Raw genomic sequence first — 57,671 nt, forward strand, 5'->3', positions numbered from 1 at the left:
TTTCCCTACAACAAAATCATGAATAAGATTTTCGCTTACCCAAAACGATATAGGACTACCAGGGATTTTGGTGAAATTATTTTGGTTTGTTTGAAATAAATAATTTACATTTGGATTTCTGATACCTTCAAGAACTTTTTCTTTTTGTACATTCATACCACCTCGAAAATCAGATAGCTTGAAGTAGTTTCCTATAGGTTCTGATTTTGCATTTTTGATAGTAAAACAACAAACTGGAACGGTTGCCTCTTCGAATGCAGAGTATTCCATTTGCACTAAACTAGAAATATTTTTATTAGCAATTAAGAAGTTACGCAGTTCTTCATAAGACTTTATAAACATCCAGACGAACGGGGTCATAAATCCAGCATAGCCACCATCCGTAATCATTTGACTATTCATCTTTATGAAGACTGAGAACAAGTCTGTTTTTACTTCAGGATAATTATCTTTAACATATTTACTAAGAACGGCGCTCATTTTATTCAAATATGGAGGGTTAGTTACAACCGCTGTATATCTAAAAGAAAGAACTTCTACAATATTTAAAATATGATTTACTTTTTCATGTGCTTCTGGAAGCTGATAAAGAATATCCATATTTGAAAAGTCTTCAAATGCACCAGTAAGTTGTCTAAGTTCATCGATTTCAGATTGGCTTATATTCTGAATGTTTAAGACAGAACCTAATTCAGTTGCATGTAAAAACATATCTAAAACTAATTTTAAGAGATTACTTTTTTCAATAAACTCATCACTAGGAAGGCTTGAAATTTCTTCTAATCGCTCAAAGTATTCGTTAGGAATATCATCTGAATCAATAAATTGATGTAAATGTAATTTTACATTCTTAGTTAAAATACGACGACTATATTCGCGCCCTTTCATCATAATGGCAAAGTAAGCTAACTGATATGAACGCTTATCGATTTCAAGTCCGAATAAGTTATTAATTAAAATACTCTCTGCTGCATCACGTTCACGGAATCCTTCTGCAACATATAACTGCATAAACACATCAAAAGCATAAACTAATACGTGGCCCGAACCCATAGCGTTGTCTAAAAGTTTTATCTCTTGTAGAGCGATAACATTTTTATCTTTACGTTCATCTTGAATTTGTAATTGTACATTCTCGGGTTGTTCTGCTGTTGGTAAATAGTATTTCCAACCAAATTCATCTGCAATTTCTTTTTCTGTACGTGTTTCAGTAGGCATTGCTAGTTTTTGATCAATATAATAACGTCCAAGTGAATTTTCAACCATATACCTCACAATCCAATCGGGCGTAAACAATTGAGTTAGCGCAGGAATTTCATCTGCACGGCTTTTCCGTTTCTTCTGCGCTTTCATTGCCTCAGCTTTCGGCTCAGTATTGTAGTATTGATACATCCAACCAATAATTTCGACTTGTCCTTCTTTACTGACGTCAAAGTCTTCTTCTGGGATTGATAGTAAGCTTGCAATAACACCATTTTCATCAATATAAGAAATCGTAAACAAAAGCTCAGTATAGTCGTCAATTTTTTCAAAAAGGTCTGGCAGTAACTGATTCAAACTATTGCATTGTTTAATAAATACTAATTGGTAAAGTTCGTCTACAGCTGCTGCTGAGTTATCTGACATTAAATCCACTACTCGACTTTTTGTAGCAGGATCCATTTCTGCATATAAGTTTGAACTTAAAAGATTCGTAATAATATCTGGTTCACGAATGCCAGATTCGCTTGATAAGATACGTTGTCGTTCTGGCAAATAATTGTTTACTTCCATGAAACGAATCGCAATTAAACGGTTAAACCATGTATACGCTACCTCTTCAACCAAATTATCAAACGCAATCGCTTTACTTTTCTTTTCGCCTAAATCAAGTTGTTTCTCTCTTGCTTTTAACGCTTCTACTAATTTTGTACGATTTATTACATCTTTTCCTGTGTAACGTTGTTTACTTGAAGAGATTGTAATTGTGTCATTCCCTAATTCTGTGACAGGTTCGATATTACTTTCAGTTATGCCTAGCTTAGTCAGCTTATTGATAACTCCCTCACGAAGTTTTACACGAGATTCCATGGCGAATTTTTTAATTGCTTTTTTGTCCATTTATAAGGCTCCTATCGCTTACAATAAAATGTCTAGTTCATTATCATCATTTAATTTTGCTAATAATTCTTGTTTTAGTTTATTCACGAAGAGATCAATGTCTTCTTCCGATTTAATCCGTTGACGAGAACTGATTAATTCTTTTACATAAACATTTTCAACTTTCTTAACCGGTGTTACAGCTATTACGTCAGGTATTTTATCTGCCATAGAATTGGTATCCTCATCATAGTTATTGCTGATGGCTATACTGATTTTTTTTGCCTCTTCTTCACGACGATAATTTTCCTCAGTTGTAAATTTAGCTGTGAATTTTCGCTGTAAAGGTTCAGCTTGCGCTTGAATTAATATGATCTCATCAAACGTTTTTGCAGTTGACAATTCATCATTTAATTTATCAAATTCTTTGATTACGTCATTTCTAAAGTCATCTCCAAAATTACGACGGAGCAAATCTTCTAATACTGATTCTTTAATGACATTTATCTGGCTAGTTGCCTTATCTGACTTAGCTTCCATAAATTTCATGTACTCTATTTCAAATTTACCATTCAGTTCACTTAATCTCGGAATATCTTTATAGGGTACCGACTGTTTTCTAATAGATTTCATCTCAGAAATAATTGTATTCATTTCTTCTGTAGATTCTTTGATTTTACTATCTTCTATGCGACCGATGTAATCTCTCGTTTTATCCCAAATGCTTTTCTGAGAACTTGTATGAAAACTATGGATGTCTTCGTAATCCTCAGCCCAGTCCAATAACTCCTCTTCTCTATTTTGTAATACTTCAAAAAATGATTTTGTATCTCTTGCATTGATTACCTGATCCAATACTTTAATGGCTTCCACAATTTCGTCAGATTGAGGATAATGATGCCCTGAAGTATCTTTAAAACGTTGTAACTCACGAACCATGTGTTGTGCTTTTTCATTAAAGCGTATACGTGTTGTATCATCATTTGTTTCATCAACAATATTCCGACTATTAAACAGTTCTTCTCCCAAATTGCGCACCATTTTTTTCTGGAGATCATTTGATTTTTGACGTAGTTCAACACGAATTTTTTCTGGAGATTTACGATCAAATATTGCTTTTGAAATCTCATTTATATCAGAGTTAGTATCTAATGGAATGCCATTTTTAAATAAACTAATACTTCCTTCTTTAAACAATCTGGCAATAGCCCATTCTAAATCTTCATTTATGAAACCATATGGTTCACGATTAACATAATTATCTCGCAACGTTTTCATTGTAACTGTGAGATTTTGGTTGTGTTGTAATTGAATGAATCGTTTTACATCATCGACAACATTTTGATTTTCTGTATATGCTACAAGAGTCGTACCATTATCTTTCAACAAACTATTAATGTCTGATTCGGAAACAGCAGCATCCACCAAATCATTTTTATGATAGACTAGCTTTGCCATTTGCTGCAACGCATCATTCAGTCTCACTTTGAAATCGGATCCAGAAACCTCTAACTTACTGTTATTAAAATAGAAGGTCGCTTGTTTCAAAAAATCGTTTAATTGAGAATTAATTGATTCCACTAGTTCTTGATTTTCAGCTGTTTTTTCGGCTTTTACCGCCGCGAAATTCTTAATTGCACTTGAAACATTCGCCGTTGTAATATATTTTTCTACCTTAAGATAAGTTTGAACATGATTCATAAATTCTGTATCTACTGGAAGATTTATCAGCATTTGATTCTTCGTACTTGTTAAAATTAATTGTGGCTCATTATTCCACAATTCATTATAATATGGTGTGATAATTTTTACTTCTAAATTCGGATTATTATTTTTGCGATAAGCATAATCATCAACGTAAAAGTTATACATAAAATTATAGCGATTTTCAAATGCACGTCCTGAAGCATTTGCATTTTTATAAGAAAATGAATTACGACCAACTTTATCATCTAAAATATCTCGAGCTAACCTATCCTCAACGTCTGTAGCACTTAAATCAATATGATTGATTAACCGTGTTACCTCTTGCTCTTCATCTGTTTGAAATACATAATTTTGTAAATTTTGACGAATTAAATTTTCTTTTATCAATATTTTCAAGGCTAATTCTACTCTCTTGCGAAGAGCTAATTTATCTTCGTTTACACGTCGAACCATTAAGTTTGTAATGTTATTCAATGTTGGTTTAATATTTTGATCTACGTATTTAATCATAAATAACACTTTTAGTACTTCTACATTAAATAAGTCTTTTCCGTCTGAGACAATGTTTGTATTTTCTTCTGCTTGTTTAATAACTTTAGCATTTTCTGTTTCATTTAGCCATTTTTCTAAAGAAGGATAAAATTGATCTAAAGATACTAACACACCGCTGTCATTATCCGCATTTCGCTCCGCTGTTTCTTTAAAGAACGCAAGTAGTGATCTTTCCCCACGAGATAGATTAGCTCCTTGAATTGAATGTTTTGAAACCTGTGTCAGGATATTCGCTAACAAATTGAATTGATATGGAACAAATGGATAAACATCTGCATAATTTTTAGCAGAGTTGTATAATTTTAGTTCAGGACTATCTTCAAATATTAGCATCGATTTGATGTTACTTTCGTGATTAGGATAATCTGCTTCTAAGTATTGTTGTCCTGAAATATTTTTTGCGAGAATACGTTTTTGGATCACTTCATCGGCATTAGCAGAAGATAATGATAAGGTTGTTTCGAAACGACCTTTAATTTTTGAAAAATCTAAAGCTGCTGAGCCAGCAATGTCTGTAATTGCATCAATAGCTTGTTGACTTGTTACAATCACCCATGCCTTACCACGTGATTTATTGCCCAACTCTTCAACTATTGTTTGCAATTGCAATGTTAAATCACTGTTTCCACCTATATACTGCCCAATTTCATCAACTAAAAAAACAATATGCTCATTGTTCCCTTTTGATTGTAAGTACTCCTCAATCATCACTGCAAATTCTTCGATACTAATAATATATTCAGATTCTAGCTTATTAAACCATGTTTTTGCTGCATCTTCAGTCATATAACCGATACTTGACAGAGCATTCACCATAGAATCTTGGATAAAGTCCACTTCATGACGTTCATTAATCCAATCAAGTCCATGTTCAGCTTTAAAAGCTTCTTTAAATTCATTATATTTTCCATCTTTATCTAAACGACGTTCCAAATCAGCAACTTTTGGATTAGTGGAATAACCTAGACTATTATTAAAAACTTTCAAGAATACATTTACTAGACTATTTTTTCCCTCTATCCCTGTTTGATGCTTAGATTCAACGTTGAAAAGTATAACGTTTGTTGGCGTTTTAACCGCTAGTTCCATATCGGCAATTGTCATTGGATCTTTAATCTTGCGAGTTAATTCGTCCCCCTCTGTAAAAAAATCAAATGCTGTTTTCCCATTTATTTCTTTATTTTCAAGAATATAAGAAAGAATTTTTAAGAAGTGTGATTTACCTGAACCAAAAAAACCTTGTATCCAAACACCCATTTTACTAGTGTGACCATTGATGCCTTGTTTATAGGCATCAAAAAACGTTCTAAACTGACCTTGTAACTCTTTAGTAACTACATATTCATCCAACTCTTGATAAACTTGCTCTTCACTAGCTTGTGAAGCTGTGATAACTCCTTCAATATTTCGATGGATATCTTTTTGAAACATATCATTAATTTTCATCTTCAACTCTCCTAATCAATTCTGAAAGCTCTATAATAATTAGCATCACGATTTGTATCTAGTATTGTTAAGCGTAATCGATCATACTCGCCAGGGTACATCATGATAACTGGACGTTTTGTATAAACAAGGTGCATTTTGTTTAAAACAGAATGGGCCCTTACTAGTGGATAAATTTCACCAATTCCAGTTAAAATAACTACTGAATTATCTTTCACTCGTTGTCTAATATAATCAGTAAAATACATTTCAGCATCATCAAATTCTTCCATTTTCAATAGACGGTTAATACGTGTTGCTACAAACATAATTCCATGTTTTTTCTCCCATTGCGCGATAATATCGATATATCTTTTCGATTCCAGTAATTCCATCATAATTTCATAGAGATTGAATACTTGGAGTGTGTAGCCATCATTCGCTGGATAATTTTTTGCTTCTAAATGATTAATATATTCTCGGACTAGTAACTCATTTTTAGGGCTATAATCGAAAATGTAGTAACCAATCTCGTTACCTAATCCACGATTTGTTAGGAAATCATCCGACTTTAGCAACCGCTCCAGGACATCAAAGCGCTCTTCTATTGTTTTCTTTTTCATTTGTCAAATTCCTCCCGTTATCGCTTTAGCAATATCTAATCGATTGATAGCTTTTAACCACGATAACACTCTTGAATCCACCATTTTTGGCGTAATAATTTCTATCCCTTTATCTTCACGAATTAATCCTGACTCAAGAAGATAGTTCCTATAAGCACTACCTAAACGACTATACGTATAAGGTTGCCAACTAGCAACTATTTCATTCGTTCTTTGCTTCTCCGAGAAAAACTGTTTATAATCCGTTGTTGTTAATTTTAAGATGCCCTTTTGTATTTGAGCTTGATAAACTTCTAACATAAATTCCAGAATCAAATCATTCAATAATAAAACTGAAATTAGCACAACAATCTTTTGGTTATCTATATTTAAATTAGGAAATAATTCTTGCATTTCTTTCCCTAATACATTTATACGTCGCTTAGCAGCATTGTATGTTTCGTTTGATCGACTGCTACTAGCAGCGCCAAAAATATTGATTTCTTCACTTAATTTTTTTATTTCTTGATGTGTTTTACCTTCATTGAGCATTTCTATATATTCTTTAATTTCATAAAACCAGAATCGCTGTGAGACTAATCCTGCACTATATATTTTTTTCGACATCTTGTTCTACTCCTTTAGTAACGTTTACAGATATCTCTATTGTCTGAGATTATCTGTAGAGCTAAATATCTTTACTTCACTTCTGATTTCAAGATGTTGTCCTCTTTCAAAACTAACTATTACTTTTATGAAGTCTAACTCCCAAAGATAGAAATTTTGAACTTACACAGTACCTCAGTGTAAGTGTAATGAATTACCCCAACTTTTTCAATAAAAAATGGAATCTTTATTGAAAAGATTCCATTTTTTATTGATTAAATTATCCTTCTTGTATAATCGTTTCTTTTAGCTTTATATATTCGGCTTCTGTCAAAATCTTTTTCTCAAATAAGGCATGTGCTCGCTCTAATTTACTAAAAATATCGTCCGCATGTTTGGTTGTTTCTGTTTCAGGTTGTTCTGAAATAACTTCAAAATCGGCTTCTAAAATTTCTAAATCTTTTTCTGCATCTTCTTGAGTATAGCCTATGTTTTTACTTAATTCATCCTTTAACCTCATAGCCATTGGTTTCATAGAGGCATAATTAATGCCGCCGGAAACAACGCCGCCTAAAACGGGAATTGCTTTAGAAACACCTTTCGCAAAAGTTGCTTTTGTTAATTTCGTCCCAAAAATAGCTAATATTTTTTTCAATATTGGATAATAGAAAGTTTTCATTAGCGCCTTCTGTGGGATTTTCTTTACAGCTTGGATAGATAAACGTTTAGACAAAATCCGAACGACCGAACCAGCTGACGTTACCCCTAACATGATTCCCAAGTATAAAATCAGTGTATTTTTGGCTTCTTCTGTCAATTCATCTTGATTGTTCCATAAATCATGGTAGCCATAAATATAAGAAATTTCTTGCGCTAATTTCAAAGAATAGCCATAGAATTGCGCAATATCTGCGGGAATGGTAGCTGCCATAGCCAGACCACCTGGAATTCCTGTCGCAAATGAAATTGCGCTCGACTGCATAACTGCTTGGTTAATACATTTTTGAGCAGCTCGGTCTAGTTCTTTTTTTGATAAGACTTTTTCTGGTCCATCATCAAATAATTCTTGTACATTGTCCACTTTATCTTGAAACATTTTTTTCAAAAAAGCATTTCGATTCACTTTGACACCAGGTAATTTTAACGACTCATTCACTACTTTCAACGCTAATACTTCTTCTTCCAACTGTAGGCCTCCTATTTTTACGCATAAATTCTCTTACAGTGTACTCCTTTTATCTTTCAAAAACAACGCCACTTCCAGCGCCAACAAGTCCACTTCCTTATCAAAATCCAACAGCACTAGCTGTTCAATTTTCTCCAATCGTTGTAACAAAGTATTACGATGAATAAAGAGCTTTTTGGCTGTTTGAGACAAGTTTCGTTTTGATTGAAAATAGACATTCAGTGTATGGACAAAGTCGGTATGTTGCTGTTGATCACTTTTCTGCAATGGTTGAAGATATTTTTTTCTGAGGGTTGCTTGTCCTTCTTCTAAAAAATAACGTTGTAGTGTCTGTCTAAAATGAAAATTCGCGTAGGAAGCAATCCTCATTTCAGGTTCTTCTGCAACGAATTGACGTTGAAAGGCTAAAATGTCAATCGCTTGTTGATAAGATTCATGAATCTGGGTCAGACCTTGAATCTTAGGTCCTATTGTTAGGAAAAGTTCCACATCTTCTTGTACTTTCATTAACTGATTTATGCTACTTTGCGCTAGGCGTTGCATCATTTTCAGATAATCGCCTTCTTTTTCAGGTGGATCTTCAACTAATAAGACAAAGGAACTGTCAATTTCAATACAAACAATTTTTTGTTTGTCCCCTAAGATAACTTGGTTTAACTGGTTACCTAAAATAGACATTCTTTCTTGCCTTTGGCGTTCATTTAAGGTTAATGAAATTAGCAAAATCGCATAGGGCTTATCTATTGTCAAGCGATAATACTGTTGAAATTGTTGGAAAACAGCTTGATCCCTCTTTTCATGCGCAATCAGCTTAAAAAATAATTCGTTTCGTTGTTGGTATTCTTCAAATTTCCGTGAGTATTCCAATTGCAATTGTAAAAGTAAGTAATGAGCTGTGATTTTAAAATGAGCCACGTCGACTGGTCGTAATGGGGCCAAGGTGTTCCAGACGAGTAAATAATATAAAATAACATTTTTCTTTTTAATTGGATAAATTTCAATTGGCACCACTTGGTTCTGGAGTTTCAACTGTAAATGAATCGGTTCTTGATAAAAGCGTAGTAATGGATGACTTTGTTCCAGCAATTGTTTTTGGAACTCTGAGGTTTCTTGTCTATCTTCTAAAATGCTAGAAATACGAATTGGGTTTTTAGGCAAGTCAAAAAAATTAACTCCTTCAAAGTGGTCATTCAATAACAAGACAGGATTTTGAATGGTTTCTGCTAGATCCTGCAGCAAATGAAAACTGCTACTTCCCGTTTCTAAGATTTGATAAATTTTATTATGCAATGCGGTTTCTTGCGCATTCATGTCAAATTGTTCTAACGTGACACGACTTTTCAACACGTCAGCAATTTGCGAAAAGGTGTAGTTGTAAGGAATTGCTAATAGGTACATTCATTTCATTTGCTAGTTTGATTAGGTCTGGTGGAACTTCTTCAAAATAACGTTGGGTTTTAAATCCTAAGGCAGCACAATGGTGTTTGGCTAGTTCTTTCAAAAAATTTTTCTGTAATTTCCGATCATCTTTAAATATGTACCCTGTCGTTAACAGTAGCTCACCTACTGTTAGCCAATCTAAAATATCAGGATTTTCTAAAATATTGATTTTTAAAATCGGTTGGTCCTGATTTTTATGTCCTGCTACTAAGGTAATGCCAGGCAATTCTTCTAACGTTAATAAATCACTCACTTTTAACATCATTTATCCTCCCAATGTACAAATTGTCCATTCAAACTTGTAAATCAATGTCATTTTTAGCAATTGTTTAGCGTGCTGGATTCTTTTATTATGAAGTCTTGAAAGCGCTATTAAAAAGGAGGTCGTTGGAATGACAAAAATTTTAGCTTATGACCAAACGATTTTATCGAAACTCCCTCATCAAACATTGACTAGTTTGCAATGTTTTACGCACGCTATTAATTATGGTCATGTAGACACCCAAGAAATTCTCTTGACCATTTCAACGCATCCCGAACATATAGCACCTAACACGATTATACTCGATGAAAAAAAACTTAGCCATTTCGCTGATTTACCTGTCCAAATTGAGCCCCTGTTTATCCGGTTAGGCCGACGACAATTAACCCTAGCCGATGCCCAAATTTGGCAACCAACGCCACTTTATTTAACACCCAGTAAAACAAAGATAGCTATTTTTTTAACGTATATTCAGCAAACTCGTTTCAATCCTTGGCAAGCGCTTTTTCCTGCTTCGCCGTCAAGCTTTCTTTTTGATTCTTATAGTCGGACCCAGATTCAAAAAGAAATGATTCATTTTCAACAGGCTTGGGAGCAAAAATCTTTTAAAATAGCTCTTGATTGTTTAACGAAGATTTTGGGATTGGGGATTGGTTTAACTCCCACTGGCGATGATTTTATCACAGGATTACTTGCTAGTTTTTCTGCATTACAGCAACTTCCCTCGAATTTCCAACAGCTGGCTGTGCTAGCCAAGGAACGAACGAATGCGGTCAGTTATGCGGAAATCCATGAAGCAGTGAACGAACGATTTTCTCAGCTAGTTCAGCGTGTTTTTTTATCAATTGAAAGTGGAAATACAAACGAAATGGCTCAAGCGGTTTCAGCTTTAGAGGAGGTGGGCTCAACTTCAGGAAGCGACATACTTTGCGGCATTATTTTTGGTTTAAAACTATTTTGTGAGGAGAATAATCATGACAATTCAAACAGTAATTAAAGAGAACGCCTATTTTGATTCAGTTACTTTAATGACCATTTCAACACGAGCCAATGAACTGGCTGGAGTTAAAACCGCAATGATTGGGATGGGAACCGACATGAATCTTGAAGTGATTCGGAATGTTGGTTTATATACACCCGCCTTGGATCATGTTACAACGGGCGATTTATTAATTGTTTTAGATCTTGATGACCAAGCGAACTCAGAAGAAATTTTACAGCAAGTCGACGAGTTATTTACGAAGAAAAAGAAAACCGCTTCTTCTGAAGTAACCTATAAGACGTTAGATTCAGCCCTTCATGAAGAGCCTGATGCCAACTTAGTTGTAATTTCTGTCAATGGAAAATTTGCCGCACGAGAAGCGCATAAAGCTTTAGATCAGCAAAAACACGTCATGCTCTTTAGTGATAACGTGACGGTTGACGAGGAATTAGCGTTAAAACAAAAAGCACACGAAAAAGAACTGTTTGTGATGGGCCCTGATTGTGGAACAGCGATTATTAATGGCGTCGGGTTATGTTTTGCTAACGAGGTACGTTCAGGAGATATTGGAATTGTCGGCGCTTCTGGTACAGGTAGCCAAGAAGTTAGTGTCCAAATCCATAAATATGGTTATGGGATTTCACAATTAATTGGTACTGGCGGCCGTGATTTGTCTGCTGAAATTGGTGGGCTGATGATGCTTGACGGGCTGGATGCTTTAATGGCTGACGAACAAACTAAGGCAATTTTGCTTATTTCTAAACCGCCTGCTCCAGAAGTAACAGAGAAAATTTTAAAAAAATTAGCTGTTTCAACTAAACCAGTTGTTATTTATTTTATCGGCAGTGAACAAACGGAACGAAAAATAGACAACGTCACTTTTGCTACTTCTTCTCTGGATGCAGTTCAAAAAGTGATTCAATTTAGTCAAACACAGGAAGCGGAAACCAGCCTCTATCAAAATCCGACAGGCGCAACGTTAACAGCCATCCAACAGCAACAAGCCCCTTCTCAAAAATTTGTTCGTGGGTTGTTCTGTGGTGGCACTCTTTGTGATGAACTTTTATATGCTTTAACAGAAGTCTCTGATGATGTTTATAGTAATATTCATAAAATTCCTGAACGACAATTAGCAAATCCTGACCACAGCCAAGCACATACATTGATTGATTTCGGTGATGATCGTTTCACAGAAGGCCGCCCACATCCAATGATCGATCCGACTTCTCGGATTACTCGCATTCTTCAAGAAGCCAAAGATCCTGAAGTGGCAGTTTTAGCGTTAGATTTTGAATTAGGTTATGGTTCTCACGAAAATCCCGTTGGCGTGTTAGCGGAGGCGTTAAAGGAAGCCAAAGCAATAGCGAAAGCAGATGGTCGTGAGTTAGCCATTATTGGCTATGTTTTAGGGACCGAAGAAGATCCACAAGATATTCATGAACAGCGGAAAATTTTAGAAGATTTAGAGGTTCTCGTTGTCGACAGCAGTCATCAACTTTGCGAAGCCACCAAAACTTTTGTAAAAGGAGCGAACGAACATGAGCAGAAATGATCTTTTTAAACAGCCTTTAGATACGATCAATGTAGGCATTGACTTTATTCATGAAGATATGAAAAAACAAGGGATTCCTTCACATCAAGTAAATTGGGCACCGCCAGCCAATGGTGACCCAGAGCTATTAAAATTATTGGATCAATTAAAAAATCCAACACTTTATGAAAAAATCCAACAAGCCAACGAAGAAGCGGTTACCCGCATTATTCAATCAAAACCTATTTTAGTAGGATTTGATAAAGCAATTAATGTCATGCCCGATATGACTGAAACGACCATTTTACATGCTGGGCCACCCATTACTTATGAAAATATGTGCGGACCGATGAAAGGTGCCGTTCAAGGAGCGCTTGTTTTTGAAGGATTAGCAAAAGATCTAGCTGATGCCGATCGGGTTGCTCGTTCTGGCGCGATTACGTTTTCTCCTTGTCATGAACATGATGCCGTTGGTTCTATGGCTGGCGTGACTTCTCCGAATATGTACGTTCATATTATCAAAAATGAAACGTACGGCAACACGGCTTTTACTAATTTAAGTGAACAATTGGCGAAAGTTTTACGATTTGGTGCAAATGATCAATCCGTCGTGGATCGTCTGATTTGGATGCGCGATGTTTTAGGTCCATTACTTCATGATGCCATGACTTTTTGTCCAGAAGGCATTGATTTACGCTTAATGCTTTCGCAAGCCTTGCATATGGGCGATGAGTGTCATAATCGCAATGTAGCTGGAAGTACGTTGTTAGTCCAAGCATTAACGCCTTACATGGTTCAAACTGATTTTTCTCGTGAACAATTAAAAGAAGTATTTGAATTTCTTGGCAGTTCTGACTATTTTTCTGGTCCGACTTGGATGGGTGCCGCTAAATGTGCGTTAGATGCTGGGCATAATGTGGAGAATAGTACAATTGTCACCACCATGTGTCGCAACGGGGTCGAATTTGGAATTCGTGTCAGTGGGATTGGTGGAAATCACTGGTTTACGGGGCCTGCCCAACGGGTGATTGGTCCGATGTTTGCTGGTTACACACAAGAAGATGCTGGTTTGGATATGGGCGATAGTGCTATTACAGAAACGTATGGTGTTGGCGGATTTGCCATGGCAGCTGCACCAGCAATTGTCCCATTAGTTGGCGGAACAGTGGCAGAAGCATTGAATTATTCAAAAGAAATGCTGGAAATTACTACGAAAGAAAATCCCAATGTCACGATTCCTGTTTTAGATTTTATGGGGATTCCTTCAGGCATCGATGTCTTAAAAGTCTTAGAAACAGGGATGCTGCCTGTCATTAATACTGCTATTGCTCATAAAGAACCGGGGATTGGTATGATTGGCGCTGGATTGACTAATCCGCCAGCAAATGTCTTTAACGAGGCACTAAAAGCTTTAGTAGCTAAAATAAACTAATTTCAAAAACTTAGTAAAATGTCATTTTTTTTGGAGCGATCATATGAAAAATAAATCGATCAATTACGAAGCCGTTTTAGCTCTTGTTGTAAAAATTTTTTTGGGAATGTTCCTGTATTGGATCATGAATGGCTTTCGACATGTGTCTAACTTTTTTCCTTACAATGACGTAGTTACCAAAGTGAATCAGCAGGGATTTTACAAATTTATCTATTTTGTTATGAACTTCACGGAAGGGGAATTTTACGGTGGACTTTTTACAACGCTTTTCTTACTAATCGGCGGTCTGATTGCTTGGCAACTTTATCGGAAAAATTCAAAATGGCAGGGATTTGCAATTGCTGGTGGCTCTGGTGCTTGGCCTTGGGTACTTGCTTCTCAGCTACTTTCCCTCTTTTTAACTATTTATGTTTTTGATTTTACACGCTTTTTTACAAAAGAAGTGTTGTGGTTACCAACATTTATTGTGGTGGTCGGCACGCCGCCAGCTTTAACGCTCGTTTATGGTCCTGGCTGGAAAAAATTAGGAACGATTTCTCTGTTGAGTGCGCTTTTCACCTTTCCGTTTGCCAATTGGCTGAATGCGCAATTGATGCCCCTTTTAAATGTACCTGGGACAGTTTCCAACGTTACCACAATGGCTTTTGTTGGCTGGATTGTTTCAGCCATCTGTCATCAACTTCCTTGGATGGTTCCTTCTGTTGCACCAATCGCTCAGAAGCGGCAAAAACAACCTAAAATTGAAAATACGCAAACCTTTCAATGGTCAATACGACGCACTTTTGCTGACTTCTCCGAAGCTTGGTTTTATGGAAATGAGTTAGTTGGAGGTTTGGTAATTCTAGGCGTTTTAGCAGATTGGTTTGTCAATATTAATCATATTACAAATGGTTCTGGCTTGGTTCCTGACATTTTAATGGGACAAATGATTGCTTCGGCTGTGGGTGTTTTTCTTTATCGAAAACATTTCGCTGAAGAAGGTTGGTATCCAACATTTATGCCACTGGTCAGTATTGTTCCTGGTGTGATTTTAATGATGGGTGGTGGCTTTTGGCTTTCCCTGACCATCGCCGTTTTAGCAGGAATCAGTGCGGCCCCTGTCGGTAGCTATATTGCTAAACGATTACCTCCGTTTGTTCCTGGTGCTGTCGGCTTTGTATCAGGAATGGCTGTTGTAACCATTTTATTGTCAGCCGTTTTGCATACATTTGATATTTTTGTATAGTGAATAAAAAGAAGCGAATGACGATTCGCTTCTTTTTTAATTGACCAATCCCCTTTTTATCCGTATTCTTAAGCAAAAGGAGGTTTTGCCATGTACTCCATGTTAAAACGTGTGATAACGGAAAAAGATTTGCTTCGGCAAATTCGTTTGTTGGAACAGTTGTTAAATGTTCCTCAGCTGACAGCCAAGCGTTTAGCCACGCAAATCCAGACGACAGAGCGAACCGTTTTTTCGGATTTACAGTATATTCGCAGTCAATTACCCGCCGACTGGTCCATTGAAACCGATAGCAGTGGTATTCGGTTACGTAATCAGGGGAATGCGCAAACCAATGAGCTTTGGTCATTATTTTTACCTCAATCCATTAGTATTCAACTATTAAAAGAGCTACTATTTACGAAAGAGTTAGTAACAACTTCTTTTTTGAGCACTAGTGGTGTTTCTTATGAAACTTTGAAGCGACATATCAAAAAAATGAATCAGGCCTTACGTGATTTTCATTTAACGATTCAACTAACAACGACGACCATTCAGCTAATCGGGGCAGAAAGCAATATTCGGATTTTTTATCATCGTTTGTTGGTGCCTTTTACTCATAATAATTATTTTTTTGACGATTATTCTATTCATGAGGAGCATTATTTTCAATTTTTGAAACAAGTTTACAGTAGTGAGTTGACGGTGGAAACGGAAGAAATTTTTGGTGCTTGTTGGTTTTTCATTAACACGATTCGCAACAAAGCCAATTGCCGAGTGAGTCAATTTTCTTTTGACTCAAAAGATGTCTTGTTTCAACTTTATCAACCGTCCTTAGCAAAACTTTATGCTTCTGAAGGCATCTATTTGCAAGGAGAAGAAAGTTTTTTTGCCTTCTTTTGTTTCTTAGAAAGCTGGAATTACGATAATGTCTATGGCGAAACGTTGGCTTCTGCGCTCCACACTCATTACAGTCAGCTGCGAAAGTCGTTACAGCAGTTTGTCACTAATTTGTCCACTGAAGAAGCCCGGCCTGATTTAATCCAAACAAATTTATTGGATAATCTGTTATTGTTATTCATTAAATATACCGAGTCCCCAACACTTTCTGAGCAATTTCAATTGGAATATCAAGAATTAATGACCGAACAAGCCGCAGAGGACCTTGCGTTATCAAAGAGCAACCAAGAACTTTTGGAGATTTTATCTCGCTACACCACGATTGAAGAACCAACTTATTTTCTTAGTTTGGCTTCTTTGTTAGAAAAACAAGCCATTTATTCCATTCAGGCGCAAACGATGACTGCCTATTTCCTCTTTCAAGGGGAACCTGCTTGGAAAGCTTTTTTACAACAAGAATTAGCTGCTTATTTAGGTACTCGTGTGAAATTACAAGCTATTGAATATGTGGAACTAAGCCAGTTGACGTTAAATGAAGCCGACATAATTATTTCCAATTTCCCCTTGGATCATCTTGATCTTCCTGTCTTTTATCTCTCTTTAATTCCAACAAAAAATGAACTCCGCCGACTAGCAGAGCTCACTCTTCATTCTTATTTTTAAAGGAACTAGCGAGGACATTCGCTAGTTTTTTGGCTTTCTTTCGTCATGAATCGTTTGGTTATATATTTTTCCCCTTCAACAAGGAAAAACAGACTCACAACATGGACGAAAATCATTGCTAATTGAAGGCCATTTAAAGAAGTTGTGCCAATTAATTGCTGCGCTACTGGCCAGTAAACTACTAGCGCTTGTAGTAAAAAGAGGATTCCTAATGAAGCAAACAACACTTTATTTTGGAAAAATCCTGTGCTTAACGACGGATCAACCAACTTACGACAGTTGATCATATACGCTGCTTGCGCTAAGACGATACTTTGTAAGAGGAACGTTTGCTGTAAGGCTTGGCCCTCAAATTGTAACGCCATGAGGTAACCTGGTACCATAATGAGTACCGACACATAGATGATTCTAAAAATACTGTACTTTGTTAAAATGCCTTCGTTGACATCTCTTGGTGGTCGTTTCATGGTATCAGCACTCGCTTTTTCAAAACCTAATGCATAAGACAAAGTAATCGTAGTTACCATGTTTACCCATAATATCTGGACAGGTGTCAACGGGAGAGGATGATTCATTAAAAGCGCCCAGACAACAATTAAGCCTTGTGCTAAAGAGGTTGGCAAGAAGAAGGTAATCGTCTTTTTCAAGTTATCAAAAATGCGGCGTCCTTCTTTCACAGCTTTAGCAATCGTATGGAAATTATCATCTGCCAAAACCATATCTGCGGCTTGTTTGGTTACTTCACTTCCTTTAATTCCCATGGCAATTCCGACATCAGCTTTCTTTAGTGCTGGCGCATCGTTCACGCCATCACCGGTCATCCCGACAATTTCACCATTGTTTTGTAACGCCGTGACAATTCGTAATTTATGTTCTGGCGTTGTTCGTGCAAATACATCGACTTTTTGAACGTGCTGGGCTAATTCTTCATCTGACATAGCATCAATTTCTAATCCTTCAAGAACTTTTTTCGTATGCTTTAAACCAACTTGCTCGCCAATGGCTTGCGCTGTATCTTTATGGTCTCCGGTAATCATTTTGACGGAAATACCTGCTTCTTGAGATTCTTTGACGGCTTGAATGGCACTTTCTTTTGGCGGATCGATGATGCCTGCCAGTCCAGCAAACGTCAATCCTGACAATGTTTCATGTGTCAGTTCCTGTTGTGACGTAACTGTCTTATAAGCGAAACCTAATACCCGTTGTCCTTTTTGCGCTAATTGCGCAGCTTGTGCTTGCCAAGCACCTTTTTGATTATCAGATAACATAGAAAGTTGTAACAATACTTCTGGCGCACCTTTGACATAAATAATTGAACCTTCTGCTTGCGGATGGCGAGTGGCCATGTATTTATAACTTGAACTAAACGGAATTTTCTTTTCTACAGGGCGTAAAGACAGTTGATCCTGATCAACATATTGTAGTAAAGCTAACTCGGTAGGATTCCCTTGTAAGTCGGCGATTTTTTGTTGGTCTTGTAATTTCAATTCTTGACAGTTGGCCATAATCTCTTTGACAATGGTCATTTCTTCAGTCACTACATCCATTACCGTCATTTCATTTTTAGTTAGCGTTCCTGTTTTGTCTGAACAGATAACTGTCATTGAACCTAATGTTTCAACGGAAGGCATGCCTTTAATAATCGCATTTTCTCTAGCCATCTCATGAACACCCATCGATAAAATCATCGTTAACACAGCAGGTAAGCCTTCTGGAATCATTGCTACAATTAATGCAATCATCGCAGAAAATAAGAGGCTCCATTCCATGCCATGACGAAAAGTGGTAAAGAAAATCAGAAACACGATCAAGACCATAATCCCTTGGAAAATTTGCTTGTTTAATTGGTGCATTTTCCGCACGAGCGGCGTTGTTTTTTGATCTACTGACTGCAACGCGTGATTAATTTTTCCAACTTCAGTGGAATCTCCTGTTTCTACTACAACGCCTAAGGCTGAGCCCGCTTGGACAAGAGTTCCTGAAAAAGCCAAATTCTTTTGATCGCCTGTTGGCAATTCTTCATTCAAGGAACCGGTAATTTTCTCCACGGCTTCTGATTCGCCTGTCAAAATTGATTCTTCAATCATCAGATTATGAACATCAAATAAGCGCAAATCTGCTGGGACTACATCGCCAGCTTGTAACGTGACTACATCTCCCAGAACCAATGTTTCAGAAGAAACGGTTGTTTTTTGTCCATCAATTAGAACGACTGCCTCTTGGCCCATCATCTGTTTCAGGCCGTCTAATGATTCTTCTGCTTTACGCTCTTGCCAATAACCGACAAAGCCATTGACAAGTACCACTAGAAAAATGATACTTCCTTCGACCACTTCGCCTGTGGCAAATTTTAGAATTGCGGCAGCGAGTAAGACCACCATTAGTAAATCTGTAAAATGTTTGGCTAGCTTTTGCCACGTTTTCAGTTGTTGTTTTTCTTCAATTTTATTTGGACCATTCGTTTGTAAACGTTGCTGACGTTCTTCGCTAGAAAGACCCGTTTGCTTCGTCTTAGTCTGCTCGATTACTTTTGTTGAGGAAAGTTGATACCATTTCATTTCGTGTACCTCCTGTTTACTTGATACCTTTATTATAGAGAGGATTTTCTTCACAAAATGGTCGATAATTTCAGTGGCCCCTGAAAAAAATGGGGCCGAGATTATTAAAGAAAGGAACAACCCGCATTTTAGCGGGTTGTTCCTTTCTTTTAAATATTTTCTTGTTCGACCACCAATTGACTTTTGCCAATTAACGCTTTAACATCAATACTTTCACCATTTTTACGTCGGTCTGCTAACTCAACTGAGGTGGTAAACAACAAGTCACTAGAAGAGTTCAACGCTGTTTCAATGGAATCTTGGACTACGCCGACGATAAAGCCAACGCCGACGACTTGCATGGCAATATCATTGGAAATGCCAAACAAACTACATGCAAGCGGAATTAACAACAAGGAGCCACCAGCAATTCCTGAAGCCCCACAAGCAGAAACAGCGGCGATGATGCTCAACAATAATGCTAAATAGATTGGTACGGACATGCCTAATGTGTGGACTGCCGCCAATGTCATAATAGTAATCGTAATGGCTGCGCCGCCCATATTAATCGTTGCGCCTAGTGGAATAGAGACCGCATAAGATTCTTCATTTAAATCCATTGCTTTCGCCAATTCCATATTAATGGGAATATTGGCCGCAGAACTGCGTGTAAAGAATGCGGGAATCGCACTTTCCTTTAATACAAAAAAGACTAACGGATACGGATTTTGCCGAATATTCCAAAAAACAATCGCTGGATAAACGACTAAAGCAACCACGGCCATCGTACCAATTAACAATAATAGTAACTGACCATACTTGGCTAACCCTACAATGCCTGTTGTTGCCACCGAATGAAACACCAAACCTAGAATTCCAATTGGCGCAATGCCGATAATCATTTGAACGACCGTGGTAATCCCTGTTGAAAGATTGGCAATCACATCCTTGGTAGCGACCGAACTTTGACGTAACCCAATACCGATTAATGAGGACCAAAATAAAACAGATAAATAATTGCCTTCAATCATCGCTTGAATCGGATTTTGGACAACGCTTGTTAACACATTGCTTAAAACATCACTAAGTTGCGTTGGGGCTGCTTGCGCTTCCTGCGCCGCCTCCAAGACAATCTTAACGGGAAACAGATAGCTTGCCGTCACGGCAACAACAGCTGCCAAAAATGTCGCTAACAGATACACAACTAAAATTGATCCAACATATGTTTTCGCCCCAGCCTTTTGTTGGGCTAGCGACGCAATAATTAAGACAAAAACTAAAATCGGCGCAATTGCTTTTAAGGCGCCCACAAACAATTCACCAAGAACGCTGATGAAGGTCCATTCTGGCACCAAGAAACCCAAGGTGGTTCCAATCACAATCCCTATCATGATTTTTTGAATTAACGATAATTTCCGAATCGCTTTGACCATTCACTTCACGCTCCTTTAAAATAAAATACAGTTTGGGACATACTACCATAATTATTAAGATAAAAAAAGAGTGTTTCTCAAAAAACTTTCATTTTTCGAGAAACACTTGGTCAACTCATCAATTTCGTCTATTTTTCTGAAGACTTTTCCGCTGAATGTTCTTTGTTTTTATGGTGATGGTGGTGATGACTTTGTTTAGAATACAAGTAGGATTTTGCTACGACCGAAATAAACATAGCCATAATCCCCAAGCCTACTGTAGCATAAACCATGGTGAAAATTTTTCCCAAGTCAGTAACTGGATGCACATCTCCATAACCAATCGTGGTTAACGTCATGAAACTTAAATATAACGAATCTAATGGCGACAATTTTTCCACTGTTGAATAAAAAATAGTCCCACTCAACAACGTGGTTGCCAGTAAAAAGAACAAGGCACGAGTGTCTTCTTTTTTTAAGATACCTAAAAAAGATGAAAATAATTTTTTGACAGAAATAAGTAAAGATAGCAAAAAAATGACCTCTTTCTATTGTTAATCTCTTCTTAACGTTAGCACTTTTTAGATAAAGTTCAACTTTTTAATTGGTGTGGTTAAAGAAAATTTATTTTTTTGTTATTTATAATACACTTCATCTAAAAACAACCCTTGTGCAGGAGCCGTTTCACCTGCGCCTTCTCGGACTTTTGTTGCGAATAATTCGTCAATTATCGCTAATTCTTTGGTGCCTGCACCAATTTCTAAAAGTGTCCCAACGAGGATGCGGACCATTTTATGCAAGAAACCATTACCCACAAAAGTGAACTGTAACATTTCGCCGTTTCTTTCAATCGTAATCTTTTCAATCGTTCGAGTAGTCGATTTTTTGGTTTTTTTCAATGCTGAAAAACCAATAAAATCATGGGTCCCTATTAATTTTTGGCAAGCTTGTTCCATTTTTTCTTGATCCAACGCTTTGGGAAAGTGAAAACTATGATACCGTTCAAAGGCATTAGGAATTGGGCTATTCCAAACATAGTAGCTGTATTGTTTGCCTGTGGCGTTATAACGTGCATGAAAACGTTCAGGCATTTCTGTAACTTCTTTAACAACAATATCGCCAGGTAAATATCGATTTAAAAAGGATAACATTTCGGTTGTTGTTAGTGAACTAGTCGTTTTAAAATTCGCTACTTGACCACGTGCATGTGTGCCGGCATCCGTTCTGCCTGAGCCAATAATTTCAATCGGTTCACCCGTCATTTGTTTTAAAATACTTTCAATTTTCCCTTGAATCGTTTTCTCTGAATTGCCTAGTCGTTGCCAACCTGAGTATCTTTTACCATCATATTCAATGGTTAATTTTATGTTGCGCATGGGCGAAGCTCCTTCGTATTCTTTTTCTCTCTTATCATAGCAGAAATAAGTGGATTTTTCTTTTTTTCCAAGAGAGCCTGGGACAAAAATCACTTTGGATTTTTGTTCCAGGCTTAAAAATTGATAAACGGCGGGAACAAAAGCAACTCCTTCGGAAATAAGCCGAAATTCTCCAAAAATTAAAGAACAATTTTCGAAAATTCCTTCTTATTTCTCGGAGTTAAACACTTCTGTCCCGACCTCTTAGTTTAATCCTGCAATTTTCAATTCTTCAACATTTGCTGCTTTAGCATTTTCAGTCACTACGGCTTTAAATGTCACTTGGTCGCCCTCTTTTAAGAATAGCGCCAGCGGACTGTTATTAGTCGTTACGCTAAAAATGGTTTTTTCATCTTCTAGTAAAAATGAAACTACCGTTTGCGCTTCCCCAGCTACTACTGAGACACGAGCTACTTTACCTTGCATCGTTTTCAAGTTGGCTTTGTCTGTATTTTCATTGTTACTTCCTTTGGTTACTAACTCAATTCGATAAGCGTCTAGTGCGCCTTGTGCCGTGTCTGCATCAATCACAATATCATTATCTACGGCGTTTATATAGACATATTTTTTGAAAATCCCTTTACTGTCCATTAACGAAACAATCCACGTTGGCACGCCATCAATGTTATAAAGGACTGGCATACTAGCTTTCCATTTCTTTTCTGGATAAATTTTTGAAGCGATAGAAATGGCGCCATCACTATCCATAATGCCGACTTTAGTATCACGATAATACGTAACTTGACCTGTTCGGGCATTGATTAAGGAGTAACCTAAAGCGGAATCTTGGTCTTTTTCACTACTTGTAAAGTCCGTAAAATAAAGCAACTGGTTCCCTTCCTTGTTCATCATCGGCGTAATTTGTCCTGATGCATAAATACCATTTTCAGTTGGAATTTTGACATCTTTTTTGGCACCAAACATTGTCTGGTTCCACCAGCCTTGACTGTAACGACCAAAGAATTCATTTAAGCTATTCGCCGCTGAGCTAGTAATCGGCGCATCAACGAAACTTGGGGCTTTTTGACTGTCATAAACGTTAACTTCTCCTGTTGTAGCATTTAATACTGCTGTTTTAAATTCATTATAGTGCATGCGACCAGAAACCCCATACTCTTTGTAAAGCGTTTGAATATAGTAAGGATTCCCTTGGTCGTCCAGCTCTAAATTGATTGTGCCAGTTGCTGCATAACCTGGATAAGCGGAATAAATTTTTCGTGCGGCATCTTTGCCAAAGTAAGCTGAAGGAGTATAAACAATTGGTTTTTCTACAAATTCTGGCTGTGCGTTGATATCTGTTGCACTAATGATGAAATAGCCAGGTACTTCCCCCAGTTTTAGCCATTTAAAGAAGCCATTAAATTCGACTGTTGCTACATAAACATACTCGCCATTGACGACTTGTGCCGTTATACCATCCAAAGTAAACATATTGGAATTGGGAATGACAGAAAATTTCTGTAACATTTTTCGTTTCGCCGTTTGTGGTGCAATCGCAATGGGTGTTTCTTTCGCCGAAGTTAAAACTTCAGCTTTTTCTTCCGTTTTTAAAGGAATTGTTTGATAAATTTCATCAATGGAAGAAATTCTGGTAATACTACTGACAATGGTCAACAAAATCATTGCCAAAACGGCAACACCCAAAATTTTGCCAGACCAGTCTTTGTTAGCCGTTTTGTTGGTATTCTTGCCTACTTCTTTGCGGCCCTTTTGGATACCAGGAACTTCGACTTTACTAGCTAAGCGTGTACTTAATAACACCCCACTAGCAATCACTGCGCCAATCAAATTAATCCACAACACAGTTGAAAGATTTTTACTTGGCAAAGTCACAAATAAAAAGATACCTAACAAGAGCAGTTCCATCACCATTAATAGAATAGTCCCTTTACTCTTTTTCCCTTTATTCGCTACAATGTTGGCGCCATTCGCAACTAAGATCCCGATACCAAAAAATAACGTTAACCCAATAAAATTAAAAAACATTCACTTGCCCTCCTCATAGATAAGTAAAAAAAGTGCTCCCACGCATTGTAGAAGCACTTCCTGTGATCCATTCTATTATAACGTTTTCTATTTTTACTGACAATATCGTTGAAGCAAAATCAGTCGGAAGGCTTAGAGTTCTGAAGAACATTTATTTCTCTGGCTGAATATAAGGAACGATAGGTGCGGTCACGCCAATTGAAGCACCACGAACAAAAGGTTCATTTTGTAAGGCTTTGAAATTTTTGGTTTGTCCGGTGAGCATGACTCCCCAAATAGGTAATTTTTCGACTTTTTTATTTTTATTTTGTTGGATAAACTTTTGGCCTTCTTGGTTGTCAGCAAACAACGGGGATTTTTCTAAGGTTTCAAAAAAGTGTTGCTTGTTATTTTCAGGATCAAATATTTCGTTGTGATCGTCCATGCTTAATTGAAAACCATAAGGCAGCGTACCAGAAGGACCTTCTGCTTCATTAACCGTTTCGGAGTAAACATAGAGCCAAACTAAGTTGACATTGCTCGGTAACATTTTGCGGACTTCTTCATATGGATAAGGTTTATCAAAAGAAATCGCCACTTCCGCTACTTGGTTTTCCATTTTATCTAATTCACTTAATTCGTTTTTGATACCACCATAGTAATTGGTAATCGCTGGGTTATAAAAAGATGCTACTTTCTGCTTGGTTTGTCGGTTGTATTCATAAAAATTCTTAGAAGAATAATAGCTACCAGGATAGACTTCATTCCAGTCAATCGAATTTCTGAAAAAGCTATATCTGCTACGTAAATTACTCCACTCCACCGTGTAACCATCAATATTTTTTGAACGATTAGTTACAACTTCGCCCCCAAAAGGCGAACTATTAGCAATTACTTGGGAATCTAATTGAGTGTTTGGTGAAGCAATCATTTCTTGATCATTAATTACTTCTAGTAGGGTATGATAGTTTTTCGTCGAAAGTTTATCCATTCCCACAAAAAAACCGACAAACAATACAGCAAAACTAACAACGGTTATGGCACCAATCACGATAAATTGTTTTCTTTTCGCTTTACGAATACTTTTTTTTAAATCCACTTCTATTCCTCCAGTTCTTTTTTTAATTTTTGACGTGTGCGATACAATTTTTTGCGAACATTTTCAACAGATAATTCTAAAATCAACGCAATCTCGGCATACGATAATTGATAATAATATTTCAAAAGTACTAGTTCTTGTTCCTCATCTTTTAAGGAATCGATCAATAATAATAACTCTTGCCCTTCCATTTTTTCTATTGATTGTACAGGATGGCTGTTTGCCACAAAAGTGCGTTCTCGTTTCTTTTTTCGATACATCGTAATGTAGTAATTAAATGTTACTCGGAAAAACCACGGGCGTAGATTTTCTGATGTAATTTCAGGTAATATTGAAAAAATCGTTGTATACGTTTGCGACACTGCATCTTGTGCATCTTCAAGACTTGCTCCTCGGCGAATCAAGACTTGGATGACTTCTTGCCCCAAAGAAAATAGTACTTCGTCAAAATTTGCCTCCTTTTTCATCTGATTTCTCCTTTCACTTATACAACGTTTCAACTAGGGAAAAAGTGGACAGTTCTTCGTTCATTATTTTTATGTATTTTTCTCTCAATAAAAAATGCTCCTGCTTAAGCAGAAGCATTTTTGTTTTTACTTATTTATCATTTTCCAATGACTAATCTTCGTGTATAAACGGCTTGCCCAGAATGCATCACTGCATCATCAATCACTGAAACTAAACGCACTTGTCTAGTCACCGGCGGGGTCCAATTTTTATCAATTACGTCTGACAATTGTTCTTCTTTGATTTGGTCTAAATAGCTTTTGGTAAGTGCCACACTAGCAGCCAAATAGTCACTAAGCAATTGCTTTTCTGCCACCACGACTTTCGCCGCTTCTTCTGGTGTGTGATGCCAGTCTTCTGTCTCATCTGGCAAATCCAAGGCAAATTTTTCTGTCCAGTGTTGGCTAAGCCATAACGGCTCACTATGATTAAGTGCGGAAATTTGTAGGTCTAATTCTCTGGCTGTGTGCCACATCAGCCAAGTAACAGACTTGATTAATGGTGCGGGCATCGTGTTTGCTTCGGCAACGGTCATTTGCGCAAGTGTTTCTTCAAAACGTTCATGTGCTCGGTCAAGGGTTTCACTAGAAAGTTGAGTGACTTTCATAAAAATACCTCCTTTGTGTTGGTGCCTGTTCTTTCGTTTCTATTTTCTATTATACTGCAAAAGAATCCGTTGTAGTTCTTTTTTGGCTGCGGTATCTGCGGAAAGGGTAAAGATCACTTTCTTTCTTCAAAAATAACACCCCCCTAAGTAAAAAAGAATTGACAATTCTCGTAGTTTCCCTTAGTATGTGGAAAAGTACCTTTAAGATAGTCCGAGAGGCTAACAAGGCAAAGTTCTGTAAAATTCTGTATTTTTGTATAGTGAATGATACGAGATGTCTTGCCCTTTTTTTGTGTGCAAGGCTTTTTTTGCGCGGTGCTTAATCAATTTATTTGGGAGGCAACAAAGTGGAAAAGAAAAAACGTGAAGTGAAAGGTATCTCATTTACCAAAAAAATGGTGATTTCATTGGTGGGAGGATTAATCGTTGGGCTCGGCTTTTTATTTTTAAGAGAGCACCTTATTCGCAGCAATCAAGGCGCTGTGTGGCAGACAATCAATCAGATTCTTTTCCAAGATATTTCAGATCCTGAAAAAGGACAATCTGCGATTGGGCTTTTCTATATTATTGGTCAACTATTTATCAACGGCCTACAATTAGTGATTGTGCCGATGGTCTTTACTTCAATTACTTTGGCCATTTGTCATATTACCGATACGCAAAAATTAGGACGAATTTCCTATAAAACGATTTTTGGCTTTTTATCGATGTCACTGATTGCTCTATTAACGGCTGGAATTGTGGGCTATAGCGTATATTTAACTGGCGCTTTTAATGTGTCGTTATCTGAAACGCTAGCTCCTGTCGAAGTAAGTACGAGTGGCAATCCATTAATGGTGATTGTCAATGCTGTCACGAAAAATATCGGTTCTGCATTTAGCGACAATGGTGCGATTTTAGCCGTTGTTGTGTTGGCAGTGATTACTGGTTTATGTATTAATGCATTAGGGGATAAAATTCGTGTTTTCAAAAAATTAATTGAAGAAGTCAATGCGATGGTCACGTTATTTTTAACCTTTGTAATTACTAAATTTGCTCCTATCGCCGTCTTTATGTTGTTAGTTCGGACGTTTGCTTCCTACGGGATTGATTATTTAAAACCAGCGTTAGTCTACGTCGTAACAACGACAGCGACGCTCTTAGCCTTTTTGATGATCGGTTACCCATTATTTATCTTATTTGCGACAAAATTAAATCCTGTTCCTTTTATTAAAAAGATTATGAAAGTTGTGGTCTTTGGATTTTCTACTTCTTCTTCGGCAGCCACTTTACCGTTAAATACAAAAACAACGGTTGAAGAGTTAGGTGTCGACAGCGATGTTGCCGCCTTTGTCTTGCCGTTAGGAATGACTATTAATATGAACGGCACAGCGATTATGCAAGTAATTGCGGCTATTTTTGTGGCGGGCGTAGCTGGTTATGAAGTGACACCAGCTAATATTGCCTTGATTGCCATTTTAGCTTTAATGTCATCCATTGGTACACCGGCGGCACCTGGCGCTGGCGGGATTATCCTTTTCACTATTTTAACTGGTTTAAACTATAACAATGAGATTGCGATTGCGACGTATTCATTGATTTTAGCCATTAATCGTCCAATCGAAATGCTCGTTACTAGCCTAAACGTGGTTGGTGATAGCGCCACTGCGATTTATGTCGCACATTCGGAAGATTTGTTGGATGAAGCCACTTATCTGACTGATGTCGCTGACTTGCAAAATGCGGAAGCGGAGTAATTAATGAAAAAGCAGACTTCTTGTATGGAAGTCTGCTTTTTTGTCGAACGCTTTGCTTTATTTATGATACGGTTCCCCTTTCATAATCCGAAAACCACGATAAATTTGTTCCACTAATACCAAACGCATTAACTGATGTGGATAAGTCAAGCGGCCAAAAGAAATTGGTTGGTTACTTCGCTGAAGGACTGAATCACTGAGACCTAAGGAGCCACCAATGACAAACGTTAGGTTACTTTTGCCACTAATCCCTAATTGTTCAATTTCTTTTGAAAATTCTTCACTAGATAATTGTTTGCCATTAATGGCTAAAACAAAGACGTATTCGTTGTCATTAATTTTCCCCAAAATACGTTGGCCTTCTTTTTCTTTGACCTGAAGCATTTCAGCGTCACTGAGTTTTTCTGGGGCTTTTTCATCTGGTACTTCAATGATTTCCATCTTGGCATAGCTATTTAAACGTTTCAGATATTCATTAATGCCTTGAATCAGGTATTTTTCTTTCAGTTTTCCGACTGTTATTAGTTTAATTTTCACCTATTCCACTACTTTCTCGTTTTCTCTTCGTTCTTATTTTAGCACGAAGTTTGGCTACTTTCCACAACGTTTCCACATACTTATACACATATACACAGAGTTATCCACAGAACAAACTAAGAAATTACTTTATTTAACAGCTTTTTCAATACAAACACATATTCGCCACTGATTTGTCCACATTATCCACATTCTGTGGATAAATTTTCTAAAAACTGTACACAGAGTTATTCCCGATTTGTTCACATTTTTCTGTGTATAACTTTTTCATTCGTATTTTTTCTGTAATTTTTCCCTAAGTTGTTCATAAAAAATTCAAAGCTATTCGATAGACTAAAGGAGTAGGAAACAGATATACTTAATATAGAAAATTCAGATGCACTTATTGGGAGGTTATTTTATGCAACGAAAAGATGTTACACCTAATTCAGATAAAAAAAGTTTATTGCAAAAATTTGGGATTGGTTTAGCTGGCGGCTTACTTGGTGGCGCCCTTATTCTAGGAGGCGCTTATTCTGGGATTATTCCCACACCCAACGGCGGAAATAATGTGGCGACGACGACGTCCACTAATCACGGCGACACAAAAGTCAGCAATGTGAGTTACAATGTGTCTAGCGATGTCACAAAAGCCGTGAAAAAAGTTCAAAATTCTGTGGTTTCTGTCATTAATATGCAAAGTGCTAGCAACAATTCTTCGGCAGATGATCCTTTTGGGGGATTGTTCGGTGGGAATGAAGGTACTCAAGACTCTTCCGGCAACAATGGTAACGATTTAGAAGCAGCCAGTGAAGGTAGTGGGGTTATTTATAAGAAAGATGGTAAAACGGCTTATGTCGTGACAAATAACCACGTCGTGGATAAAGCACAAGGATTGGAAGTTGTTTTATCTGATGGTACCAAAGTGAAAGGCGAATTAGTCGGAACCGATGCTTATACGGATTTAGCCGTGATTAAAATTTCTTCCGACAAAGTTGATCAAGTCGCTGAGTTTGGGAATTCTAGTAAAATCACAGTCGGTGAGCCTGCTATTGCAATTGGTTCCCCTCTAGGTTCTGATTATGCTAACTCTGTCACACAAGGAATCATCTCTTCTGTGAATAGAAATATTACCAATAAAAACGAATCCGGTGAAACCATCAATATTAATGCCATTCAAACCGATGCTGCCATCAATCCAGGAAACTCCGGTGGTCCACTAATCAATATTGAAGGGCAAGTCATTGGCATTAACTCAGTAAAAATTGTGCAATCAACTAGTCAAGTGAGCGTTGAAGGGATGGGCTTTGCCATTCCAAGTAATGACGTAGTCAACATTATCAACCAATTAGAAAAAGATGGTAAAGTGACACGGCCAGCTCTTGGGATTACGATGTCTGATTTAACAGGTATCTCTTCACAACAACAAGAACAAATTTTAAAAATTCCAGCTTCTGTAAAAACTGGCGTAGTGGTTCGTGGCGTTGAAGCAGCGACCCCTGCTGAAAAGGCTGGATTGGAAAAATACGATGTTATCACGAAAGTTGACGGCCAAGACGTAAGCTCTACTACAGATTTACAAAGCGCGCTTTACAAGAAAAAAGTTGGCGACAAAATGGAAGTGACTTATTATCGTGGTTCTAAAGAAATGAAAGCAACCATCGATTTAACCATTGATAAATCAGCTTTAACACAACAAAATAATCGCAGCAATCAATAAAAGAAAGAAACGACCTGTTGTCTGAACAACAGGTCGTTTCTTTCTTTTATTCTCCTACCGCAAATGCAGAACCAACTTCTGCATCAAAAGGCAATTCTAAGATTCCTTTTTTAGCAGGTGCATTTGGTAAACGTAATTCTTTTGCTGAACAAATCATTCCAAAACTTTCTTCACCACGTAAAACCCCTGGCCAAATCATTAAACCATCAGGCATCATTGCGCCTGGTTTGGCCACAACTACTTTTTGTCCTGCTTTGATGTTCGGTGCGCCACAAACAATTTGTAAGATTTCGCCGTTGTCTACTTCTGTTTGTGTGATAGATAAATGATCTGAATCTGGGTGTTTTTTACATGATTTGACAAAGCCGACCACAATTTTAGGGGTGTCGTCTTTTTCAAGGGTTTCTGAAAATCCCGCATCTTTAATCGCTGTATTGACTTTTTCAATTTGTTCGTCTGTTAAAGTCACTTGGCCGGTGCCATTAATGTCACCTAGAAGCGCTGAAGCATTGAAAATATTCCAAGCTACCACTGTTTCTGGCGCCTCAACTAAACTTACACGTGCCACATCGCCGACACGTTTTACTTGGTTTTCCGCACCTTGATCGTCCGCAACGATGACAAGTAAGACATCGCCAACGTATTCTTTGTTATATGCAAAAATCATTTCTGTTCCTCCTCTGTCGTTTTCCTGTCTTATCTTATCAAAAATTGACCCCTTGTGCATACTTTTTTGTCGAAAAACTAAAAGACTTGGAAAATATGTCGCTACGACTTATTCTCCAAGTCCTCAATTTTGAGTGACAAGCCGCTGATCCTTTGAAAAAACAAAAGAAACGTTAGGTCAACTCTCTATTCAATCAATAACTTTTTTTGCTTATTTTTCTTCAGAGTGAACAATTAAGACATCGCAAGGGGCTTGACGAATAATGTAGCTACTGACGCTTCCCATGACTACACGTTCGACTGCGTTTAATCCTGATTGTCCCACCATAATTAAATCAACATTGTATTTTTCAGGTAATTCATGACTCATGACTTCTTTGGGTGAACCAAACATGGTAACTGTTTCAACATTATGAAAATCAACGCTTTCAGCATACTTTTTACAATCGGCCATTAATTCTTCCGCAGCGGCTGTTTCTTGATCAATTAATTGATCATTTAACGTCGAATACCCCATCATTGTATACACTTGATTTTCTAAAATATTTGCAACAATGACTCGGCTTCCGTTTCGACGAGCAACCTCAATTGCACGTTCATAAGCTAAATTGGCTTGATCACTACCGTCTACGCCGACAAGAATATTTTTATACATTTGTTCTTCCATTTTCGTCACCTTCCCGATGGAGGCTGATCTAAAAGGCTTCTTTGACTAAGAAACTAGAGTCAAAAATGAATTTAGGACCCTTACGCAGAACGCCCTTTGTCCAGCTGATTCTCTCTTAATTTAATGGTTCCTCTGGTTCATGAAAATTAGCCTAAGCTAGTTAAAAATGCACTGATTTTTTCTTTTGTTTTTCGGTCTTTATTTACTAAGCGTCCTAACTCTTGACCGTTTTCAATTACGACAAAACTCGGAATACCAAAAATATTCCACTCGGCAGCCACGTCAATAAACCGATCACGGTCGACTTCGATAAATTGAAACGCTGGAAATGCTTCTTCAATTTCAGGCATGACTGGTTTAATGAAACGACAGTCTCCGCACCAATCAGCAGTAAAGAAGAAAACATTTTTACCTTTTTCAACATAAGTTGCTAGTTCTTCTAATGAATTGGGATAAATCATTTAAACATCCTCTACTTTCCGTAAACAATTGTATTAACTGTTGATTTATCCAAGCCACGTAATGCTTGTAACAACATTTCCCGCGCTGCTTCATAATCCGCAATACTAAACATTGTTTGATGCGTATGGATGTAACGACCACAAACGCCGATGACTGTACTTGGTACACCGTTATTAGTTGTGTGCGCTGCCCCAGCATCCGTTCCGCCTTTAGAAACAAAATATTGATACGGAATATTGTGTGTCGCTGCTGTATCCAATAAATATTCACGTAAGCGAGGCAATGTGATCAAACCTGGGTCGAAAATCCGTAATAACGTTCCTTCACCTAAATGACCATATGTCCCTTTTTTCGTGTGAATATCATCTGCCGCTGAACAATCCACCGCAAAGAAGATATCTGGATTAAATTTATGAACAGATGGTTTAGAACCACGTAAACCAACTTCTTCTTGTACGTTTGCTCCAGCAATTAATGTGTGGCCTAATTCTTCATTTTGTAACGTTTCCAATGCATCTAATACCAACGTACAACCATAGCGGTTATCCCATGATTTACTGATAATATTTTTGCCATTGGCTGTTTTAATCGTTTCTGTTTGTGGAACAATGGAATCCCCTGGACGAACACCAAAGCTTTCAGCTTCTTCTTTTGAAGAGAAGCCTGCATCAAATAACACATCAGAGACTTCTAATTGTTTTTGACCACTCGTACCACGCAACAAGTGTGGCGGAATAGATGAAGAAATACATGGATAGTTCCCTTTACTTGTTTTTAACGTAAAACGTTGTGCTGAAACAACATAGGGATTCCAGCCACCTAAAGGAACTACTTGGAATAAACCATTATCGTTAATTTGAGTTAACATGAAGCCAACTTCGTCCATGTGGGCTGCTACCATTACGCGTGGCGCTGCTTCCACTTTTGAACGTTTAATCCCAAAAATACCACCTAAACCATCATATTGAACATCGTCCACTAACGGGGTGATATGTTCTTTCATGTACGCGCGAATGTCGTCTTCAAATCCGCTGGTTCCTTGTAATTCAGTTAATTCCTTGATTCGTTGAAATGTTTTTTCTTCCATAGATGTATGTCCTATTGCTTTTGATTTGTTGGAAATTACGCCAACCAAGCGTCACTTTTTCTCTAAAAAGTCACTTTATCCTGTCGATAAAAATAGGTACTCCTTTCATATGATTTCACTCTTATTATAACGCAAATACTAGAAAATGCACATCGCTTTCTCTTTTTAAACGTGACAATGAGAATGCTCTAAAAGAATGATTGAAAAACTTTTTTTATTTCTCAGCGGCCCCTTCTCTATGGTAAAATAAGAGTGATACTGACAAAAGTAATAGTAAGCAGAAACCGACCAAGGGAGGTCATACAAATGAACGAAGAAAATGAGTTGACATACTTTAAAGGCGGCTTAGCGCTAGGCGTTGGTCTTGGTTTAGTAGGCGGCATTGCCTCAACCTTGTTCTACCATAAGAAAAAAACAATCTCCGCTGATCTCGTCTTAGAAAATGTAAAAGCTGCTTTTTTAAAAGAAGGACCGATTGAAGGTTCGTGGATTGAGTTTGAGAAAAAGCCCTTGCGGAAATTCGCCATCCACTCCAAAACGTATACTGGAGGAATTTGCCGCATTGAAGACGACGGCATTGTTCAATACGAATTCACTGCAGATGCCTACACAGGAACTATCATTGACATTCAACGATTAAAAGATTAAAAAGATTGTTACAAAAGCACTTATTTGCTTTTGTAACAATCTTTTTTTCTTCTCATTTGTTTTTTGTAAAAGGGATGTTTATTTTATGTCAAAAAAATCAAATCAATGATGAATAAATACTCAAAAATCGAATGTTTTCTGCATGGAAATCAGCTTAAATCTTTACTTATCAACGTTTGTCCACTTTTTTCATAAAAAAGATTAGACATTTTTTAAAAATTGATAAAAGAATAATCATTTCTAACGATTTTTTAATTTCTCCTTTTCATTTTTACATTATACTGAGAGTATTGCTAAAAATGAAAAGGAGCGTGTCAAATGAAGAAATCTGTTTTATTTACTTCATTACTTGTATTATCAAGCTTAGCTTTAGCGGCCTGCGGCGGTGGCAGTGGCAGTGACGATAAAGGAGCTAGCAACGGCGGCAGCGACAACCAAGTATACACAATGGTTGAATCCCAAGAAATGCCTAGTGCCGATCCGTCCCTTGCGACAGATGAAGTGAGTTTTACCACTTTAAATAATGTCTACGAAGGAATCTATCGTTTAGATAAAGACAACAAACCCGCGCCTGCTGGTGCAGCCGAAAAAGCGACTGTTTCAGAAGACGGTTTAGTTTACAAAGTTAAATTACGTGAAGAATCAAAATGGTCTGATGGCAAACCAGTTACTGCTGCAGATTACGTTTACGGTTGGCAACGAACAGTGGATCCTGCCACTGCTTCAGAATATGCCTACATGTTTGAACCAGTAAAAAATGCTGAAAAAATTTCTAAAGGGGAACTACCTAAAGAAGAATTGGGCATTAAAGCAATCAATGATCATGAATTAGAAATCACTCTAGAAACAGCAACTCCATATTTTGACGATTTATTGGCTTTCCCTTCTTTCTTGCCGCAACGTCAAGATATCGTTGAACGTTTTGGTAAAGATTATACAAAGAGTAGCGATAAAGCAGTCTACAATGGTCCGTTTACGCTAACTGAGTTTGATGGTCCCGGAACAGATACTAAATGGTCTCTAACTAAAAATGAAGAATATTGGGACAAAGAGACTGTCAAGTTAGATAAAGTCGCTATCAACGTGGTAAAAGAAGCCCCAACTGCCTTAAATCTTTATGAAACTGGTGAAGTGGATGATACGTATTTATCTGGCGAACTGGCCCAACAAATGCAAAACTCGCCTGACTTGGTCCAATTAAAAGCCGCTTCTTCTTTCTATTTAGAAATGAATCAAGCAGATGAAAAATCACCATTGACCAACGCAAACTTACGTCGTGCTATGTCTTATGCCATCGATCGCGATTCATTAGCTAAAAACATTTTAGCCAATGGCTCTCTTCCTTCACAAGGCTTCGTTCCTGTGGATGTCGCGAAATCACCAAAAACGGGTGAAGACTTTGTTAAAGAAGCTGGTAGCGACAAATTAGTCAAATACGACAAGAAAAAAGCTGTGGAATACTGGAACAAAGCGAAACAAGAACTTGGTGTTTCCAACTTAACGGTTGATTTAATGGTAGACGACTCTGAAGGCGCTAAAAAAATGGGCGAATATCTTCAAGGATCACTGTCTGATACTTTGGAAGGCTTAAAAGTAACTGTGACGCCTGTCCCTATGGCTGTTCGCTTAGATCGTACCTTAAAAGGGGATTTCCAAATCGCTGTTCGTGGTTGGAGTGCCGACTATTCAGACCCAATTAACTTCTTAGATTTATTAGAAAGCTCAACTTCTAATAACCGTGGACGTTACAGCAATCCTGAATACGATAAATTCATTGCTGCGTCCAAAACCACAGATGTTAACGATCCTGAAAAACGCTGGGAAGATCTAATCAACGCTGAAAAAACAGTAATTGCTGATATGGGTGTTGTGCCAATTTACCAAAAAGCAGAATCACACTTACGTGCACCAAACGTGAAAGAAATTATTTATCATCCAACCGGTGCTAAATACGACTTCAAGTGGGCGTATAAAGAATAAAGTAAAGGTCTCCTTCAATTTTGGAAGGAGACCTTTACTTTATTCTTTATACTGGCACGTTTCTAAATGATCATTCACCAAACCCGCTGCCTGTAAAAAGGAATAGACTGTCGTGGCACCTAAAAATTTAAATCCTCGTTTCTTTAACGCTCGACTAATGTGTTGCGATAATTCCGTGGAGGCTGGAACCTCTTCTGGGTGCTGCCAGTGATTAACGATTGGTTGCTGATCGACAAAGTTCCAGAGGTAGCGATCAAAGGAGCCAAATTCTGCCTGAATTTCTTGAAAAACTTGCGCATTCGTAATGGTCGCTTGAATTTTTAAACGATGACGAATCACACCAGGATTTGCTAGTAAAGCTAAAATTTTTTCCTCATCATATCGCGCAATTTTCCGATAATCAAACGCATCATAAGCTGCTCTGAGCGTTTCTCGTTTATTCAAAATAATCGCCCAGCTTAAGCCCGCTTGCATACTTTCCAAGGTCAATAACTCAAATAACTGTTGCTCTTCATGAACTGGACGTCCCCATTCATCATCATGATAGGCTTGCATCTCTTCAGTTGTATTCGTTGCCCAAGTACATCGCTCCATTGTCCTGCCTCCTTTTATTTGCTAAAAAAGATGCGAACAAAGGGTACTGCCTTTTGTTCCACACCTTTTCTTATTCCTAATAAAATGCCCAGAAGTTTAACGCTTCATTCATCACTTCTTCGGCTGTAAATGTCCGTTTTGAATGGCCCTTTTCTTCTGAATCGTTTGGATCATTAATCCAGAAATCGCCTTTTTCATCCACGCCACTCATCACCATAATGTGACCAGTTGTAGTGAAATAGCCCGGTTTTACAGAAATAATGACTGGATGACCTTCCTTCAAGAAAGCTGCCACTGTTTCAATATCCCCAATTTCTTGACAGTTATAGCCTTTCATTTCAGCATATGCACTAAAAATAGACCACGCCGTCCCTTGTCCTTCCATAAAGAAGTCATTTTTTGCCCAAGCTAACACATCTAGAGGAGTAACTTCTTGGTGATCCATGTATGAACCAACCATTGCAAGCGACACAATCGCACAGCCATTAATTTCGATTGTATTCGGCTTATCTACATTGCCAAATCCGTACGCGGTGTCTTTCCATTTAGCATCTGTCTGCAATTCTAACGGCAAATCCAGATGTCCATCATATTGCTTCTTTTCAATTTCTTGATTGACCTGTTGTCCATAGCTTAAAGGTTTGACTTTTTTCTCAATTTTAACTGGTGCTGGTTCTTTTGTTTTACTTGATTCAGCACTAGCTTTAACATATGAATCATCAAACCAACTTGAAAACCCACCTGATTTCATCGGCGAAAACTGCGCTAACAATCCGCCAAAGCCAAACGATACCAACAACACCGTGAGAACTTTTTTTTGGTAACCTGATGGTTTTTTTGACATACTATTCATCCTTTTCTATCTATTGACTACATCCGATAATCTTATGTATTTCTTATATGCTCACACATTATACTACTTTCTTTTTCGAAAAACAGAAACGTTGGTAAATTCTCATAATTATTGAAGGCGAACATATTTTCTTGAATTTTATCACAAAATTAGGTAAAATACAGGTAATTAGTCATTTGAGTTTTATTCTATTTTATTCGTAAAGGAGGCAGAAGAATGGATCAACATAAAGCTACCATCAAGAGCATTTCTAAACTGATTACGCTCTCTTCCCAACATTTCTTTTCGGCATTTTTAGAAGATTCTCAAGATCAAAAGAATAAAGAAAAGGAACGCAGTGCGCTTTTACAAGAGCTCCAAGTCGCTGCCGCCCAAAAATCCTTAGTGGTCTTACAATTGAAAGAAGTCCCTACAGCGCATAAATTCGAAACGGCGATCGGCTGGATTGTCTCAAAAAATATTTCGGACAATATCGTCGTTCGTTTACAAACGGATGAACAACAGTTGCGCATGATTCCTGTTGCTTCTGTCATGAAAGTCAGCACGTTAGCCAATCGTCACCAACGTCAAATTCACTAGAATATTGAAGTCTTTATAAAATAAATAGAAACCACCAACCCTGGCGATTGCAGGTTGGTGGTTTCTTTTATTTTAGGGGTGCGCCAAAGCGATCTCAATTAAACGATTTTCTGTTTGTAAAAGATCAAACAGTGTGCCAATTCTTTCTAATTGTTCCAAGTCTATTTGATAAAGTTTCACTCTTGGTTTGGTTAGCCAGGAGCCTTGTGTAAGCTTCATTCGTTCCTTGATTAACACGCCTTGCTCATAGAGCGTTTTTATCTCTAATTCAGAAACTTGGTCTGTCAAAGAGGCCACGCGACCATGGTGAGCTAATTCTGGTAAAAAAGTAGGGCCTTCTTTTTGAGGGAACGCCTTTAATAATTGTTGATTAATCTCCCAAGCTTCTTTCAGGAATTTAGCTTTTTTTGATAACTCATCGTAGTAAAACAAATCAATTTTAACGAGATCGTACCATTCCTCTTCCTCTAATTCCTTAGTTTGTTGCTCCTCGAAGTGTGCCCAACTACTTGCGAACACCCCTTTTTCTAATCTTAATAGCTCTTGTTCTGCTTTTTCTTTCGCTACTTTCATGCGCGCTTTAGCTGCTTTTTCTTGTCGTAAGCTTTCTTGTAGAAATCGAATTTGCTGCTCTTCTTTTGTTTTTATTTCAGATTGGCTGCCCACTTGTTGGGGTAAACTTGCCTGTTGATAATATGTACCCGTTACGGATGCTTGTTCTATTTGTCGTTCGTTATTTAGCCACTCGTTAACAATTTCTACCAATGATTGCGTGGTTGGATAATTCATTTGTTGTAAGCTTGCTTCGAGGTTGCAAGGTTGTGCCGCATTGGAACAGATTGGTATAAATTCACAAAAATAACAATTTTCTGTATCGCTTGTTTCGGCTTGTCCCTTTGTCCAGATAAAGAGAGGAAACAGGTGTTGCAACTTTTCTAGCAAAATCTTCGGGTCTAAGGTCAGTCCTAAACAACGGATGCTTAAATAACTTTTGCTAGCTGATTGCTGTAACAGCTTTTCTGGCATTATTGTTCTTTCGTCCTGTCTAGCAAATGACTGTTTTTGTTGCCATTGCTCAACTAGCTCCTGTTCACTTAACGGACCGAAAATGGTTACTCTTTTTGCCACATGTGGCAAAGCCTTCGGATAAAAAGAGACTTCTAACAATTCACTCAGTGAAACCACCGCCTTTTTTCTTTTTTTATTCATATTATACCGTACTCGACAATGAAATAGCTAGTTGCTTTAAAAAGAAAAAGTCCTAAGTCAGAAGTAAAGGAAACTTCTGACTTAGGACTCAACTTATTTCTTAGGAACAAATAATTGCGGTGCTACTTTTGCCAATAAGCCTAGTACTAGACTTACATACAAACAATTGACGACGGTACTCGTACCGTTTAGTACAAAAGAATAGAGGTATGGGCTCATTCCTTCTGGTGCATACATGCCCCAAACCAATACACCCGCCCAAAAATGCCAAAACCAGCGGGCGAAGACTGCGACAACACTTCCTAAAATAATCGTACGAATGGCTGATTTTAAGCGATTCGCTTGAAAATAGAGTTGAATTTTTCTAGCGAATACGCCACCCATTCCTCCAAACGCAAAAGCAAAGGGATATTCAAAAATAATCTGTGGAACGGACAAGAAATTTTTCATGGCTGTACCGAGAATAATATTTAACATGCCCCAAACAAAGCCTGCTGCAACTCCGGGAAGCAACCCACGACGAAACGAATAAAGAACTAATGGGACCATTCCCAACGATAGGTCCAAGCCACTATTGGCAAATTCAATCGGTAAAAAAGAGAGGGCCATTGCCATTGCTGCGACGACTGTTCCTTCTACCCAAATACGTAAATCCATTTTTCTAGCCAAACAAATTTCCTCCTATGTTCTGACGCTCTCAACCACTAATACATCGTTATTTTACCATAGGGACTTTAGAAAAACACGTTTGTCGAACAAGCAAAAAAATAGCTGGACCAACGTTTAAGGGAATCAACTCCTACTCAAACGCATGCCAGCTACTGTTTATCCATTAATCATCCCGCTCAGTTGTCAAAATTTTACCAGAATGAGCATCGATTTTTACCTCTATTTTTTGTTGGCCCTCTTTCACTTTCACTTCCCAATAGGTGATTCCTAATTCTTTCTCTAACTTCCAATCTGTTGCCTGGCCGACTTTTGCTGCTTTTTCAGCCAAGGTTGTAGCTTGTTCTCTGGAAATGATATTTGTTAAATCAAGTGCCTCTTCTTGCATTTTAACGCTATTTTGTTCATCGACATCCAAAGTTTCGACTTTTTCTTTTGTGAATTCGCCTGTCTCTGCGTTCACTTCAACTTGATATTCTTTTTGCTGATCCACGCCTTCTATTTCATAAAAATAACGGCCAAAATCTGTATCTAACTGCAGACTTGTTATTTTAGCTTCTGGATATTTTTTCTCAAATGCTGTCGTTACTTTTTCTAAAGAGACAGCTACCGCACTTGTCTTCTCTGATGTCGTCGTTGCTTCTTGTTGTACGGATGAACTTGTTTCAGTAGTTGATATTACTGTTTCTTTTTGTTCATTTGTTGATGAAACAGCTGTGGGTGTTTTGGGTGTACAGCCAGCTACCAAAAAGAGTGCCAAGCCAGTCAGAGCGCCATAGAGTATTTTTTTCATTAAACAACCTTCTTTCCTTTTTATCATTTTATTATACTTGATTTCTCATCCAAATCATAGCTACAAAAAAAAGCCCTACTTTAGTTGATAAAGTTAGAGCTCTCTCAGCCTTCATGGGCCAACATAAAAATTTCACCGAAATCATTCTCTTGTTCAATGTGCCAAATGCGTTTTTCACTATTATAGACAAGCGTTGCCAAAATTTCTTCTTTTTGGTATGACGTATTTTTCATCTTGCTAAGTGAATCTTCCACCAAGTAAATAGGAATCCGATATTCTTCTTTATCCACTTCTGTTTGTTGGAAGCAAAAAATAACACCTTCTTGCAAGATACCTTTCATATTTTTAAGTAATTCAGGACTTAATTTTTCGACAGGCGTATTTCGTTTAAAGAAGGCCTTTTTATGATTCACTTTCTCTAAAACAACACGTGTAATTTTTTCAGCAAAGATTCGATAAAATTCATCAATATAACGATAATAGACACGCGTCATCTGATCTGCAAATTCAAAAAAGACAAAATCATTTTGTAGCTTATAAAAGAAAGGCGAATGCAAACTATTCTTCATGTGTCCAAAATAAAGAAGTTCCGAAATTTCTAATGGCGTTAGCTCTTTTAGCATCGTCACATCGGAAAAGTCAATCCATTTAATCTCTTCAGTCATCCAACGCCGTTGTAGCGATTGAAAATAGCGATTGACGCTTTCTTCTCCACGAATAATTTTCAAGCCTGAATGCATATCGTATTCGCCAGCTTCGGCAGAAGGATCTAATAATAGTAAGTTCTGTGGATGATGCACAATTGAACGAACAAAATCGGAATGGGTAATTCCTTTAGATAAAACCGCGTTGCTGGTTACATCTATATGTACATAAATTAAATCAAGCAAATTCCCATCTCCCCTCTACTAGCCTCCTTACCATTTTACAATATTTTCAAAAGAAAAGCTTGTTTCTTTTACTTTAAAATTCCATTACAAAATGAGGATTTTTTTGAAAAATCAATCGATTCAGTTGTTTTTTATTAAATCAAGGTCCGGTCTGCTTACCTATTCCCCGAAGAAAATAAATAGGTTTTTCAAATAAATTGTGGTAAACTTGATACATTAAAAGGAGGGAGAATATGCGCCCAAAAGAGAAAAAAAGAGGAAAAAATTGGTTAATCAACAGCTTATTAGTTTTACTATTTATCATTGGCTTAGCCTTAATTTTTAACAATCAGATACGCAGTTGGGTGGTTCAACAAAATAGCCGCTCGTACGCCGTTAGCAAGTTGAAACCAGCTGATGTGAAGAAAAATATGGCTCGTGAAACAACGTTTGACTTTGATTCAGTTGAGTCCTTGAGCACAGAAGCGGTGATGAAAGCCCAATTTGAAAACAAAAACTTACCTGTGATTGGTGCCATTGCGATACCAAGTGTCGAAATTAATTTGCCTATTTTTAAAGGATTGTCAAATGTCGCTTTATTAACTGGTGCCGGGACCATGAAAGAAGATCAAGTCATGGGGAAAAACAATTATGCCTTGGCTAGTCATCGAACGGAAGATGGCGTTTCCTTATTTTCACCTTTAGAAAGAACCAAAAAAGACGAACTCATTTATATCACTGATTTATCTACTGTTTATACATACAAAATAACTTCTGTAGAAAAAATCGAACCAACCCGTGTTGAGTTAATTGATGACGTTCCTGGTCAAAATATGATTACCTTAATTACCTGTGGCGATTTACAAGCAACGACGCGAATTGCTGTTCAAGGAACATTGGCAGCAACGACGCCTATTAAAGACGCCAACGACGATATGTTGAAGGCTTTCCAATTGGAGCAAAAAACTTTAGCCGATTGGGTGGCTTAATAAAAAAAATCCTTGAAAAGTTTTGACACTTTTCAAGGATTTTTTGCTTTATTTCATCGCTTGACGTTCTTGCTGTTTCAAACGAGCAAAACCATAACGAATACCTGCAAATAATAAAACTAACGGAGATAAGAAAACAGAGATCATTAACCATTCACTTGTATACATACTACTAAAAGATAAATGATACGTGACAGCATACACTAGCGGCAGACTCATTATCAACAATAAATAATACAAACTTAATTCAAAAACATAGGATAAATAACTACTGTTCATCTTACTTCCCTCCTGTCTCTTTTTCCCTGAACAATTTGTTAACACTATTGTACCAAGGGGAAACAGAAAGTACTATCGGACTATAGTCCTAATCTTTCAGCTGTGCTTTTATTTTTTTCAACCATTCTGAGGTACCTGCTTCCACTAAGCGGTAAGTTTCCTCAAAATCTCCAGTATAATAAGGATCAGGTACGTCCATGGTTTCTTTACCAGCCACAACTTCCATAAATAAATGAATCCGCCGTTGCTCTTCTTGAGGAGCTAATGCTTTTAAATCTGCCACATTATTCGCATCCATCCCAATGATATAGTCATATTTTTTAAAATCACTTGGCTGGATTTGTGTTGCCTGCATTCCTTGATAGGAAATTCCTTGTTGCTCCAAAATTTTTCTGGTTCCCTTATGTGGCTGACTGCCAACTTCCCAGTGGCTAGTAGCTGCTGAAAACACTTGAATAGCCGATTCTAAACCAGCTTGTTGGACTTTCTGACGAAAAATCGCTTCTGCCATTGGCGAGCGACAAATATTGCCTAAACAAACAAATAACACAGTTACCACAACGTTTCACTCCTTCATAAAACTTTTTATCCTTCACACATTACTCATTGGCTTCTTGTTCATACAAATGATAAGCCATAAATTCTGTATCTTTCGCTAAACGGAATAATTGCGTCGCCATTTCCAAAGGAGTCTGAGGATATTCCTCAAGAATCCATTTCGTTAAGACGCCACTACATCCATAGGAAAAGAAATTCGCATAAAATTGTTTGTCTTTATCTGTTAAATGATTCTCAACATCGACTTGTTCAAATAATGATATAAATAAGCGATTGGTCGAAGCGGAAAAAACATTAAGAAGAACTTCTGAATCTGAGGTCACCGTTGTATAGTAGAAATGGCTCTTCTCTTTAATCGCTTTTAATAACTTCAGGGCTTGTTCCTCCCAGTTTTCCAAACAAATATCTGTTTCTAAGTAAATCAATGCATCGTGACGATAAATCCAACGTAATAAATCATATTTATCTGTAAAGTGATAATAAAATGTTTGGCGATTCAAGCCCACTTTTTTGGTAATATCTTGGACACTTATTTTACGAAAATCCTTTTGTTCACATAATTCTATTAAAGCTGAAGCGATTGCTTGTTTTGTATCGTGCGTTCCGCTCATGCTGATTCCTCCGCTCCTAATATGTATATACCTCTATAATTGCAAAAAAACGGCCAGATTACAATATTTTCAGATACATTTTATGCATATATTTAAAATTAAATGAATAAAAAAAGCGGCAACTAACGATTTTTGTTAGTTACCACTCCTTGTTATCAATTATTAATAGATGACTATTTAGCCTGGAAAACGCCATACAACAGCGCGGAATCCTGCTGGTGGTGCTGGTGACCAGTTAGAGTTAGAAGAAACATAACCAGAACCTCCTGGGTTGTTCGCTTCAACGATTTGAACACTTCCACCACTTACACCTGTAACTAAGACAGTATGCACGCCACCAATCCAGCTATCTGGACTATAGGCACTTTCATATTGAACAACATCGCCTGGTTGCACGTTACTCCAGCTAACTTGTGTTGCGCCAGAAGCAACATAGCCACTGTTTGGACCACCATAACCGAAGTTAATACCGCCTGCCGCTAACCAGCGACGAACGGATACTAAACATTCGCCTGGCTGATTCCAACCTGTTGCATAAGAATTACCAACATCTGCTAAAGCTGCATTAATTGCGGCTTGTTTTCCTGAAGTCACGCCACCATTCCCTGGTTTTGCTTCATTACCTTTTTCAGGAGTCGTTGGGTTAGTTACAGGAACTTCTTTTTCTTTTTCAGGTGCTGCTGCAGGTGTTGTTACAACACTTTCTGTTTCAGTACTTGAAGTTGTTGTTTCTTGCGTTGTGGTACTTTCAGTAGTTGTTGATGATTCTACTACTGGTGTTGCGGCTTTTTCTTCAGCGGCGGATGCTGCTGCCTCATTGGCTGCTTTTGTTGCTTTCGCTTGCTCTGCTGCCGCTTTTTGTGCTGCGGCTTGTGCTTGCGCTGCCGCTTGTTCTTCTGCTTTTTTAGTAGCTGCACGTTGGCGTGCTTGTTCTTCTGCTAAACGTTTTTCCGCTTCTTTTTTCTGTTTAATGAAGCCGTCTTTTTTCCCTTGTTCTTCAGAACGTTGTGCTTCTAAATCATTTTTAGCCACTTCTTGTTGGATCTTCAATGTTTTTAATGATTCTGTTTTGTCATTTAATTCTTTTGTTGCTGCTTCTAATTCAGCAATTTGTTTTTCAACATTCTTTGTTTTCTTTTCAACAGTCGCTTTGTCTTCTTTTTGTTGTTCTAGTAATTCATTGTTGGCGCTCATCATTGTTGAGACCGCTTGAACGCGACCAATTGCATCTGCTACTGAATCTGCATCTAAGACAGCATCAATAATTGAATCACTTTGACCATTCACTTGGACATCGCGTGCTTGTTTTGTCATTTGTACTTCACGTTTTTGAATACGGACATTCAAATCAGAAATTTCACTATATAATTTAGATACTTCTGATGATAGCTTGTTCTTTTTAGCTGTTAATGTATCGATTTGTTTGGCCGTTTCAACCATATCATTTTCAATCGCGGCAACTTTTGCTTCTGCATCTGACATTTGGCTTGTTAACGCATTAATTTTTTGATCTTGTTGTTGAATCTTTGTATCGTATTCATCTGCAAATGCTGCGGATGGCAACGCTACGCTTGTTAATGTAATGGAACATACCATTAGAGCCGATAATACACTTTTCTTCAATCTGTTGTCCTCCGAAAATCCTTTTTTGTTAAGCTTTTTTATTATTTATTAAAATTTGAATAAATTTCTCTTTTTCAACGATAGAGCAATTGTAGCATAGCTGTATGTCACTGAGATAATATGGATGTTACAGTAATATTTCAATTTTCTTCTTGTAAATGACAAAAAAAAGCTTCACTTTTTTCACAACTTTCTTCAAGGCTCCAGGGTAATCTTCTCATTGTTTTGTTATTTAAAGAAAATAAAAAAAGCGAAAAATGCTAACAAATGAGCATTTTTCGCAAACGAACAAAATTTTCAATTTTTATTTTACGGAAAACAGTTTTTTCAGCGGATAAGATAAAATAACATACCACACCATGTTCAATAGCAATGTAGGGCCCAACACACGCGTAATAAATAAAATCGGGCTGACATCCGCTAAATGAAAGGCCACTTGAATCAGTACCGCAATCAGTTCATACAACGTGGTAAAAATAACGATCCCAAAAAAACCAGTTAGTAAATTTGTTTGAATTACTTCTTTAAATGTATACATCAACATAACCGAAAGCGTCAGTGCGACTGTATAAATCCCGATAATGCCAATGTAGTAGCTATCGCAAATAAAGCCTAAAATTAACGAAGTAATTAATAAATAACGTTTAGAAAAATTAGGAACGGCAAACATAAACGCCAGTAATAGCAGATGAGAACTGGCGAAGTAAACATTACTTGTCCACGTTTCAAAAGACTTTGTTAAATGAGCATCAATTAACATTAAGAAAAACAAGAGAATAGGTGTGATGTATTTTAAATACTCTTTCCGAATCATTCGCTTTCCCCTGCCGATCTTTTCACGACCGTCACAACGGAGATACCATAGACATCCGCATAAGGTTTCACATAAACTTCACGATCTAAACCAAAACTATCTGGTTTCACTTTAATAACTGTTCCTACCGCTAAATCGGCTGGGGAATTACCACCTAAGCCAGAAGTCTGAACGACATCGCCTTCTTTCAGAGTAGCATCGCCAGTTAATTGTGACACAATTAATGCATTCGTCTTATTGTCGTAATTTTTAAGTAAACCAAACGATTCGCCATTTGCGGAAGTTACTCGCACAGGGAAATGGTTCGAGTTAACATTTTTAGACGTTAGTAGTTCCACTTTTGCAGTCGTTGCATTGACTTCAATAACACGCCCCACTAACCCTTTTTGCGCCATGACCGCCATGCCCGCTTCAATGCCGTCATTGGTTCCTTTATCGATAATTAATAAGTCTTGCCAAGTATCCGGCGAACGCGTAATGACATTCGCAGTTACTTTTTCATAGTTAGCTAACGTTTCGTTCAGATTCAATTCTTGTTTTAAACTATCAATTTCGCGTTTATAGTTATTGTTTTGGACAGCTAATTCATTATAGCTATCAATTTTTTCTTTTAGACGTTCATTTTCTTTAAACGTGTTAATTAAATTGCCCATTGAAGACAAGCCGTTTTCCACCACACGAGCTGGAAAAGAAATCACACGATCCACCATACTAACGCTATTGTTGACGCCACCTTGAACGACATTGGTTTTGCCTTTTTCAGAACGTTGCGCAGCAGTTAAACTAATAATGGTTACTAAAATAATGACTAAAATTAAGGTAATGATTATATTTTTATTTGGATTAAATTTTTTCACAAAGACACCCCAGATATTCTTCAGACTGATAGTATTAATTTTACCACTAATTGACTATAAACAAAAGAGTTGGCGATCGTCTTTAGCTTTTTTTATCATTTCTTTTTTAGGGCTTATTTTCAACGAAAAAACCAACGAAAAGAAAGGAAACTTCCTTGGTTTTCGTTGGTTTAAAAAGAAATTATTTTTCTTTGTTTTCTTCGTTTAATAATGCTTTTCTTGACACGTTGACACGGCCTTGTTTGTCAATTTCAGTTACTTTGACAAGGACTTCGTCGCCTAATTTCACGACATCTTCAACGTTGTTCACACGTTCGTTTGCTAATTGAGAAATATGGATCAAGCCATCTTTGCCTTTAATTAGGTTAACAAACGCACCAAATTTTTCAATGCGGACAACTTTTGCTAAGTAAACTTGACCGACTTCGACTTCTTTGGTTAATTCTTCAATAATCTTGATGGCTTTTTTAATCATTTCAGCATCTGATGAAGCAATACTTACGTTACCGTCTTGATCGATATCAATCTTAACGCCGGTTTCATCAATAATGCTGTTGATTGTTTCGCCACCTTTACCAATGACATCTTTAATTTTCGCTGGCTTAATTTGAATCATTTCAATTTTCGGTGCATATTGACTTAATTCTTCACGAGGAGCAGCAATCGTTGTTGTTAATTCTTCTAGAATTTCCATCCGTGCTTTCTTCGCTTGGTCTAATGCTTCCGTTAAAATTTGTTCTGTAATTCCTTGGATTTTGATGTCCATTTGTAAAGCAGTGATTCCGTCTTTCGTTCCCGCTACTTTAAAGTCCATATCGCCAAGGTGGTCTTCTAAACCTTGAATATCTGTTAAGATTGTATAGTTTTCGCCATCACTAACAAGACCCATTGCAATACCTGCAACTGGCGCTTTAATTGGCACACCCGCATCCATTAATGCTAATGTTCCCGCGCAAATACTTGCTTGTGAAGAAGAACCATTTGATTCTAACACTTCTGCTACTAAGCGGATTGTGTAAGGGAAGTCTTCTTCTGATGGAATAATTTGTGCTAAGGCACGTTCACCTAACGCACCGTGACCGATTTCACGACGACCTGGTGAGCCCGCGCGTCCTGTTGAACCAACAGAGAATTGCGGGAAGTTATAATGATGGATGAAACGTTTGCTATCTTGGACACCCAATCCATCGATAATTTGATGTTCCCCTAAAGGCGCTAATGTACAAACGGATAAAGCTTGTGTTTGACCCCGAGTAAATAAGCCAGAACCATGAACACGTGGTAAAATACTTACTTCTGATGATAAATGACGAATTTCGTCTAATTTACGGCCATCCGGGCGAATCTTATCGATCGTGATTAACTCACGTACGACATCTTTTTCAAGATCTTCCGCAATTTGTTTCACTTCTTTTAGTAATTGCGCTTCTTCTTCGTGTTCCGCAAATTTTTCAGCGTAAACTTCTTTGACTGTATCTTTTACTTTGTCAATTTCAACTTCACGTGCTAATTTTTCTTCCGTCATTACGGCTGTTTTCATTGTATTGTAGTACGCATCAAAAATTTCTTTTTTAAGATCAGCGTCCACTTGTAATAAGTCCACGTCCATTTTTGGTTTACCTACAGCGGCAACGATTTCTTCTTGGAACGCCACTAGTTCTTTAATGGCATCAAAACCGAAAAGTAAGGCACCTAACATATCTTCTTCTGATACTTCTTTAGCACCACTTTCAACCATGTTGATGGCTTCTTTTGTTCCAGCAACAGTTAATTCAATATCTGTTTGTTCCGCTTGTTCTACCGTTGGGTTTAAGACATATTCGCCATTAATACGACCAACGTCAACACCAGCAATTGGTCCATCAAACGGAATATCTGAAATTGCTAACGCTAAGGAAGACCCAAACATTGCAGCCATTTCTGGTGTACAATCTTGATCCACACTCATAACGATGTTTGTGATTTGGACTTCGTTACGGAAGCCTTCTGAGAACATTGGACGAATAGGACGGTCGATTAAACGAGCGGTTAATGTCGCACGTTCACTTGGACGACCTTCACGTTTAATGAAGCCACCAGGAATTTTTCCTACCGCATACATTTTTTCTTCATAGTTTACAGTTAATGGGAAAAAGTCTACATCTTTTGCTTCTTTAGAGGCAACAGCAGCACTTAAAACGACCGTATCGCCGTAACGTACTAAGACAGCTCCATTGGCTTGTTTGGCTAATTGGCCGATTTCTACTTCTAGTGGGCGGCCGCCCCAAGTTGTTTTAAAGACTTGTTTTTCTGTCATAATTCTTCTCCTTTACTCTTGCTCTTTGGAAAAGTCAGACGGCTACTAAACAAATGAAAAAGTAACAAGTCGTTGTTGCTCTTTCATTTGGTTAGTAGTTCCTAAAAACTTTCCAAAGAGGACCTTCAATAGTGACAATAAGATAAAAAGCGAGATTCTGATTGAACCTCGCTTTATACGTAATGATTAACGACGTAATCCTAAACGTTGGATCAATTCGCGGTAACGTTGGATGTCAGTTTTACGTAAGTAAGCTAACAAGTTACGACGGTGACCGATTTTTTTCATTAAACCACGGTAAGAATGGTGATCTTTTTTGTGTGTACGCGCATGTTCGTTCAATTGGTTAATGTCTTCAGTTAAGACAGCAATTTGTACTTCTGGAGAACCAGTATCTCCTTCATGACGTGCGTATTCTTTAATGATTTCGTTTTTTCTTTCTTGTGAAATTGCCATTTGTTCCACCTCTTTCTCTATTATTCGTCTGATCACTGAGTGAAGCGTTGGTGACTCGCTAAACCAAGTGATAGATGGTGTGTTTCCACACAAGCTTACTTTACAGGAAACACCGCTAAAATGCAAGCTTAATCTCTATTATTCGATAGTTTTTTTAAACAATCTAGCCCCTTTTTTGGTGATTTTGTGATACACTAAATGGTGGTAAACAACTGATTATTTCAGCGCATGAATAAATAAAAGAAGAATTTTTTTATGTTTCAAAGGAGGAACCATTGAATGATTACAATGAAAGATATTATTCGTGAAGGGAATCCCACACTTCGTGCTGTGGCAGAAGAAGTGCCTGTCCCTATCACTGAGGAAGACCGACAATTAGGCGAAGACATGTTGACTTTCTTAAAAAATAGTCAAGATCCAGTCAAAGCCGAAGAATTACAATTACGTGGTGGCGTTGGTTTAGCTGCACCACAATTAGATATTTCTAAACGAATTATTGCTGTCCATGTTCCTAGTAACGACCCAGAAAACGAAACGCCTTCATTAAGTACGGTGATGTACAACCCTAAAATTTTGAGCCATTCTGTGCAAGATGTATGTTTAGGTGAAGGGGAAGGCTGTTTATCTGTCGATCGGGATGTGCCTGGGTATGTCGTTCGCCATAACAAAATTACCGTCAGTTATTTTGACATGGCTGGCGAAAAACACAAAGTTCGTTTAAAAAACTACGAAGCGATTGTGGTTCAACATGAAATTGATCATATTAATGGCATCATGTTCTACGATCATATTAATAAAGAAAATCCATTTGCTTTAAAAGAGGGCGTTTTAGTCATCGAATAAAGCAAAAAAAACTGCGCCGTTTGTTTTCAGACAAACGGTGCAGTTTTTTTAAATGGCCTTCATTTCTTTTAAGGCTTTCCAAATCCCATCATTATCATTTGTATCTGTGACCATTGTGGCCACTTTTTGAATGGAAGGACTCGCGTTGCCCATTGCGACGCCAATCCCTGCATGGCTTAACATTTCTCGGTCATTTTCGCCGTCCCCAAAGGCAATGATATTTTTTGCATCAATGCCCACACGTTTAGCTAAATACGTTAACGTAGCTGATTTTGAGCCATCTTTAGGCACAACATCTACGCTATGTTGATGCCAGCGAATAAAGCGAAATTCTGGGTATTCTTCTTCAAACGTACACTGATCTTCTGCGTCATAAAAAGCCAGCGCTTGGTAAATATCATTTTGACGATAAAAGTGTTCATCATAAGCAGGTGAATGAAAATGAAAAGAGTTCATCGCAATTTCCATTTTTTCAGCACGGTGCTGGTTGCTCTTCTTAATATCATCTAAGCCCACACAAGCAAATCCTAAGCCGCGTTGATCACTGTCTTGTGCCAAACGTTCCAACGCTTCAGCGTGCAATAAATTTTGATAATATTGCTCATGATCCACAAAAGCCGCGGCGCCATTACATAATACGTAATTGGTAAAATCTAAATCCCAAATCACCTCTTGCGCCATATAACGACTTCTGCCAGTTGCCAGCGTAACTAAGTGTCCTTGCTCCCGCAATTTTGCTAGCGCTTCTCTCGTGCTATCCAATGCTTTCTTCTCCGAATTTAACAACGTCCCATCAATATCAAATGCAAAAAGTTTTCTTTCCATCATTTCTCCTTATTCGCTCGCTTTCGCTAAATATTTACTGCCTTCTCGTTGTGCTAAAGGACTCAACACTAATTCTTTCATCAATTCCTCGACCCATTGCGGATTCGTTTTACTATATTGGCGTAATGACCAGCCAATCGCTTTTTGAATGAAGAACTCCTCTGTAGTTCTATCATAAATAATCGCCTTTTTCAACAGGTCCTGATTGGTCTTTTCTTTCAACATCAACTGTAAATTCAGCGCAACACGCCGATTCCAGAAATTTTCAGCGCCATAAAAAAGGGCAAAAATCGTTGGCAATTCAGTCAGATGCAACGCCACCCACAACCCCAAAAATTTTCGCCAAGCATCCACACTATCCCACCACGCTTTTTGTGGAACATAGGCTTTAAACGCTACCACCTCTTCTAATGAAAATCTCCGAACATTTTGAAGGGCTAAATCAATAGCGACATACTGATATTCTCGTTCTGTTTTTTGATAATAAGCCTCAATCTCTTGGCATAATTTTTCCTTTGGCCACGTATGACTTTCTTTTAAAAGTTGTTTACTTAACGCTTGACGTTCTGGGGCGGGGATGCCTGCAAAAACAAATTGGTGTTTCATATAAGCAGACATTTTTGCTGCTGTTTCTGGGTTCTTCTGAAATTGAAGTGTGTCCATTCCTTCGCTCCTTATAATAAAAAAAACTATACTAAAACAGTGTACCATGTTTTAGTATAGTTGGTTGATCAATTAATCAAAATACGTTAAGTTTTTGTTGTCTTTATCTAACCAGGCATAGCCGAGACCCATAATTAAGCCACCACCGATAAAGTTACCGATAAAGGCCCAGAACAGATTATGAACAACATTACCAGCTGTGAAAGCTTCAATTGCGCCGTTCGAAGCAAAGTAAGCTAAACTGAAGGCTGGGAAGTTGGCAATCACGTGTTCAAAACCAAGGAACGCAAAGATAAAGATAATGAAAATAATGGCCGCGACTTTGCCGGCATCATCTTTCATTCGCATACTCACTAATACGGCTGTATTAACTACAATATTGGCGAACATAGCTTCAACTAAAATTTGCAGGGTGGTTTTTTCTAATTTTCCAGCAATCGATGTAAAGAAGAAACTATCTTTTGGCAAATCTTGGAATGGCACCGTAAGTGATACCAAGAAACCAAACAAGACGCCACCAATTAAATTGAATAAGATACAGGTAAATAAAATTTTTGCAGCTAAGGAAAAGTTGACTTTTTTACGATAGACCCCAACAGTCATGTACAACATATTCGAGGTACCAAGTTCGGCATTCATATATAAAATCATCACAAGTGACCAACTGAACATGAAGGCGTAAAGCATTTTCCCTAAACCATGAGAAATTCCTTCTCCTTTAATTGCGATTGCAAAAGCAACGGCTGTTCCCAACGTTAAAAATAGGCAAGCAAGCATTGCACGAACAGCGTAGCGGGAAAAGCTGTTTGAGAATAAATTCACTTTCTTGTCGATGGATTTATCAATTTGTTCAAACAATGGTGAACCAGACTTCATTGTAAACTCCCTTTCATTCCGTTTTCAACTTATATTTTCAAAACATCTCCCCTTATTCTAATGAGGAAAAGTGTTTTTGTCTACCTTTTTTTCATATTTCACTTTAAAACCTTGACGTTTCCTATCCTATTAAGTATACTAGATTTTGTGTAAAATAATTGCAGCAGAAGAATAATAACTCGTCAACAGTTCATTGCCAAACTTGGTTCAACTGCGTAACCGCGGCTGCAAAGGCGAAGGTTGAAGAATGAACTGAACGAATATGAATTTTTCATCTAATTATTTTACTCCAAAAAAACATTTATTTATTGGAGGAATTTTTAATGTCTCGTTATACTGGACCATCATGGAAAGTATCTCGTCGTCTAGGTATCTCTTTATCAGGTACTGGTAAAGAACTAGCTCGTCGCCCTTACAAACCAGGACAACACGGACCTAACAGCCGTGGTAAAGTTTCTGAATACGGAATGCAATTAACTGAAAAACAAAAATTACGTCATATGTATGGCATGAACGAACGTCAATTCCGTACGTTGTTCATTAAAGCAAGCAAAATCAAAGAAGGTAAACACGGTGTTAACTTCATGGTTTTACTAGAACAACGCTTAGATAACGTTGTTTACCGTTTAGGTCTTGCAACTACTCGTCGTCAAGCACGTCAATTAGTTAACCATGGCCACATCACTGTAGACGGCAAACGTGTTGATATTCCATCATACCACGTTGAAGTTGGTCAAGTGATCGGTGTTCGTGAAAAATCTCAAAACATCTCAACAATTAAAGAAGCGGTTGAAGCAACTGTTGGACGTCCAGCATTCGTAAGCTTTGACACTGAAAAATTAGAAGGTAGCTTCACTCGTTTACCAGAACGTGATGAACTTTACCCAGAAATCGACGAAGCACTTGTCGTTGAATACTACAACCAAAAACTTTAAGATTTCAAAAGGTCGAACTGCGGTTCTTACCTTCTTTCAAAACCTTGCCTTTCTTGGCAAGGTTTTTTTCTTTGCCCTCTTTACAAAATTGTTTACTTCCGCTAAACTATTGTTAACCAAACAAAAATAATTGGTTAACAATAGAAAGTGAGGCTTCTTATGAATAAAGCATCGTTACGCTCTTTAATTTTAGCAGCAGAATTCGCTGTGATTATTGCTGTACTTTCACAATTTACAATTCCATTGGGGATTGTCCCACTAACCGGACAAACATTTGCCATCGGCTTAACCGCTACCGTTTTGGGTAAGCGAACGGGGACCTACGCTATTTTAATTTACTTCTTATTAGGATTAATTGGTTTACCCGTTTATGCTGGGATGTCTAGCGGGTTCGGTGTACTCTTTGGACCAACTGGCGGCTATTTAATCGGGTTTATCTTCAACGGCTTATTAACTGGTTATATTTTAGAAAAAACAACCTTTAACTATACTTGGGCCATTATCGCAAATATTGCCGGCGCCTTAGTTACCTTAGTTTTCGGTATGATTTGGTTGAAATATTCCGCAAATCTACCGTGGCCAAACGCTTTCGCTGGCGGGTTTGCTCCGTTTATTATTCCTGGTATCATCAAGGCTGTCGCAGCTGCTTATGTTGGTATTTTAATTCGCCAACGCTTTATGAAACGTTTTTTAGCACACCTTTCTTAAGGGGAAAACTTTTTTCTTTTCCTTGTCTGTAGTACACTAAAAGGACAAAGGAGTGAAGTCCATGTCCTCATTATTAAAACGATTGGTTCAGTTGGTTTTGTTAGTCGTCGCTGTCTTGCTAATTCGACACTATGTTTTCTCCCCTGCTGCGGTGAACGGCTCTTCAATGGAACCAACACTTCATAACAACGACCGTTTATGGGTGACCTCGATTAAAAAGCCACAGCGCTTTGATATTATCGCTTTCCCTAGTCCTCGCAACGGCCAACGAGTAGCCAAACGTTTAATTGGTTTACCTGGCGAAACAGTCGAGTATCGCGATGATACCCTTTATATTAATGGTGTATCACTCAGTGAAGATTACTTAGCAAGTGCTAAACGAAATGTCTCTAAAAATGAAAATTATACCCAAGATTTTACGCTAGAGACCTTAGAAGCCACCCAATCCCTGACCGTTCCAGAAGGCATGTATTTTGTCTTGGGGGATAATCGCCCGCGCTCAGATGACAGTCGTTACTTTGGCTTTGTTAAACAAGAGAGTGTGGAAGGTGTTTTGACTTTTCGTTATTATCCGTTAGATAAAATTGGCTTTCCATAAAAATAATAAACCGCCCTCAAAAAGTTAGACTTTTTGAGGGCGGTTTAGCTTTTATTCACGTATTCTTGTTAAGGTCCAGTCACAAGATTCCACGTAACCGCGGCCTTGTATTGTTGCCCTTTAATACCTTGATTGGCTGGCACTTCAAGTTTGACATTATTGAAGGTGAAGTCCAACTGGTAAACATTACTACCTGTGAATTGCTTGTTGGCAATAATACTCATTGCCGTGTTGTTGGCTGTTAAGCTAATGGCACTCGTGGTACCGACCGCATTTTTCAACTCGGTTGGTTGATTGTAATTGGTGAAGCTAGAGACAGGTGCCGCCCCTAATAATAAGCGGGTCGCTGTAGGCAAGCTGTCTGTCGCTGATTTTGGTTGTGACAGTTGCGCTGTTAAGCTCCAATTTGGTTGAGTTTTCTTAATTCGGACATACGGATTCCGTGTGCCGTTACCGTAGTAATCCGCGGCTTGTTTCAAGTTGTGTTGTTGCTTACTTCCTGCAACGCCCACTTGGCCGAAGTCGAAGGTTGGCACACTGATGAAGCCTTCGGTCGTTGGTGTAACTACTTCTTGATCATTTGGACGAATTCTCACGAAGTTATCCACTGCACTATCTTTAATACCACCAAATACTACAACTTCTGCTTTCAAAACAGTGTTTGGTTTCCCTGTTGCGCGAGTTGTGAAAGCAACTGAAACTTTTTTGCCGATAGGAACGGCATTTGGTAAAGAAACCCCATTTGTCCAAAGTGTACTATTTACTGGGATTGATTTTGTCGTTTCTCCTTCTGGTGTCACTTCCATGAAGGTTGGGATCGTCAGACCAGCTGACCAATTGGGCCCTTTTTTCAAGGTGAGATTTTGCAAGGGTGCTTTGCTAGTATTCGTGATCGTTGTTGTCCAAATTACATTGGTATTTGTATCGATCACTTCTTTTGGTCGAGTTAATGTGACACTAGCCATCGGTATTTCTTCCTTATACATGGCGGTCATATCATCATTGCCATCAAAAGTCGCATTGAACGTTGGTGTTGTGGTTTTGTTCAACGTACTTGGCTTGGTTTTCCCTTTATACCACCCTTGGAACGTATAAGTCTTGCCACCTGCAGTATACGTCGCTGGTAAAGCTTGTGCCGCTGTGTACTTGAAGGTGTTACTGTTCATTGGTACTTGGTTACCTTGGGTGAAGCCTGTTGGTGCGGTAATTTTGGCACCGTTGACATCTACGAAGTTTTCGGTGACTTGTTTCCGTGTGACTTTGTAATTCATGGTTTGTTTGAAGTCTTGTGTCCCATCAAAACCAGCCAAAACGATCTTATTCTCTGGATTTCCTGTCGCACGAGCTATAAATAATAATCTTGGAATAGTGTTTATTGAGCTACCAACACCAAATGTTGATTTTATTGAAAATTTATTATCTACTCCTTTTTTAAAGGATTTATCTAACTCATTTAATTGACTAGGAGCACTATTGTTAAACACTGGGTCAGTCCCGACAAAGCCCACTGGATACACAGAAACAGGTAATGTGGTATTCATTGTTTCAATTTTGTCCACATATTTTAGTTCCGTTGTAATATTCCAGTCGTTGATTGCATAACTACGAATATCATAAATATCGCTAGGAACTTCATCAAAGTTTGCTGGAATATTAACTCTTGATTGGGTCGTAATAGTATAGACATTGGCTTCATTCGTATTTTTAATACTTACCAGTGGATTCATGGCGCCCGTTGTCACATATGTCTGGTCTACCGCTTTTCTTAGTGTCTGTGTGTAGTTTCCAGAAAACGTTAACGGTTCATTGAAAGCTTGTCCTTTTTCATCGACAAATTCTGCATGGAAACCTGGGTAAACCCACGTATCTTTGGGAATTAGTTCCTCATACACCACATTCAAGTCATCATTATCATCATACGTTACTGCATAGCTTGGCGCTTTCGTAGTTGTCAAGGCACTTGGTTTGGTTTTGCCTTTGTACCAGCCTTTGAACTTGTAAGTTTTTGTGCCGACTTTGTAGGTGTCAGGTAAGGTGCCAGCTTGTTTGAACGTATAATCATCACTTGTGATCACCGTTTGTTTTCCTTGGGTGAAACCTGTGGGCGGTGTGATTTTGGCACCGCTTGTGGCTACGAAGTTTTCGGTAACACGGCGGTTTTCTAAATAATAATAAACAGTTTTATCTGGGGTTGCTAAATTGTAAGTCGCTCCTACGTTACCAGAGTAAACACCCATTGCATAAAGTGTCTCAGTCGTATCCCAGTTCCAATAATATTGTTTGGTGTTATATGATGTATTACTGGTTTTACCTAATTCATATGCATTTGTACCAGGACTTGAACTAACAACCGTACTTGGATTTACAATATCTTTTCTGACCTCATTCGCAAGTGGATATTTCGTTTTATCCCCTGTATAAGTTGCCGTTGGTGAGATTGAAATGGTGCGATAGTATTTCGGAATTTCATGTGTAACACTTCGTGTACCATATGTGGTACCTTCCACAGACTCTGGTAAGGTATAGACTTTTTGTGGAATCGTTAATTTTTTAAGATTCGTTGTCGTTACATTGGTTCCTGTAAT

At 37.8% G+C, this 57,671-nt stretch carries 51 protein-coding genes and 1 pseudogene (2 of these 52 only partly in view); 15 read left to right on the top strand and 37 right to left on the bottom strand.

All coding sequences use genetic code 11. The features are described 5' to 3' along the window. The 6 genes and pseudogenes from pglX to IGM04_RS12080 form a co-directional block, all read right to left on the bottom strand. Window positions 1–2,100, bottom strand: the 5' portion of a protein-coding gene (gene pglX / locus IGM04_RS12055) for a BREX-1 system adenine-specific DNA-methyltransferase PglX (RefSeq protein ID WP_086318170.1). 615 nt of this gene lie to the left of the window's left edge; 2,100 of the gene's 2,715 nt are visible here — the first part of the coding sequence; the start codon lies at window positions 2,098–2,100; the stop codon falls past the left edge of the window. Window positions 2,101–2,118: 18 nt separating this feature from the next. Beyond that, entirely contained in the window at window positions 2,119–5,784 is a 3,666-nt protein-coding gene (gene brxC, locus IGM04_RS12060; RefSeq protein WP_086318169.1) for a BREX system P-loop protein BrxC, read from the bottom strand. Between the two features lie 11 nt (window positions 5,785–5,795). After that, window positions 5,796–6,386 carry a DUF1788 domain-containing protein gene (locus IGM04_RS12065; RefSeq protein ID WP_061100911.1) on the bottom strand — a complete coding sequence of 197 codons (591 nt, stop codon included), beginning with the start codon at window positions 6,384–6,386 and terminating at the stop codon, window positions 5,796–5,798. Between the two features lie 3 nt (window positions 6,387–6,389). After that, complete coding sequence (locus IGM04_RS12070) at window positions 6,390–6,992, bottom strand: DUF1819 family protein (protein WP_086318168.1); 603 nt, start codon at window positions 6,990–6,992, stop codon at window positions 6,390–6,392. Between the two features lie 259 nt (window positions 6,993–7,251). Beyond that, complete coding sequence (locus tag IGM04_RS12075; RefSeq protein WP_077932814.1) at window positions 7,252–8,157, bottom strand: EcsC family protein; 906 nt, start codon at window positions 8,155–8,157, stop codon at window positions 7,252–7,254. Between the two features lie 33 nt (window positions 8,158–8,190). Next, window positions 8,191–9,862, bottom strand: a pseudogene (locus IGM04_RS12080) (PucR family transcriptional regulator). A gap of 127 nt (window positions 9,863–9,989) precedes the next feature. Here IGM04_RS12080 and IGM04_RS12085 point away from each other — a divergent pair. The 5 genes from IGM04_RS12085 to IGM04_RS12105 all read left to right on the top strand — a co-directional run bounded on the left by IGM04_RS12085 (window position 9,990) and on the right by IGM04_RS12105 (window position 16,568). After that, a complete protein-coding gene (locus IGM04_RS12085) occupies window positions 9,990–10,856 on the top strand; it encodes a DUF2877 domain-containing protein (RefSeq protein WP_086318167.1) in 867 nt (288 codons plus the stop codon). Continuing rightward, complete coding sequence (fdrA, locus tag IGM04_RS12090) at window positions 10,834–12,393, top strand: acyl-CoA synthetase FdrA (protein ID WP_002378781.1); 1,560 nt, start codon at window positions 10,834–10,836, stop codon at window positions 12,391–12,393. The genes IGM04_RS12085 and fdrA overlap by 23 nt, the downstream gene beginning before the upstream one ends. Further along, window positions 12,380–13,804, top strand: a complete 1,425-nt coding sequence (locus tag IGM04_RS12095; protein ID WP_002355045.1) for a DUF1116 domain-containing protein — start codon at window positions 12,380–12,382, stop codon at window positions 13,802–13,804. Before fdrA ends, IGM04_RS12095 begins: the two co-directional genes overlap by 14 nt. 43 nt (window positions 13,805–13,847) lie before the next feature. Continuing rightward, window positions 13,848–15,029 (top strand): hypothetical protein, encoded by a 1,182-nt coding sequence (locus IGM04_RS12100; protein WP_002381125.1) that lies wholly within the window; start codon window positions 13,848–13,850, stop codon window positions 15,027–15,029. A gap of 99 nt (window positions 15,030–15,128) precedes the next feature. Further along, window positions 15,129–16,568: a helix-turn-helix domain-containing protein gene (locus IGM04_RS12105; protein WP_002419572.1), complete on the top strand. Its 1,440-nt coding sequence runs from the start codon at window positions 15,129–15,131 to the stop codon at window positions 16,566–16,568. 5 nt (window positions 16,569–16,573) lie between these two features. Here IGM04_RS12105 and IGM04_RS12110 read toward each other — a convergent pair whose 3' ends face one another. The 8 genes from IGM04_RS12110 to gst form a co-directional block, all read right to left on the bottom strand. Next, window positions 16,574–19,126 (bottom strand): cation-transporting P-type ATPase, encoded by a 2,553-nt coding sequence (locus IGM04_RS12110; RefSeq protein WP_086318166.1) that lies wholly within the window; start codon window positions 19,124–19,126, stop codon window positions 16,574–16,576. A gap of 149 nt (window positions 19,127–19,275) precedes the next feature. Continuing rightward, the gene (gene sstT / locus IGM04_RS12115) at window positions 19,276–20,538 is read right to left on the bottom strand and encodes a serine/threonine transporter SstT (RefSeq protein WP_033596909.1); all 1,263 of its coding nucleotides are present in this window, start codon (window positions 20,536–20,538) and stop codon (window positions 19,276–19,278) included. A gap of 128 nt (window positions 20,539–20,666) precedes the next feature. After that, window positions 20,667–21,050 (bottom strand): potassium channel family protein, encoded by a 384-nt coding sequence (locus tag IGM04_RS12120; protein ID WP_002355036.1) that lies wholly within the window; start codon window positions 21,048–21,050, stop codon window positions 20,667–20,669. Window positions 21,051–21,152: 102 nt separating this feature from the next. After that, window positions 21,153–21,893, bottom strand: a complete 741-nt coding sequence (truA, locus tag IGM04_RS12125; RefSeq protein WP_002365313.1) for a tRNA pseudouridine(38-40) synthase TruA — start codon at window positions 21,891–21,893, stop codon at window positions 21,153–21,155. Between the two features lie 243 nt (window positions 21,894–22,136). Beyond that, window positions 22,137–23,918, bottom strand: coding sequence for a DNA-binding protein (locus IGM04_RS12130; protein ID WP_085444178.1), 1,782 nt, complete (start codon window positions 23,916–23,918; stop codon window positions 22,137–22,139). 151 nt (window positions 23,919–24,069) lie between these two features. After that, window positions 24,070–24,996: an anti-sigma factor gene (locus IGM04_RS12135; protein WP_002406041.1), complete on the bottom strand. Its 927-nt coding sequence runs from the start codon at window positions 24,994–24,996 to the stop codon at window positions 24,070–24,072. A gap of 2 nt (window positions 24,997–24,998) precedes the next feature. After that, on the bottom strand, window positions 24,999–25,463 hold the full coding sequence (locus tag IGM04_RS12140; protein WP_002355030.1) for an RNA polymerase sigma factor: 465 nt from the start codon (window positions 25,461–25,463) through the stop codon (window positions 24,999–25,001). Window positions 25,464–25,600: 137 nt separating this feature from the next. Further along, entirely contained in the window at window positions 25,601–26,110 is a 510-nt protein-coding gene (gst, locus tag IGM04_RS12145) for a DinB family glutathione transferase (protein ID WP_002370068.1), read from the bottom strand. Window positions 26,111–26,442: 332 nt separating this feature from the next. Here gst and IGM04_RS12150 point away from each other — a divergent pair, with 332 nt between their 5' ends. Next, window positions 26,443–27,846 (top strand): dicarboxylate/amino acid:cation symporter, encoded by a 1,404-nt coding sequence (locus IGM04_RS12150; RefSeq protein WP_002387350.1) that lies wholly within the window; start codon window positions 26,443–26,445, stop codon window positions 27,844–27,846. Between the two features lie 57 nt (window positions 27,847–27,903). Here the strand turns inward: IGM04_RS12150 and rlmH are convergent, their stop codons facing one another. Further along, complete coding sequence (gene rlmH, locus IGM04_RS12155; RefSeq protein WP_086318164.1) at window positions 27,904–28,383, bottom strand: 23S rRNA (pseudouridine(1915)-N(3))-methyltransferase RlmH; 480 nt, start codon at window positions 28,381–28,383, stop codon at window positions 27,904–27,906. A 400-nt stretch (window positions 28,384–28,783) separates the two neighbouring features. Here rlmH and IGM04_RS12160 point away from each other — a divergent pair, with 400 nt between their 5' ends. Next, on the top strand, window positions 28,784–30,082 hold the full coding sequence (locus IGM04_RS12160; protein WP_010823254.1) for a S1C family serine protease: 1,299 nt from the start codon (window positions 28,784–28,786) through the stop codon (window positions 30,080–30,082). A 46-nt stretch (window positions 30,083–30,128) separates the two neighbouring features. Here IGM04_RS12160 and ytpR read toward each other — a convergent pair whose 3' ends face one another. The 4 genes from ytpR to pepA all read right to left on the bottom strand — a co-directional run bounded on the left by ytpR (window position 30,129) and on the right by pepA (window position 32,964). Continuing rightward, a complete protein-coding gene (gene ytpR / locus IGM04_RS12165; RefSeq protein ID WP_010821140.1) occupies window positions 30,129–30,749 on the bottom strand; it encodes a YtpR family tRNA-binding protein in 621 nt (206 codons plus the stop codon). Between the two features lie 210 nt (window positions 30,750–30,959). Further along, window positions 30,960–31,415, bottom strand: a complete 456-nt coding sequence (locus IGM04_RS12170) for a universal stress protein (RefSeq protein WP_002385249.1) — start codon at window positions 31,413–31,415, stop codon at window positions 30,960–30,962. A 146-nt stretch (window positions 31,416–31,561) separates the two neighbouring features. Next, window positions 31,562–31,876, bottom strand: a complete 315-nt coding sequence (locus tag IGM04_RS12175; protein WP_086318163.1) for a thioredoxin family protein — start codon at window positions 31,874–31,876, stop codon at window positions 31,562–31,564. Between the two features lie 11 nt (window positions 31,877–31,887). After that, window positions 31,888–32,964, bottom strand: coding sequence for a glutamyl aminopeptidase (gene pepA, locus IGM04_RS12180; protein WP_002355013.1), 1,077 nt, complete (start codon window positions 32,962–32,964; stop codon window positions 31,888–31,890). A 306-nt stretch (window positions 32,965–33,270) separates the two neighbouring features. On the opposite strand from pepA, the gene IGM04_RS12185 reads away from it, so the two are divergent. Together IGM04_RS12185 and IGM04_RS12190 are read left to right on the top strand one after the other, a co-directional pair. After that, window positions 33,271–33,612 carry a PepSY domain-containing protein gene (locus IGM04_RS12185; RefSeq protein ID WP_002399791.1) on the top strand — a complete coding sequence of 114 codons (342 nt, stop codon included), beginning with the start codon at window positions 33,271–33,273 and terminating at the stop codon, window positions 33,610–33,612. A gap of 318 nt (window positions 33,613–33,930) precedes the next feature. Further along, a complete protein-coding gene (locus tag IGM04_RS12190) occupies window positions 33,931–35,592 on the top strand; it encodes a peptide ABC transporter substrate-binding protein (protein WP_086318162.1) in 1,662 nt (553 codons plus the stop codon). A 39-nt stretch (window positions 35,593–35,631) separates the two neighbouring features. Here the strand turns inward: IGM04_RS12190 and IGM04_RS12195 are convergent, their stop codons facing one another. After that, the gene (locus IGM04_RS12195) at window positions 35,632–36,186 is read right to left on the bottom strand and encodes a DNA-3-methyladenine glycosylase I (RefSeq protein ID WP_086318161.1); all 555 of its coding nucleotides are present in this window, start codon (window positions 36,184–36,186) and stop codon (window positions 35,632–35,634) included. A gap of 76 nt (window positions 36,187–36,262) precedes the next feature. Next, window positions 36,263–37,039, bottom strand: a complete 777-nt coding sequence (locus tag IGM04_RS12200; protein ID WP_002372856.1) for a peptidase C39 family protein — start codon at window positions 37,037–37,039, stop codon at window positions 36,263–36,265. A 216-nt stretch (window positions 37,040–37,255) separates the two neighbouring features. Here IGM04_RS12200 and IGM04_RS12205 point away from each other — a divergent pair, with 216 nt between their 5' ends. Continuing rightward, window positions 37,256–37,618: a hypothetical protein gene (locus IGM04_RS12205; protein ID WP_086318160.1), complete on the top strand. Its 363-nt coding sequence runs from the start codon at window positions 37,256–37,258 to the stop codon at window positions 37,616–37,618. Window positions 37,619–37,690: 72 nt separating this feature from the next. On the opposite strand, the gene IGM04_RS12210 is transcribed toward IGM04_RS12205, so the two are convergent. The 4 genes from IGM04_RS12210 to IGM04_RS12225 form a co-directional block, all read right to left on the bottom strand. Then, the gene (locus IGM04_RS12210; protein ID WP_086318159.1) at window positions 37,691–38,827 is read right to left on the bottom strand and encodes a hypothetical protein; all 1,137 of its coding nucleotides are present in this window, start codon (window positions 38,825–38,827) and stop codon (window positions 37,691–37,693) included. Window positions 38,828–38,920: 93 nt separating this feature from the next. Continuing rightward, the gene (gene thiT, locus IGM04_RS12215) at window positions 38,921–39,496 is read right to left on the bottom strand and encodes an energy-coupled thiamine transporter ThiT (RefSeq protein ID WP_002354998.1); all 576 of its coding nucleotides are present in this window, start codon (window positions 39,494–39,496) and stop codon (window positions 38,921–38,923) included. A gap of 163 nt (window positions 39,497–39,659) precedes the next feature. Continuing rightward, on the bottom strand, window positions 39,660–40,313 hold the full coding sequence (locus IGM04_RS12220; protein ID WP_025191202.1) for a PepSY domain-containing protein: 654 nt from the start codon (window positions 40,311–40,313) through the stop codon (window positions 39,660–39,662). Between the two features lie 77 nt (window positions 40,314–40,390). Then, window positions 40,391–41,176 carry a hypothetical protein gene (locus IGM04_RS12225; protein WP_086318158.1) on the bottom strand — a complete coding sequence of 262 codons (786 nt, stop codon included), beginning with the start codon at window positions 41,174–41,176 and terminating at the stop codon, window positions 40,391–40,393. Between the two features lie 233 nt (window positions 41,177–41,409). On the opposite strand from IGM04_RS12225, the gene IGM04_RS12230 reads away from it, so the two are divergent. Continuing rightward, window positions 41,410–42,144, top strand: a complete 735-nt coding sequence (locus IGM04_RS12230) for a class A sortase (protein WP_002354994.1) — start codon at window positions 41,410–41,412, stop codon at window positions 42,142–42,144. Between the two features lie 48 nt (window positions 42,145–42,192). On the opposite strand, the gene IGM04_RS12235 is transcribed toward IGM04_RS12230, so the two are convergent. The 8 genes from IGM04_RS12235 to rpsO all read right to left on the bottom strand — a co-directional run bounded on the left by IGM04_RS12235 (window position 42,193) and on the right by rpsO (window position 49,638). After that, window positions 42,193–42,423 (bottom strand): hypothetical protein, encoded by a 231-nt coding sequence (locus tag IGM04_RS12235; protein WP_002383277.1) that lies wholly within the window; start codon window positions 42,421–42,423, stop codon window positions 42,193–42,195. An 88-nt stretch (window positions 42,424–42,511) separates the two neighbouring features. Continuing rightward, a complete protein-coding gene (locus tag IGM04_RS12240; protein ID WP_010715461.1) occupies window positions 42,512–42,982 on the bottom strand; it encodes a low molecular weight protein-tyrosine-phosphatase in 471 nt (156 codons plus the stop codon). A gap of 40 nt (window positions 42,983–43,022) precedes the next feature. Continuing rightward, window positions 43,023–43,592: a TetR/AcrR family transcriptional regulator gene (locus tag IGM04_RS12245; RefSeq protein WP_002354991.1), complete on the bottom strand. Its 570-nt coding sequence runs from the start codon at window positions 43,590–43,592 to the stop codon at window positions 43,023–43,025. 177 nt (window positions 43,593–43,769) lie between these two features. Then, window positions 43,770–45,188, bottom strand: a complete 1,419-nt coding sequence (locus tag IGM04_RS12250) for a CHAP domain-containing protein (RefSeq protein WP_179189165.1) — start codon at window positions 45,186–45,188, stop codon at window positions 43,770–43,772. 331 nt (window positions 45,189–45,519) lie between these two features. After that, the gene (gene mreD, locus IGM04_RS12255) at window positions 45,520–46,029 is read right to left on the bottom strand and encodes a rod shape-determining protein MreD (RefSeq protein WP_086318156.1); all 510 of its coding nucleotides are present in this window, start codon (window positions 46,027–46,029) and stop codon (window positions 45,520–45,522) included. Further along, window positions 46,026–46,886 carry a rod shape-determining protein MreC gene (gene mreC / locus IGM04_RS12260; RefSeq protein ID WP_002383273.1) on the bottom strand — a complete coding sequence of 287 codons (861 nt, stop codon included), beginning with the start codon at window positions 46,884–46,886 and terminating at the stop codon, window positions 46,026–46,028. The genes mreD and mreC overlap by 4 nt, the downstream gene beginning before the upstream one ends. 181 nt (window positions 46,887–47,067) lie before the next feature. Continuing rightward, window positions 47,068–49,182: a polyribonucleotide nucleotidyltransferase gene (gene pnp, locus IGM04_RS12265; protein ID WP_002367402.1), complete on the bottom strand. Its 2,115-nt coding sequence runs from the start codon at window positions 49,180–49,182 to the stop codon at window positions 47,068–47,070. 186 nt (window positions 49,183–49,368) lie between these two features. Beyond that, the gene (rpsO, locus tag IGM04_RS12270; protein WP_002354983.1) at window positions 49,369–49,638 is read right to left on the bottom strand and encodes a 30S ribosomal protein S15; all 270 of its coding nucleotides are present in this window, start codon (window positions 49,636–49,638) and stop codon (window positions 49,369–49,371) included. A 279-nt stretch (window positions 49,639–49,917) separates the two neighbouring features. Here rpsO and def point away from each other — a divergent pair, with 279 nt between their 5' ends. After that, window positions 49,918–50,481 (top strand): peptide deformylase, encoded by a 564-nt coding sequence (def, locus tag IGM04_RS12275; protein WP_002354981.1) that lies wholly within the window; start codon window positions 49,918–49,920, stop codon window positions 50,479–50,481. Between the two features lie 48 nt (window positions 50,482–50,529). On the opposite strand, the gene IGM04_RS12280 is transcribed toward def, so the two are convergent. The 3 genes from IGM04_RS12280 to IGM04_RS12290 all read right to left on the bottom strand — a co-directional run bounded on the left by IGM04_RS12280 (window position 50,530) and on the right by IGM04_RS12290 (window position 52,845). Further along, window positions 50,530–51,306, bottom strand: a complete 777-nt coding sequence (locus IGM04_RS12280; protein ID WP_002361040.1) for an HAD family hydrolase — start codon at window positions 51,304–51,306, stop codon at window positions 50,530–50,532. Window positions 51,307–51,315: 9 nt separating this feature from the next. Then, window positions 51,316–51,969, bottom strand: a complete 654-nt coding sequence (locus tag IGM04_RS12285) for a DNA alkylation repair protein (protein ID WP_086318155.1) — start codon at window positions 51,967–51,969, stop codon at window positions 51,316–51,318. Between the two features lie 72 nt (window positions 51,970–52,041). Further along, complete coding sequence (locus IGM04_RS12290) at window positions 52,042–52,845, bottom strand: formate/nitrite transporter family protein (RefSeq protein WP_002365340.1); 804 nt, start codon at window positions 52,843–52,845, stop codon at window positions 52,042–52,044. A gap of 323 nt (window positions 52,846–53,168) precedes the next feature. Here IGM04_RS12290 and rpsD point away from each other — a divergent pair, with 323 nt between their 5' ends. The 3 genes from rpsD (at window position 53,169) to lepB (ending at window position 55,086) form a co-directional block, all read left to right on the top strand. Next, window positions 53,169–53,780: a 30S ribosomal protein S4 gene (gene rpsD / locus IGM04_RS12295; protein WP_002365342.1), complete on the top strand. Its 612-nt coding sequence runs from the start codon at window positions 53,169–53,171 to the stop codon at window positions 53,778–53,780. A gap of 159 nt (window positions 53,781–53,939) precedes the next feature. Further along, entirely contained in the window at window positions 53,940–54,488 is a 549-nt protein-coding gene (locus IGM04_RS12300) for a biotin transporter BioY (RefSeq protein WP_002354975.1), read from the top strand. Window positions 54,489–54,549: 61 nt separating this feature from the next. Beyond that, on the top strand, window positions 54,550–55,086 hold the full coding sequence (lepB, locus tag IGM04_RS12305) for a signal peptidase I (protein WP_010712890.1): 537 nt from the start codon (window positions 54,550–54,552) through the stop codon (window positions 55,084–55,086). A gap of 68 nt (window positions 55,087–55,154) precedes the next feature. On the opposite strand, the gene IGM04_RS12310 is transcribed toward lepB, so the two are convergent. Next, window positions 55,155–57,671: the 3' portion of a WxL domain-containing protein gene (locus IGM04_RS12310; protein ID WP_086318154.1), read on the bottom strand. The gene runs 1,773 nt beyond the window's last position; the window shows 2,517 of its 4,290 coding nt (coding positions 1,774–4,290); its start codon lies off the right edge, out of view; it ends in the stop codon at window positions 55,155–55,157.

It is taken from the genome of Enterococcus sp. DIV2385 (genome assembly GCF_051711925.1).
In the GTDB taxonomy this organism is placed as follows: Bacteria; Bacillota; Bacilli; order Lactobacillales; family Enterococcaceae; genus Enterococcus; species Enterococcus faecalis.

What these genes read in the sequence shown, in the direction of transcription:
- brxC (WP_086318169.1), bottom strand. Translation starts at nt 5,784, where the DNA reads ATGAAAATTAATGATATGTTTCAAAAAGATATCCATCGAAATATTGAA.
- IGM04_RS12065 (WP_061100911.1), bottom strand. Translation starts at nt 6,386, where the DNA reads ATGAAAAAGAAAACAATAGAAGAGCGCTTTGATGTCCTGGAGCGGTTG.
- IGM04_RS12070 (WP_086318168.1), bottom strand. Translation starts at nt 6,992, where the DNA reads ATGTCGAAAAAAATATATAGTGCAGGATTAGTCTCACAGCGATTCTGG.
- IGM04_RS12085 (WP_086318167.1), top strand. Translation starts at nt 9,990, where the DNA reads ATGACAAAAATTTTAGCTTATGACCAAACGATTTTATCGAAACTCCCT.
- fdrA (WP_002378781.1), top strand. Translation starts at nt 10,834, where the DNA reads ATGACAATTCAAACAGTAATTAAAGAGAACGCCTATTTTGATTCAGTT.
- IGM04_RS12095 (WP_002355045.1), top strand. Translation starts at nt 12,380, where the DNA reads ATGAGCAGAAATGATCTTTTTAAACAGCCTTTAGATACGATCAATGTA.
- IGM04_RS12100 (WP_002381125.1), top strand. Translation starts at nt 13,848, where the DNA reads ATGAAAAATAAATCGATCAATTACGAAGCCGTTTTAGCTCTTGTTGTA.
- IGM04_RS12105 (WP_002419572.1), top strand. Translation starts at nt 15,129, where the DNA reads ATGTTAAAACGTGTGATAACGGAAAAAGATTTGCTTCGGCAAATTCGT.
- IGM04_RS12110 (WP_086318166.1), bottom strand. Translation starts at nt 19,126, where the DNA reads ATGAAATGGTATCAACTTTCCTCAACAAAAGTAATCGAGCAGACTAAG.
- sstT (WP_033596909.1), bottom strand. Translation starts at nt 20,538, where the DNA reads ATGGTCAAAGCGATTCGGAAATTATCGTTAATTCAAAAAATCATGATA.
- truA (WP_002365313.1), bottom strand. Translation starts at nt 21,893, where the DNA reads ATGCGCAACATAAAATTAACCATTGAATATGATGGTAAAAGATACTCA.
- IGM04_RS12130 (WP_085444178.1), bottom strand. Translation starts at nt 23,918, where the DNA reads ATGTTTTTTAATTTTATTGGGTTAACGTTATTTTTTGGTATCGGGATC.
- IGM04_RS12140 (WP_002355030.1), bottom strand. Translation starts at nt 25,463, where the DNA reads ATGAAAAAGGAGGCAAATTTTGACGAAGTACTATTTTCTTTGGGGCAA.
- gst (WP_002370068.1), bottom strand. Translation starts at nt 26,110, where the DNA reads ATGAAAGTCACTCAACTTTCTAGTGAAACCCTTGACCGAGCACATGAA.
- IGM04_RS12160 (WP_010823254.1), top strand. Translation starts at nt 28,784, where the DNA reads ATGCAACGAAAAGATGTTACACCTAATTCAGATAAAAAAAGTTTATTG.
- ytpR (WP_010821140.1), bottom strand. Translation starts at nt 30,749, where the DNA reads ATGATTTTTGCATATAACAAAGAATACGTTGGCGATGTCTTACTTGTC.
- IGM04_RS12170 (WP_002385249.1), bottom strand. Translation starts at nt 31,415, where the DNA reads ATGGAAGAACAAATGTATAAAAATATTCTTGTCGGCGTAGACGGTAGT.
- IGM04_RS12175 (WP_086318163.1), bottom strand. Translation starts at nt 31,876, where the DNA reads ATGATTTATCCCAATTCATTAGAAGAACTAGCAACTTATGTTGAAAAA.
- pepA (WP_002355013.1), bottom strand. Translation starts at nt 32,964, where the DNA reads ATGGAAGAAAAAACATTTCAACGAATCAAGGAATTAACTGAATTACAA.
- IGM04_RS12185 (WP_002399791.1), top strand. Translation starts at nt 33,271, where the DNA reads ATGAACGAAGAAAATGAGTTGACATACTTTAAAGGCGGCTTAGCGCTA.
- IGM04_RS12190 (WP_086318162.1), top strand. Translation starts at nt 33,931, where the DNA reads ATGAAGAAATCTGTTTTATTTACTTCATTACTTGTATTATCAAGCTTA.
- IGM04_RS12195 (WP_086318161.1), bottom strand. Translation starts at nt 36,186, where the DNA reads ATGGAGCGATGTACTTGGGCAACGAATACAACTGAAGAGATGCAAGCC.
- IGM04_RS12200 (WP_002372856.1), bottom strand. Translation starts at nt 37,039, where the DNA reads ATGAATAGTATGTCAAAAAAACCATCAGGTTACCAAAAAAAAGTTCTC.
- IGM04_RS12205 (WP_086318160.1), top strand. Translation starts at nt 37,256, where the DNA reads ATGGATCAACATAAAGCTACCATCAAGAGCATTTCTAAACTGATTACG.
- IGM04_RS12210 (WP_086318159.1), bottom strand. Translation starts at nt 38,827, where the DNA reads ATGAATAAAAAAAGAAAAAAGGCGGTGGTTTCACTGAGTGAATTGTTA.
- IGM04_RS12220 (WP_025191202.1), bottom strand. Translation starts at nt 40,313, where the DNA reads ATGATAAAAAGGAAAGAAGGTTGTTTAATGAAAAAAATACTCTATGGC.
- IGM04_RS12230 (WP_002354994.1), top strand. Translation starts at nt 41,410, where the DNA reads ATGCGCCCAAAAGAGAAAAAAAGAGGAAAAAATTGGTTAATCAACAGC.
- IGM04_RS12235 (WP_002383277.1), bottom strand. Translation starts at nt 42,423, where the DNA reads ATGAACAGTAGTTATTTATCCTATGTTTTTGAATTAAGTTTGTATTAT.
- IGM04_RS12245 (WP_002354991.1), bottom strand. Translation starts at nt 43,592, where the DNA reads ATGAGCGGAACGCACGATACAAAACAAGCAATCGCTTCAGCTTTAATA.
- IGM04_RS12250 (WP_179189165.1), bottom strand. Translation starts at nt 45,188, where the DNA reads ATGGTATGTTCCATTACATTAACAAGCGTAGCGTTGCCATCCGCAGCA.
- mreD (WP_086318156.1), bottom strand. Translation starts at nt 46,029, where the DNA reads ATGATTCGGAAAGAGTATTTAAAATACATCACACCTATTCTCTTGTTT.
- pnp (WP_002367402.1), bottom strand. Translation starts at nt 49,182, where the DNA reads ATGACAGAAAAACAAGTCTTTAAAACAACTTGGGGCGGCCGCCCACTA.
- rpsO (WP_002354983.1), bottom strand. Translation starts at nt 49,638, where the DNA reads ATGGCAATTTCACAAGAAAGAAAAAACGAAATCATTAAAGAATACGCA.
- def (WP_002354981.1), top strand. Translation starts at nt 49,918, where the DNA reads ATGATTACAATGAAAGATATTATTCGTGAAGGGAATCCCACACTTCGT.
- IGM04_RS12280 (WP_002361040.1), bottom strand. Translation starts at nt 51,306, where the DNA reads ATGGAAAGAAAACTTTTTGCATTTGATATTGATGGGACGTTGTTAAAT.
- IGM04_RS12285 (WP_086318155.1), bottom strand. Translation starts at nt 51,969, where the DNA reads ATGGACACACTTCAATTTCAGAAGAACCCAGAAACAGCAGCAAAAATG.
- IGM04_RS12290 (WP_002365340.1), bottom strand. Translation starts at nt 52,845, where the DNA reads ATGAAGTCTGGTTCACCATTGTTTGAACAAATTGATAAATCCATCGAC.
- rpsD (WP_002365342.1), top strand. Translation starts at nt 53,169, where the DNA reads ATGTCTCGTTATACTGGACCATCATGGAAAGTATCTCGTCGTCTAGGT.
- IGM04_RS12300 (WP_002354975.1), top strand. Translation starts at nt 53,940, where the DNA reads ATGAATAAAGCATCGTTACGCTCTTTAATTTTAGCAGCAGAATTCGCT.
- lepB (WP_010712890.1), top strand. Translation starts at nt 54,550, where the DNA reads ATGTCCTCATTATTAAAACGATTGGTTCAGTTGGTTTTGTTAGTCGTC.